The 56,387-nt window shown below is 62.5% G+C and carries 56 protein-coding genes and 1 tRNA gene (2 of these 57 cut by a window edge); 29 read left to right on the top strand and 28 right to left on the bottom strand.

The window, feature by feature from the left end; translation table 11 throughout:
* The 6 genes from HFX_RS02880 to HFX_RS02905 all read right to left on the bottom strand — a co-directional run.
* Positions 1-242, bottom strand: the start of a protein-coding gene (locus HFX_RS02880; protein WP_004057675.1) for a DUF7266 family protein. Its footprint begins 286 nt before the window's first position; the window shows 242 of its 528 coding nt (coding positions 1-242); the start codon lies at positions 240-242; its stop codon lies off the left edge, out of view.
* A complete protein-coding gene (locus HFX_RS02885; RefSeq protein ID WP_004057673.1) occupies positions 235-978 on the bottom strand; it encodes a DUF7289 family protein in 744 nt (247 codons plus the stop codon). Before HFX_RS02885 ends, HFX_RS02880 begins: the two co-directional genes overlap by 8 nt.
* A complete protein-coding gene (locus tag HFX_RS02890; protein ID WP_004057672.1) occupies positions 975-2,894 on the bottom strand; it encodes a type II secretion system F family protein in 1,920 nt (639 codons plus the stop codon). The genes HFX_RS02885 and HFX_RS02890 overlap by 4 nt, the downstream gene beginning before the upstream one ends.
* Entirely contained in the window at positions 2,891-5,227 is a 2,337-nt protein-coding gene (locus HFX_RS02895) for a type II/IV secretion system ATPase subunit (RefSeq protein ID WP_179955355.1), read from the bottom strand. Before HFX_RS02895 ends, HFX_RS02890 begins: the two co-directional genes overlap by 4 nt.
* Before the next feature lie 265 nt (positions 5,228-5,492).
* Positions 5,493-7,253, bottom strand: coding sequence for a histidine kinase N-terminal 7TM domain-containing protein (locus tag HFX_RS02900; protein WP_049917437.1), 1,761 nt, complete (start codon positions 7,251-7,253; stop codon positions 5,493-5,495).
* Between the two features lie 91 nt (positions 7,254-7,344).
* Positions 7,345-8,232, bottom strand: coding sequence for a UbiA family prenyltransferase (locus tag HFX_RS02905; protein WP_179955356.1), 888 nt, complete (start codon positions 8,230-8,232; stop codon positions 7,345-7,347).
* 351 nt (positions 8,233-8,583) lie between these two features.
* On the opposite strand from HFX_RS02905, the gene HFX_RS02910 reads away from it, so the two are divergent.
* Positions 8,584-9,066 carry a zinc ribbon domain-containing protein gene (locus HFX_RS02910; protein ID WP_004057665.1) on the top strand — a complete coding sequence of 161 codons (483 nt, stop codon included), beginning with the start codon at positions 8,584-8,586 and terminating at the stop codon, positions 9,064-9,066.
* Between the two features lie 53 nt (positions 9,067-9,119).
* Here HFX_RS02910 and HFX_RS02915 read toward each other — a convergent pair whose 3' ends face one another.
* Positions 9,120-9,614, bottom strand: coding sequence for a DUF7529 family protein (locus HFX_RS02915; RefSeq protein ID WP_004057664.1), 495 nt, complete (start codon positions 9,612-9,614; stop codon positions 9,120-9,122).
* Between the two features lie 208 nt (positions 9,615-9,822).
* Here HFX_RS02915 and HFX_RS02920 point away from each other — a divergent pair, with 208 nt between their 5' ends.
* The 5 genes from HFX_RS02920 (at position 9,823) to HFX_RS02940 (ending at position 16,767) form a co-directional block, all read left to right on the top strand.
* Complete coding sequence (locus HFX_RS02920; protein ID WP_049917436.1) at positions 9,823-12,522, top strand: ABC transporter ATP-binding protein; 2,700 nt, start codon at positions 9,823-9,825, stop codon at positions 12,520-12,522.
* A gap of 126 nt (positions 12,523-12,648) precedes the next feature.
* A complete protein-coding gene (locus HFX_RS02925; RefSeq protein WP_004057662.1) occupies positions 12,649-14,367 on the top strand; it encodes an ABC transporter substrate-binding protein in 1,719 nt (572 codons plus the stop codon).
* A 22-nt stretch (positions 14,368-14,389) separates the two neighbouring features.
* A complete protein-coding gene (locus HFX_RS02930; RefSeq protein WP_004057659.1) occupies positions 14,390-15,409 on the top strand; it encodes an ABC transporter permease in 1,020 nt (339 codons plus the stop codon).
* Positions 15,406-16,341, top strand: a complete 936-nt coding sequence (locus HFX_RS02935; protein ID WP_004057657.1) for an ABC transporter permease — start codon at positions 15,406-15,408, stop codon at positions 16,339-16,341. Before HFX_RS02930 ends, HFX_RS02935 begins: the two co-directional genes overlap by 4 nt.
* Before the next feature lie 39 nt (positions 16,342-16,380).
* Positions 16,381-16,767 (top strand): DUF7268 family protein, encoded by a 387-nt coding sequence (locus HFX_RS02940; protein ID WP_004057655.1) that lies wholly within the window; start codon positions 16,381-16,383, stop codon positions 16,765-16,767.
* Between the two features lie 120 nt (positions 16,768-16,887).
* Here the strand turns inward: HFX_RS02940 and HFX_RS02945 are convergent, their stop codons facing one another.
* Positions 16,888-18,114 (bottom strand): orc1/cdc6 family replication initiation protein, encoded by a 1,227-nt coding sequence (locus HFX_RS02945; RefSeq protein ID WP_004057654.1) that lies wholly within the window; start codon positions 18,112-18,114, stop codon positions 16,888-16,890.
* An 844-nt stretch (positions 18,115-18,958) separates the two neighbouring features.
* Between HFX_RS02945 and HFX_RS02950 the strand changes: the two genes are divergently transcribed.
* The 4 genes from HFX_RS02950 to HFX_RS02965 are packed head-to-tail and all read left to right on the top strand — an operon-like array spanning position 18,959 to position 22,333.
* Positions 18,959-19,963, top strand: coding sequence for a DUF4129 domain-containing protein (locus HFX_RS02950; protein ID WP_004057651.1), 1,005 nt, complete (start codon positions 18,959-18,961; stop codon positions 19,961-19,963).
* Positions 19,960-20,574 carry a DUF7269 family protein gene (locus HFX_RS02955; RefSeq protein ID WP_004057649.1) on the top strand — a complete coding sequence of 205 codons (615 nt, stop codon included), beginning with the start codon at positions 19,960-19,962 and terminating at the stop codon, positions 20,572-20,574. Before HFX_RS02950 ends, HFX_RS02955 begins: the two co-directional genes overlap by 4 nt.
* On the top strand, positions 20,571-21,839 hold the full coding sequence (locus HFX_RS02960; RefSeq protein ID WP_004057647.1) for a DUF58 domain-containing protein: 1,269 nt from the start codon (positions 20,571-20,573) through the stop codon (positions 21,837-21,839). Before HFX_RS02955 ends, HFX_RS02960 begins: the two co-directional genes overlap by 4 nt.
* Complete coding sequence (locus tag HFX_RS02965; protein ID WP_049917435.1) at positions 21,827-22,333, top strand: DUF7519 family protein; 507 nt, start codon at positions 21,827-21,829, stop codon at positions 22,331-22,333. Before HFX_RS02960 ends, HFX_RS02965 begins: the two co-directional genes overlap by 13 nt.
* 60 nt (positions 22,334-22,393) lie before the next feature.
* On the opposite strand, the gene HFX_RS02970 is transcribed toward HFX_RS02965, so the two are convergent.
* Complete coding sequence (locus HFX_RS02970; protein WP_004057642.1) at positions 22,394-23,344, bottom strand: AAA family ATPase; 951 nt, start codon at positions 23,342-23,344, stop codon at positions 22,394-22,396.
* Positions 23,345-23,496: 152 nt separating this feature from the next.
* Here HFX_RS02970 and HFX_RS02975 point away from each other — a divergent pair.
* The 3 genes from HFX_RS02975 (at position 23,497) to HFX_RS19955 (ending at position 24,383) form a co-directional block, all read left to right on the top strand.
* Positions 23,497-23,581: transfer RNA gene (locus tag HFX_RS02975), tRNA-Ser, on the top strand.
* A 262-nt stretch (positions 23,582-23,843) separates the two neighbouring features.
* Positions 23,844-24,011: a hypothetical protein gene (locus tag HFX_RS19950; RefSeq protein ID WP_004057640.1), complete on the top strand. Its 168-nt coding sequence runs from the start codon at positions 23,844-23,846 to the stop codon at positions 24,009-24,011.
* A gap of 198 nt (positions 24,012-24,209) precedes the next feature.
* Positions 24,210-24,383, top strand: a complete 174-nt coding sequence (locus HFX_RS19955) for a hypothetical protein (protein WP_004057638.1) — start codon at positions 24,210-24,212, stop codon at positions 24,381-24,383.
* Positions 24,384-24,420: 37 nt separating this feature from the next.
* On the opposite strand, the gene HFX_RS02980 is transcribed toward HFX_RS19955, so the two are convergent.
* Both HFX_RS02980 and HFX_RS02985 read right to left on the bottom strand, forming a co-directional pair.
* On the bottom strand, positions 24,421-25,959 hold the full coding sequence (locus HFX_RS02980; protein ID WP_004057636.1) for a (R)-citramalate synthase: 1,539 nt from the start codon (positions 25,957-25,959) through the stop codon (positions 24,421-24,423).
* Positions 25,960-26,152: 193 nt separating this feature from the next.
* The gene (locus tag HFX_RS02985; protein WP_004057634.1) at positions 26,153-26,500 is read right to left on the bottom strand and encodes a DUF192 domain-containing protein; all 348 of its coding nucleotides are present in this window, start codon (positions 26,498-26,500) and stop codon (positions 26,153-26,155) included.
* Positions 26,501-26,608: 108 nt separating this feature from the next.
* Here HFX_RS02985 and HFX_RS02990 point away from each other — a divergent pair, with 108 nt between their 5' ends.
* The 3 genes from HFX_RS02990 (at position 26,609) to HFX_RS03000 (ending at position 29,857) form a co-directional block, all read left to right on the top strand.
* Positions 26,609-27,133: a DUF7097 family protein gene (locus HFX_RS02990; protein ID WP_004057632.1), complete on the top strand. Its 525-nt coding sequence runs from the start codon at positions 26,609-26,611 to the stop codon at positions 27,131-27,133.
* A 123-nt stretch (positions 27,134-27,256) separates the two neighbouring features.
* Positions 27,257-27,808, top strand: a complete 552-nt coding sequence (locus tag HFX_RS02995; RefSeq protein WP_004057630.1) for a GMP synthase subunit A — start codon at positions 27,257-27,259, stop codon at positions 27,806-27,808.
* Between the two features lie 135 nt (positions 27,809-27,943).
* Positions 27,944-29,857: a DUF2070 family protein gene (locus HFX_RS03000; protein WP_004057628.1), complete on the top strand. Its 1,914-nt coding sequence runs from the start codon at positions 27,944-27,946 to the stop codon at positions 29,855-29,857.
* 99 nt (positions 29,858-29,956) lie between these two features.
* Here the strand turns inward: HFX_RS03000 and HFX_RS19580 are convergent, their stop codons facing one another.
* From HFX_RS19580 to HFX_RS03030, 7 genes are all read right to left on the bottom strand, one after another.
* A complete protein-coding gene (locus HFX_RS19580) occupies positions 29,957-30,130 on the bottom strand; it encodes an HVO_0649 family zinc finger protein (protein ID WP_004057627.1) in 174 nt (57 codons plus the stop codon).
* Positions 30,131-30,353: 223 nt separating this feature from the next.
* Positions 30,354-30,608, bottom strand: a complete 255-nt coding sequence (locus HFX_RS03005; RefSeq protein WP_004057625.1) for a DUF3194 domain-containing protein — start codon at positions 30,606-30,608, stop codon at positions 30,354-30,356.
* A complete protein-coding gene (locus HFX_RS03010; RefSeq protein WP_004057623.1) occupies positions 30,609-30,983 on the bottom strand; it encodes a prefoldin subunit beta in 375 nt (124 codons plus the stop codon). It abuts the gene before it with no gap.
* A 90-nt stretch (positions 30,984-31,073) separates the two neighbouring features.
* Positions 31,074-31,343 (bottom strand): KEOPS complex subunit Pcc1, encoded by a 270-nt coding sequence (locus HFX_RS03015; protein WP_004057621.1) that lies wholly within the window; start codon positions 31,341-31,343, stop codon positions 31,074-31,076.
* Between the two features lies 1 nt (position 31,344).
* A complete protein-coding gene (locus HFX_RS03020; RefSeq protein ID WP_004044283.1) occupies positions 31,345-31,479 on the bottom strand; it encodes a DNA-directed RNA polymerase subunit P in 135 nt (44 codons plus the stop codon).
* A 33-nt stretch (positions 31,480-31,512) separates the two neighbouring features.
* Positions 31,513-31,782, bottom strand: coding sequence for an eL43 family ribosomal protein (locus HFX_RS03025; RefSeq protein WP_004057619.1), 270 nt, complete (start codon positions 31,780-31,782; stop codon positions 31,513-31,515).
* A gap of 117 nt (positions 31,783-31,899) precedes the next feature.
* Positions 31,900-32,625, bottom strand: coding sequence for a DUF2103 domain-containing protein (locus HFX_RS03030; RefSeq protein WP_004057616.1), 726 nt, complete (start codon positions 32,623-32,625; stop codon positions 31,900-31,902).
* Positions 32,626-32,769: 144 nt separating this feature from the next.
* Here HFX_RS03030 and HFX_RS03035 point away from each other — a divergent pair, with 144 nt between their 5' ends.
* Entirely contained in the window at positions 32,770-33,573 is an 804-nt protein-coding gene (locus HFX_RS03035; protein ID WP_004057615.1) for a hypothetical protein, read from the top strand.
* 12 nt (positions 33,574-33,585) lie between these two features.
* On the opposite strand, the gene truD is transcribed toward HFX_RS03035, so the two are convergent.
* Positions 33,586-34,944 (bottom strand): tRNA pseudouridine(13) synthase TruD, encoded by a 1,359-nt coding sequence (gene truD / locus HFX_RS03040; RefSeq protein ID WP_004057613.1) that lies wholly within the window; start codon positions 34,942-34,944, stop codon positions 33,586-33,588.
* A complete protein-coding gene (gene pth2 / locus HFX_RS03045) occupies positions 34,944-35,282 on the bottom strand; it encodes a peptidyl-tRNA hydrolase Pth2 (RefSeq protein WP_004057611.1) in 339 nt (112 codons plus the stop codon). The genes truD and pth2 overlap by 1 nt, the downstream gene beginning before the upstream one ends.
* 133 nt (positions 35,283-35,415) lie before the next feature.
* Here pth2 and HFX_RS03050 point away from each other — a divergent pair, with 133 nt between their 5' ends.
* From HFX_RS03050 to HFX_RS03065, 4 genes are all read left to right on the top strand, one after another.
* Positions 35,416-36,156, top strand: a complete 741-nt coding sequence (locus tag HFX_RS03050; protein WP_004057609.1) for a Yip1 family protein — start codon at positions 35,416-35,418, stop codon at positions 36,154-36,156.
* Positions 36,157-36,272: 116 nt separating this feature from the next.
* Positions 36,273-36,860 (top strand): dCTP deaminase, encoded by a 588-nt coding sequence (gene dcd / locus HFX_RS03055; RefSeq protein ID WP_004057606.1) that lies wholly within the window; start codon positions 36,273-36,275, stop codon positions 36,858-36,860.
* Positions 36,857-37,756 carry a thiamine-phosphate synthase family protein gene (locus HFX_RS03060; RefSeq protein ID WP_004057604.1) on the top strand — a complete coding sequence of 300 codons (900 nt, stop codon included), beginning with the start codon at positions 36,857-36,859 and terminating at the stop codon, positions 37,754-37,756. Before dcd ends, HFX_RS03060 begins: the two co-directional genes overlap by 4 nt.
* 4 nt (positions 37,757-37,760) lie before the next feature.
* Entirely contained in the window at positions 37,761-38,567 is an 807-nt protein-coding gene (locus tag HFX_RS03065; RefSeq protein ID WP_081831434.1) for a class I SAM-dependent methyltransferase, read from the top strand.
* Between the two features lie 120 nt (positions 38,568-38,687).
* Here HFX_RS03065 and HFX_RS03070 read toward each other — a convergent pair whose 3' ends face one another.
* Positions 38,688-39,611 (bottom strand): sulfide-dependent adenosine diphosphate thiazole synthase, encoded by a 924-nt coding sequence (locus HFX_RS03070; RefSeq protein ID WP_004057598.1) that lies wholly within the window; start codon positions 39,609-39,611, stop codon positions 38,688-38,690.
* A 209-nt stretch (positions 39,612-39,820) separates the two neighbouring features.
* Here HFX_RS03070 and HFX_RS03075 point away from each other — a divergent pair, with 209 nt between their 5' ends.
* Positions 39,821-40,801 carry a glutathione S-transferase family protein gene (locus tag HFX_RS03075; protein ID WP_004057595.1) on the top strand — a complete coding sequence of 327 codons (981 nt, stop codon included), beginning with the start codon at positions 39,821-39,823 and terminating at the stop codon, positions 40,799-40,801.
* A gap of 93 nt (positions 40,802-40,894) precedes the next feature.
* Positions 40,895-41,968, top strand: a complete 1,074-nt coding sequence (locus HFX_RS03080; protein WP_004057593.1) for a molybdopterin-dependent oxidoreductase — start codon at positions 40,895-40,897, stop codon at positions 41,966-41,968.
* Between the two features lie 18 nt (positions 41,969-41,986).
* Here the strand turns inward: HFX_RS03080 and HFX_RS03085 are convergent, their stop codons facing one another.
* The 4 genes from HFX_RS03085 to aspS all read right to left on the bottom strand — a co-directional run bounded on the left by HFX_RS03085 (position 41,987) and on the right by aspS (position 45,711).
* Positions 41,987-42,736 carry a 4-phosphopantoate--beta-alanine ligase gene (locus tag HFX_RS03085; RefSeq protein WP_004057591.1) on the bottom strand — a complete coding sequence of 250 codons (750 nt, stop codon included), beginning with the start codon at positions 42,734-42,736 and terminating at the stop codon, positions 41,987-41,989.
* Between the two features lie 66 nt (positions 42,737-42,802).
* Positions 42,803-43,636, bottom strand: coding sequence for a pantoate kinase (locus tag HFX_RS03090; RefSeq protein WP_004057589.1), 834 nt, complete (start codon positions 43,634-43,636; stop codon positions 42,803-42,805).
* 64 nt (positions 43,637-43,700) lie between these two features.
* On the bottom strand, positions 43,701-44,132 hold the full coding sequence (locus HFX_RS03095; RefSeq protein WP_004057588.1) for an SHOCT domain-containing protein: 432 nt from the start codon (positions 44,130-44,132) through the stop codon (positions 43,701-43,703).
* Positions 44,133-44,406: 274 nt separating this feature from the next.
* Complete coding sequence (gene aspS, locus HFX_RS03100; protein WP_004057587.1) at positions 44,407-45,711, bottom strand: aspartate--tRNA(Asn) ligase; 1,305 nt, start codon at positions 45,709-45,711, stop codon at positions 44,407-44,409.
* Positions 45,712-45,910: 199 nt separating this feature from the next.
* Here aspS and HFX_RS03105 point away from each other — a divergent pair, with 199 nt between their 5' ends.
* A complete protein-coding gene (locus tag HFX_RS03105; protein ID WP_004057586.1) occupies positions 45,911-46,645 on the top strand; it encodes a DUF4013 domain-containing protein in 735 nt (244 codons plus the stop codon).
* A 115-nt stretch (positions 46,646-46,760) separates the two neighbouring features.
* Here the strand turns inward: HFX_RS03105 and HFX_RS03110 are convergent, their stop codons facing one another.
* The gene (locus HFX_RS03110; RefSeq protein ID WP_004057585.1) at positions 46,761-47,486 is read right to left on the bottom strand and encodes a phosphoglycerol geranylgeranyltransferase; all 726 of its coding nucleotides are present in this window, start codon (positions 47,484-47,486) and stop codon (positions 46,761-46,763) included.
* A gap of 105 nt (positions 47,487-47,591) precedes the next feature.
* On the opposite strand from HFX_RS03110, the gene HFX_RS03115 reads away from it, so the two are divergent.
* Positions 47,592-48,596 (top strand): restriction endonuclease, encoded by a 1,005-nt coding sequence (locus tag HFX_RS03115; RefSeq protein ID WP_004057584.1) that lies wholly within the window; start codon positions 47,592-47,594, stop codon positions 48,594-48,596.
* Here the strand turns inward: HFX_RS03115 and HFX_RS03120 are convergent.
* A complete protein-coding gene (locus HFX_RS03120; protein ID WP_004057583.1) occupies positions 48,593-51,160 on the bottom strand; it encodes a DNA topoisomerase I in 2,568 nt (855 codons plus the stop codon). The two genes, HFX_RS03115 and HFX_RS03120, sit on opposite strands and share 4 nt — an antisense overlap.
* Before the next feature lie 238 nt (positions 51,161-51,398).
* Here HFX_RS03120 and HFX_RS03125 point away from each other — a divergent pair, with 238 nt between their 5' ends.
* Positions 51,399-52,826, top strand: coding sequence for an MATE family efflux transporter (locus HFX_RS03125; RefSeq protein WP_014732157.1), 1,428 nt, complete (start codon positions 51,399-51,401; stop codon positions 52,824-52,826).
* Between the two features lie 61 nt (positions 52,827-52,887).
* Complete coding sequence (locus tag HFX_RS03130; protein ID WP_049917433.1) at positions 52,888-53,067, top strand: hypothetical protein; 180 nt, start codon at positions 52,888-52,890, stop codon at positions 53,065-53,067.
* Between the two features lie 66 nt (positions 53,068-53,133).
* On the opposite strand, the gene gatB is transcribed toward HFX_RS03130, so the two are convergent.
* Positions 53,134-54,624, bottom strand: a complete 1,491-nt coding sequence (gene gatB, locus HFX_RS03135) for an Asp-tRNA(Asn)/Glu-tRNA(Gln) amidotransferase subunit GatB (protein WP_004057580.1) — start codon at positions 54,622-54,624, stop codon at positions 53,134-53,136.
* Between the two features lie 249 nt (positions 54,625-54,873).
* Between gatB and HFX_RS03140 the strand changes: the two genes are divergently transcribed.
* Both HFX_RS03140 and smc read left to right on the top strand, forming a co-directional pair.
* Entirely contained in the window at positions 54,874-55,179 is a 306-nt protein-coding gene (locus HFX_RS03140; RefSeq protein WP_179955357.1) for a DUF7518 family protein, read from the top strand.
* Positions 55,180-55,263: 84 nt separating this feature from the next.
* Positions 55,264-56,387, top strand: the 5' portion of a protein-coding gene (gene smc, locus HFX_RS03145; protein ID WP_004057578.1) for a chromosome segregation protein SMC. Its footprint extends 2,575 nt past the window's final position; the window shows 1,124 of its 3,699 coding nt (coding positions 1-1,124); its start codon is at positions 55,264-55,266; its stop codon lies off the right edge, out of view.

A 56,387-nucleotide genomic window follows, 5' to 3' on the forward strand; every position in this document is an offset into this window, starting at 1 on the left:
ACTGCCGCGTCGGGAACCGTCGCAGTCGTTTCGACGCGCTCAGCTGCCGTCGAGAGCGTTTTGTCGGCGAGTTCGTGGCCGACTGCGTCGCGGTGGTCGGGGACGACGCCGCCGAAGAGGATGGTCGTCAATAGCCCGATGAACAGCACGACGATTGCGGCTTCGAGGGCCTTGCCGACGACCGGGACGACGGCGCGCCGGGCAGTCCGAAATGAGGTCGTCGTTCCGTGTTCCTCAGCCACGGTCGACCACCACCGTGAGGTCGTACCGGGCTAACGTGAGCGTCCGGTCGTCGGGGACGGCCACGACGACGCTCTCGACGCCATCGTCGTCGTAGTCTGTGCGCGTTGGGGTGAAGCCGCGGCGCTCGAACGCTCGTTCCCATGCACTTGGGACCGCGGTCTCGATGGCGACGGTGTAGGTGTCGGTGGGGAGGTCGACCACGGTTCGATTGGTTCGCGTTCGGAGTGTTGCCCCCGAACCGAGTCCGCCACCGTCGGTCGAATTCGTTGTCAGCACCGGAAGCGCGAGAAACGCTGCATCACCGGCGAGCGAGAGCGGAACTGGTGTGGCGAGGGTGGCGCTTTCTCCCGTTCCGCGGGCCACCGCCCCGCCGACGAAGGCGACTCGGTGGCCACCCAATTCGGCGGCGTAGCCGTCGGCGTCGTAGGTTCGGTTGGTTCCCGATTCCGAGAGGATTCGGACGGTTCGGTTCACTCGTGAGAGGTCGCCGTCGGTGACGCGAACCGGATGGCTACCATTCGCGCCGGCGAAGACGCCATCTCGGAGGTCGGTGAAACCCTCGACGGCGGCGTCCGCGTCGGCGGTCGCAACTTGTGCGTCAACGAGCGTTCCGACGCTCGCGGTCAAGAGACCGATGGCGACGACGCCGATTCCGAGGAGGAGCGCGACGCCGACGACGTTCGATTGGGCGCGGGTACGGGCTGTCCCGTTCAGTTGGGTGAGGACGCGGCTCATATCAGTCCGACCCCCGCGTAGACCATGTAGCAGGCGGCGACCAGCGCAGCCGAGTGAAGGAACGCTTCGTAGCGACCTCGACTCGCCGTTCCGGCGAACCATCCGGAGGCGAGCATGGTCGCCTGCGTGACGACGTACATCCGATAGCGGTCGCGTTCGAGGTCGACCGCGCCCGCGTTGATGGCGAACGACCCGCTCGTCGAGAGCGACGAGAGTTGTGCGAACCCGTCGAAAACGTGGACGTTGACGGCGACAGTGATGCCGATGACCAACAGCGCGGTCGTCCAGCCGACGGCAACGTAGACGAGTAGCCCAGACCGAAGTGCGCGCTTTTCGTGGTAGAGGCGGCCGATTTCGGTCTGGAGCGTGTCGAAGACGGTGCCGGTGTCGCTGCCGCCGTCGAGCGCGCCGACGACGAGCCCGATGGTTTGCTCGGCCATCGGTGTCCCGACGCGTTCGACGAATCGTTCGAGTGCAGCGGTTCGGAGGTTCACGTCGGTGCCGGAACTCGGCGCGGTGAACCGAAGGTTGAGCGCGAGGTCGGCCACGTCGCTGTCGAGCGGGCCGAGGTCGACGTCCTGTCCGACGTTCTCGACTGCCTCTGCGAAGGGGCGGCCGAGACTGACGTGTCCCGAGACGGCGTGGACGAAGTCCTTCAATTCGCGGTCTTTCGCGTCGTCGATGCGGGCGCGGCGGACGCCCACGAGACCGACCGGCGTCGCGTAGGCGACGTACCCGGCGAGGGAGACGCCGACCGCATCCGCGCCAACGAGGGCGGCGACCCCGGCGACGAGCAGTGCCGGAGCCACGAACACGACCGCGGCGCTGGCCGGGTTCGTGAGCGTCGTGGTGAGGGTGTTGAATGCCGTAGTTGGCCTGTCGTATTCGACGGACTGGTCCGGTGGCCGGAGACCGGAAATGAGAAGGCTCGCACCGAGTCCGACGCCGATGATGAAGACGGCGCTCGAATAGACGACGACACCCCGAGTAGTGGTTTGCCCGAGCGGCGTGACGACCGGCTCGGAGAGTCCGGGCGCGATGACGCTCATCACCGTGAGGACGATGACGAGGAGCGACGGCAGCACGAGGAGCACGATGAACAATTCGGCGAGGAGTTCGAGGAAGCCCTCGGCGCGTTCGCGGGCGCGGTCCTGTCGGTGGCCGAGCATTCGACTCTCCATCCGGAGGTAATTTCTGAGGGCGTCGTCGCCCTGTCCGGCGTGTTCGCGGAACTTCAAGAGGAACGGCGAGAGCACCCCCTCTGAGGGAGTGTCGCGGGCGACTCGGCGGAGTCCTTCGTTCACGTTCCCGGTCAGCGAGGCCGTGTTGAGGACGCTGCGGAAGGCGATTGCCGTTTCGCCGTACGCGCCGGTCTCGGCGACTCGGCGGAGCATCTCGCGCGGTCCGTCGCTCCCGGACGATAGGACGTGCAGGTAGCGAACTGCACCGGGAAGCGTCCGCTCGATGTTCTCTCGCCGGGCAGTTGCTCGCCACCCGAGGTATCTCCCGGCGACCAGGAGAACGGCGCGCCGGGTCGCAACGGCCGCGCCGAGCGCGAACACCGCCGCCACTGGCAGACGCGGGATGACGGGTATCGGAACGTGCTCGAAGAGCGGCAGTGCCGCGCGGAGTACGTCGAGGACGGCATCGACGGTCGAATCGGGCACCGCGAGTACGACGAGCACCGTCGGGAATGCGACAAACAAGCCGGTCGCCCACGCGAGTCCGTAGGCTCGCGCGAGGTAGAGGTCGAAACTCATCCGCATGTCTGTCCCGCGGTAGCGGCGACGGTCTCGGTCGTGTCGCGAGGCGTCGACGTGTCTCGCGAAGAGGGCATAGAGCGCTCTGTCGAGGACCGAAAGCGAGCGGACCCGTCCGACACCCCGGTCGTCGCGTACGGCGTCGAACTCGGTCACGGCTCTCGTCCCTCGGTGTCGTCGCGGCCGTCGCCAGTTGCGCCGCTGTCGGTGCGCTCTGCCATCCGGCGGCGGACGCGCTCGACGGTCGCTGCCTCGTCCGTTCGAAGGTCCGAAAGGAACCCGAACAGTTGGTTCACGTCGGTCACCTGCTCGCGGACGAGATACTCGACGTATCGGTGTTTCCGGTGGAACTCGCGTTCGACCGCCTCTACGTCTCGGTCGGTTGCTTCGGCGATGCGGTGGAACAATCGGATACCGACGCGCCGGTGGTCGTCACCCAACTGCGGGTGTTCGTACGAGAGGTCGAACGAGCCATCGGGTGACCGACGGGCGATGGTGTTCCAGTGGAGTGTCCGGCCGTCTTTCTCGATGACGCCGCGGCGACCCCACGTTTCGTTGTACTCCGATTCGGGGACGAGTTCGACGACTTCGGCGACGTATCGCTCGCCGTCGACCTTGTGCGGGAACACGACGAGGTCGAGTTCGCGGAGCAGGTACGGCGGTAGCCCCTGCTCGATGACGCGGTTGACGAGCGTCTCGATGTCCGCGGCGTGAGTGGTTCCGATAACGCCGTGGCCGGTGTTTAGCGTCTCTGCGAAGGTGGCGAACGACGCCGGCGTGTTGATTTCGGCGATGACCTCGACATCGGGATTGAGGTAATTCGCCTCGGTCATGAGGTCGGCCATCGAGACGCGCTTGAACTCGGATTCGTGGTCGCGCGTCGTGAGCGAGACGCCCGTCTCGTGCGGAAGGTGGACCTCACGGGACCCCTCGTCGATGCTGATTGGCCGGTGGTCGTAGGGAATGAACGGCATGTGCGCGTTCATTAATGTAGTTTTGCCGACACCTGTTGCGCCCGAGAACAGCACGACGCGGTGGTGTTCGTAGCAAAGCCAAAGCAGCGTCACGAGTTCTGTCGAGAGTGAGCCACCCTCCACGAGGTCGATTGGGGTGAGCACGTCGCCGGACTGCTTGCGAATCGAGACGTGTGGCCCGCCTTCTGAGATGACTGGGAGCGCCACGGCACACCGAATCGTCTCGTCGGTGTCGCTCGTCTCGGGGTCCCCACCGGTTGCACCGGGGCGGAGATTCACCTTCGCACTCGGATTCGAGGCGTTCAACTCCACGCCGTCCGCTGCGGCGAGTTGTGTCACGACGTTCGTAAACTCCGTTTCGTCCTCGAAGACGAGATTCGTCGGAACGCGAAGCCCGCCACGGCCGGTCACGTCAGCCCGCGGGATGACCTTCACGCGTTCGCCGACGCGGTTCGCTTCGATGTCTTCGAGATGCGGGTCGCGGATGGGAACCGTGAGAATCCCCTCGCCGACGTAGTCGCGGAGGACGTAGTAGACGAGGTCGTCGAGGCGGTCCTCGGCGAACCGGCGGTCGACCGGCGGCAGGGTAAGCCCGTACTCTGAAAGCGCCGACTGGACACGGAACTTCGTAGCGTCGACCCACGCTCTCGTGTTCCGGGCGGTGAGTCGCCGCGAAAGGAACTCGCGCGCCCTGTCGCGGACGAATCCGATACGGTCGGAGACCACATCGTCGACGTTCGCTTCCCAGATTCGCTCTTTACATTCCTCGATGAGTTCGGTGTCACCCGGAACGAGGTCGGGTTCGAGGACCGCGTACTTGGTGGCAAAGCGGTCGTCGCCGAGCAGTCGGTCGCGGTAGACGACCACGTCCACGTCGTATCCGGCGAAGGGGACGGTGTAGTGTTCGACCCGTTCGGCGGCGATGCGGTCGGCAAACGCCACGTCAGAATCGAATGCCGTCGTCGCCGGGGCGAAGTCTTCGGTGTGAACGACCAGACACTCCGACCCGTCTCCACGGCCAGCATCGACGACCTCGATTCGGTCGTCGAGCGCGAGCGGCGTGACCTCGCCGAGTAAGCGGAGGTCAGAGAGCGCATGGTGTTCCACGCGCCTGCGAGCGGGCGGCGTGAGGTCGAGTAGCCTGTCGAAGATACGCCGGTATTTCGGGGAAAGTCCCGCTTCAGCGCGTGCGGCCGCTCCTTCGCGAGTGAGCGGCCGCCGCTGGACGACCGTCGAGAAGTGGTCACGAACAGTCTCCAGAGCGTCGGACTCGCGAGCACCGACAGTTGGCTCTCGAACATCGTAGTCGAAACCGTGGTCGGCGTCGCTGATGGTGACGACAGTATCTGCTGCGACTTCGTACTGGGACCGAACAGACGGTGCGTACCACGCGGCAGGGTCGTCCGGTGGTACCGGTGCTGGAACGCTGCCTTCCTCGTGGGGCGTCGAGGAGGCACCAAATTCGAGGGTTGGAGTGGGTGGCTCCACCTCATCGTTCTCACCTTGGGTAGGCATACTCCGGTGTTGTCTGAGTTCAGTATTTAAGGTTTAACCGAGTGTGTTGAGCAACCTCAAAGAGAGGGCTAACTCCGGAAATCGGCCTCATAAGGCAATAATTAGTCACCCTGAAGTTATTAATTACTCCAAATATTGTATCGTATTCTAACAGCACACACCAACAAGGATATCAATGTTGAAAACTAGGTGTAGGGTATCTTCACCGACTGACCAATCTTGGACAGTCGACCACTACTCGCCTCCTCATCTCGCTTCAGACACCTTACTCAGTGTCAGTCTTATTCACCGTCGAACTCTTGCGTGACACCGGAATTCGGAGGACAACTTCTGACCCAGTCGGCTTCCGCTGATTGAACTCGACTGTTCCACCGAGTTGGTCGACGCCCCACTTCACCAACCAGAGACCGAGCCCGCTGCCGTGTCTGAGTGGCGTTTCGCCGTGGGACTGGATGGCAGCGAGTTCGCTCATATTGATTCCCGGACCCTCGTCTTCGATGCGAAGTTTGAGTGTGTCGCTGTTGACCGTTGCCGTCACTGTGACAACTGGTGTTGTCGAATCGTTGTGTTCGACACCGTTTTCCAGAAGCTCGGCGACGATTGGTTCGAGCATCGGCGCGCAGACGTAGTCGTTTTCGGGAAGCGACGCCAGTCGAATGTTTGATTCGGGGAAGTCGGTTCGGATAGTGTCCGCGGCGGCCCGTATCTGGACCGAGACGGGGAGTAGTTGCACATCCCCAGTATCGTCATCTCTCCGCGTCGTACCGAGTTTTCGCGCCTTTTTGCCGATGTTTACGAGCGTGGCCGCGTGGTTCTGGACAGTTTCCGCGTGCGAACGCGCGGACTCGAGCGACCCCGACTCGATATTTTCCAAGACGAGGGTGGCGTAGCCTTCGAGGAGGTTTGCTTCGGTTCGGAGGTTGTGCCGAAGGACGCGGTTCATCACTTCGAGTTGCTGGTGATTCAACCGACGGTCGGTCACATCCCGGAAGACGAGCGCGTTGCCGATGGCGCGGTTATGGTGGTCGGTGAACTCGCTGGTCCGGAGTTCGAAGTCTCGCTGGCCACCGCCGAGCCTGATTGTAACTTGGTCGCCGACCGGTTGGCCGGGCGTGATATCTTCGATGACATCGGAGACGGTGCGTCCTTCGAGTTCGTCGGCGGAACGGCCGAGGATGGCAACTGCCGATTCGTTCAGGGCGATGACGCGCCACTTCGTGTCGGTCACGATGACCGCGTCAACCATGGATTCGACCACACGTTCGCAAGCAAACCACTTCGGGATTGGGCGCGCTCCGAGGAGGTCGTATCGACGGAGTGCCACCGCGTACGCCAGTCCTGCAAACGTGAAGCCTGCAGGCGTCATATCGATGGAAGACCCGTACAGTTCGAGAAACGTCGTGGCGACATTTGCGAGGACCGGCATTAGCGTCCCGAGGATGAGCGTAATCGCCTGCATTCGGTACATCGTTGGCATGTTGAATGCCGTCCGAAAGAGGACAATCGCACCGGAGAGCCAGAGCAGATAGCTGTATCCGAGGGCGACCCAGTAAAGCGGTCCCCACTCATGCTGATGGATGCTGATTATCCCCTTCACGGCGGGAACGACATCTACCGCCGACCACATGAAGTGGTGTGCAGGATTCGTCCAGACGGCGACGAGCGCAACCATCGGAATAAACGAGATGAGGATAGTCATACCGGGCGTCGTATACCGGTCGTGCCCGGTGTACGCGAACGCGAAGACGAACCACGCGATTGGCGCAGTGAGGACGCCAATCCACTGGATGCTTGCGAGGACGAGTTTGAGGCCGAGGTCTGCGACGATGAGTTCGGCGATGTATCCCATCGACCACAATCCACTTGCGGCGGCAAGTACGATCAGACCGGGGGCACCCGGTGTTTTCCGGTGCTTCCAAGCAATCGTGGCGGCACCAACGCTGACAATTCCCGCGACGACGATGAGCCCAACAGCAATCGTGACTACTGGTTCTGATTGTGCGATAAGTTGCACATCCCATCTCATGCCCGGTATTGGCCCATGTAGCGCCAATTCCCCGACGTTCGTACTCACTATACAAACTTTCTCTCCGAGCGACAAAAGGGTATGTGCGTAGTTAGACAGGGACGAGGGATAGTCCGTGGGCTGCGACAACTACGCCAAGGACCATCAGTACACCTTCTCCGTCTCTGAGCGTGCAGAGTCGCTCCACCGACCGGTTCGTACCGGTAAGCGCGTAGGTAATCCACACGGAGTACACGGTGGCGGGAAGGAGCGCGATGGGTGCCCAGAGAGGGACGTAATCGAGCCACGCGGCACCGACAACAAACCCCAGTGAAACCAGTTCCATCGCGTAGAGAATCAGTTGGGTCCGACGAACACCGACAGCCGTTGGGAGGGTTGCGACTCCGTTTTCTTTGTCACCTTCGACATCCCTCACGTTGTGAACTTCGACCGAAATCGCAGAGCGGAGGAAAAACCAGACCGCGGCGACGACGGCCCCGGCGATGTAGCTCGGCTCCGCTGCCGCAACCGCGAACGGGACGAATGCAACGAGGACCGCCCACGCGAGTGCGACGACGGTCGTATTGACGAGAAAGATGTCTTTGAGCCGGTCGGCAGACGGAATCGGCAGGAGCGGTAAACTGTAGAAAACGGCAACGACGCCGGGAAAGAGCGTCAGTCCAAGCCCGTAGACACCGCCGCGTTGGATTGCGAGTCCGAGCGCGCCGATGATGGCGAGCGCCGAGAAGGCGGTGTACATCCTTGGATGCGCCGCGATGAAGGCGGTTCGACCGACGTAGTTCGCTTCGTCGGCGTCGAGGTCCGCGAGTTTGTCGAAGTTGTAGATGCCGACGGTAATCAGGAATCCGACGACGAGGGCCGCGTTCGGACTGATGCCCGCGAGGGACGACGCGACGTATATTTCTCCGATGGTGGCCACGCCGAGGAACACCGAACTGTGCACTACTGCTGCGTATAGCCGCTTTGGGACAATTCGCATCGCATGCGTAATCGTGTCTGCCGAGAATTAGTTATGAAGTGTCATTTATGATGATGGAATTGCTAGGCAGTTCTTGTTACTCTCGTGAATATCACCATCTCTGTCACGGTTATCGACGGATGCGGCGGCGTTATCGACCACAAAATAGACCCGTTTGAGTCGGCTGTTTCAGGAGTTTGGTCCACCTGACGTGTCCGGATGACGACGGCGGGACCGCGCGTCGAGTTCACAGTGTTAGTAGCACACTTCGCGCGTTTCGCAACTCGTTATCCGGTGACTGCGGGTGGATGACCTGGACCATCACACCGACTCAGTGTGTACATTTAGGGACTTCAGGCGTGGATATCGGGTATGTCAGCGCCTTCCGACGACCAACCGACCCGAGACCGTGGCCCGAACGAAGTGTTTTGCCGCGACTGCGGCGCGGTTATCGACGAGCGGGCTGAGATTTGCCCCGAGTGCGGAGTTCGCCAGCGCGACCCGCCGCAGTCATCGGTCGACTCCGCGGTAGACGACCTGTTTGAAGGAGGGAACCCATTCATTGCGGCGCTTCTATCCGCTCTCTTCCCCGGGTTGGGTCAACTGTACAACCGCGAACTCGAACGCGGACTTGCGTTCGCCGTCGGGATGGTCGTCACAACGCTTTCGACGGTAGTATTCATCGGAATCGTTCTCATCCCCGCGGTGTGGCTCTATTCTATCTACGACGCGTACACACGCGCGGAACTTCGAGCCGAGGAGTTGCGGTGCGAGGAGGCGGATGATGAGACCGAATCGGCGGAGAACAGCGGTGCTGCGACTAATGTCGAATCACCGGACGACTCGACGGCCTGAGTCGCCCGTAATCGTCTGCGTGAGGTTCTACTGGAAACGCTTCAGAACGCGCGTTAGACCTCTGCGTCCCAGTCCGGTGGCAAGAGTGGCTCGGGGTCCTCGTGGACGAATTCGACGCCCTTGTCGGGGTCGAGCGGGTGGACCTTCGTCCGCATCGTTGCGCCGTCGGCGAGCAGCGAGAACATGCGGTCGGTCTCGGCGAGACGGTAGTACAGCGGGAGGCAGACCGCGACTTCGTCTTCGGTCGCGCGGACGATGAGTGCGAGATAGACGAGACCGTTGGTGACCGCGCGGAACGATTCGTATTCGTCGAACGCTGTGCCTTCGACGGCCGATTCGACCTCACTGTATACGTCGTCGCCAACGACGATATCGAGACCGACGTGGTCGACGACATCGTCGCCTGTTCCGGGAACGGGAGCGACGTCGCCCGGCAGGGCCACGACGACGCGCCAGTCGCGCTCTCGATAGTCGTCAGCGAGCGCTTCACACTCTTCGACCACCGTCTCCCACGTGTTCGACTCGTCCGAGAGCGGATGTTTTTCCATGCGGCATGGTGTCGGTGAGCGATACCTAAACCTTGGCTTCTCCCGCCGGTGGGGAACGTCTACCTTCGCAGGGGTGCGGGAACTCGACGTTCCCACACCGGGCGCTCGCATTCGACTGGATTTCGGTCGCCGACTCGGTGACAAAAGTCTGAGATGGTCTGGCAAAAATTGAAAAGGTATATCATGCCATGCATATCATTCACATTCAATAATGAGTTTGCTCTCTCTTTCGAACCTTCGAACACAGTTTTCGACCGACCGTGGTCACGTCAAAGCTGTCGACGGTCTCGACCTTACGGTCGCCGAAGGTGAGACTGTAGGCCTCGTCGGCGAGTCGGGCTCGGGAAAGAGCGTGACGGCCCTCTCGACGATGGGTCTCGTCGACGACCCCGGCGAAATCGTCTCGGGGTCTGTCGAACTAGAGAGTCCACACCTTGCCGACGAATTCCGCGAGCAGTACGACGAGCCCTCGTTCGTCGACGGCGACATCATCAACCTCGTGGATGCCCCCGAAGAAGCGCTGCGCGTCGTCCGTGGGAGTGAAATCGGGATGATTTTCCAGGACCCGATGACCTCGCTGAATCCGTCGCTCACGGTGGGCGAACAGGTCGCAGAGAGTCTTCGGCTCCACCAGTACGGCGGCCGCCGGAAAGACTCGTGGTTCAACGCGGTCCGCGAATTGCTGCCGAAGCTTAGCCGTGATATCGACGACGAGGTGGTCGAACGGACCATCGACGTGCTCGAATCCGTCGGTATCCCCGAACCGGGTGCCCGCGTCGACGAGTACCCACACGAGTTCTCCGGCGGGATGCGCCAGCGCGTCCTCATCGCTATCGCGCTCGCGTGTCAACCCCGTCTTCTGGTCGCCGACGAACCGACGACGGCGCTCGACGTGACCATTCAGGCGCAGATTCTCGACCTCATCGACGACCTACAGGAGGACCTCGGGATGTCGGTGCTCATGATTACTCACGACCTCGGCGTCGTCGCCGAGACGTGCGACCGGGTTGCGGTCATGTACGCGGGCGAAATCGTCGAAGAGGGGCCGGTCGAAGAGATATTCCACAACCCCTCGCACCCGTACACGTACACGCTTCTCGAATCGCTACCGAGCGAGGAAAAAGAGCGCCTCACGCCCATCGAGGGCAACGTTCCTGACCTCATCGACATGCCCGAGGGGTGCCACTTCGCGCCGCGGTGTCCGTGGGCCAAACCGGAGTGTACCGCGGGTGAGATTCCGTACAAGCAACACGGGGGCGAAGCGACAGCGCACCGCTCGAAATGCGTCCTCGACGATTTCGATACCAGCGAGTACGGCGTCGACGCCGTCGGAACGATGTCGCAGACCAAGCCCTCCAACACTCCACTTCTCGAAGTCGACGGGTTACAGAAGTACTACCAACAGGCAGACGGCGTCTTGGACAAGTTCCTCGGGACCGACGACCAGAGCGTGAAAGCGGTCGACGGAATCGATTTCACCGTCTACGAGGGCGAAACACTCGGTCTCGTCGGCGAATCTGGCTGTGGGAAATCCACCGCCGGGCGAAGTCTCCTGCACTTGACGCCGCCGACGGACGGTCGCGTCGTCTTCTCCGGAACGGACCTTTCGGGACTCGACAGCGACGAACTCCGCGCGATGCGCCGTGACATGCAGATGATTTTCCAGGACCCGCTTTCGTCGCTCGACCCGCGGATGACCGTCGGACAGACCATCCGCGAACCGCTCGACGTTCACGACCTTCCGGTGTCCGACCCCGACGTTCGCGGCGAGGTCGTGGCTGACGTATCCGGTATTTCACCCGACCGCGTGACGGTCACGGCGAACGACGAAATCGACGCCATCGTGGGGTCGTCGAACGGTGTTTCGACGGCCCACGTCTCAATCACCGTCTCGAACGGGGACGTTGACGTGTCCGTCGAAGAGCGACTCCGTACCGAAATCGAGGTCGAACGCGACGGTGACACGGTGACTGCAGTCGACGTGACGGTCACGCCGGGCGAATCGACCCGTGAGCGTCGTCGTCGTCGCGTCCACCAACTGCTCGACGCCGTCGGTCTGGAAGTCGGGCAGTACGACCGCTATCCCCACGAACTCTCTGGCGGGCAGCGCCAGCGCGTCGGTATCGCCCGCGCACTCGCCGTCGACCCGGATTTCATCGTCGCCGACGAACCCGTCTCGGCGCTTGACGTGAGTGTCCAAGCGCAGATTCTCAACCTGCTCGAAGACCTCCAAGAGCAGTTCGGCCTGACGTACCTCTTCATCGCGCACGACCTCTCTGTCGTCCGCCATATCTCCGACCGCGTCGCCGTCATGTACCTCGGCGAAATCGTCGAAGTCGCGGACACAGGCGAGTTGTTCGAGGACCCGAGACACCCCTACACGAGGGCACTCCTGTCGGCGATTCCGGAACCGGACCCTGCTGCCGAGACGGACGACCGAATCATCCTCGAAGGCGACGTTCCCAGTCCCATCAACCCGCCGTCGGGGTGCCACTTCCGAACGCGGTGTCCGCAGGTCATTCCGCCGGCGGACCTCGACATCGAACAGGAAGCGTACCGCGAAGTGATGGACCTCCGCCAGCGAATCGAGCGTGAGTCGCTGGATGTCGAGACGGCGCGGGAGGAAGCAACGGCAGAGTCCGGGCAAGAGGCGGTCGCGGTGAGTGCGGACGGAGGGACTGTCGGCCGGAATGCGGTCGTCACGGAACTCCGAGAATCGCACCTGTCGCACTCGCTGTCGCCCGACCTGACGAATGTTATCGACCGTGCACTCGAACACGTCGTCGACGGCGAGTGGGAGGACGCAGCGGCGATTCTTCGGGAACGGTTCGAAAGCGTGTGCGAACGAGATGCCCCTGAACTCGGCACAGACGAGCACCCTGCAGCATGTCACCTTCTCGATAAATAGCCAACTCAAAGCTGGCGAGGTGTCTTTTGGTTGATTCCTATTCTTGCCGGTGGAGCTTGACGGAGTCTTTCAGTTACTGTCCACGTTCTTCGTTATTTTTATAGGGTGTGATTGATAGATACTGGTATGTCACAAGATGGCAATTCCCTATCCCGGCGCCGCTTCCTGAGCGCCGCGGGGACGGCTACGGCCACCGCAGCTCTCGCGGGCTGTACTGGTGGTAACGGCGACGAAACCACGACCGAAGAGACCAGTGGCGGTGGGGAGACCACGACCGAGGATAACTCCGGCGGTAACGGTGGCTCGCCATCTGTCCTGCGGTACGGCCGCGGGAGTCACTCGCCAACGCTCGACTTCCAGAACGATACGAGCGGCGAGGTTGCGAAGGTCACAGAGCAGATGTACGACACGCTCATTAACTTCGAGCCAGGCAAGTCCACGCTGACGCAGGGGCTTGCAACGGAGTACACGCTGGAGGGGAAGACGGCGTCCATCACGCTCCGCGAGGGTGTGAAGTTCCACAACGGCGAGGAGTTCACCGCAGCGGACTTCGTGGCGACGTATCGCCGTTTCGTCGACAATAGCTACGAGAACTACGCTGGCGACGACTACGTCTCCGCCTACGGTCCGTTCACGCTCGGGTCCTGGATTGACGAGATTCAAGTCGATGGCGACTACTCGATGACCATCAAGTTGACCCAGACGTACGCACCGTTCCTGCGCAATCTGGCGATGTTCGCGGCCGCCGTTCACTCCAAGGCCGCCATCGAGGAGTACGGGACGGAACTCAAAAAGAACCCAGTCGGTACCGGTCCCTTCAAGCTGAGCAACCTCGACGACGCGAACGAGATTATCCGCCTCGAAGCGAACACCGACTACTGGGGCGAAGGTCCCAACGTGGACGAAGTCGTCTTCGTCACCATCGGACAGAACTCCACGCGTGCGCAGTCGCTCGCGTCGGGCGAACTCGATATCGTCGACGGTCTCGGCGCGCAGTCGTCCGTGCAGGTCGAAAACGCGAGTAACGCCGACCTCGTCCGCACCGAGGGTATCAACATCGGCTACATGGCGTTCAACATGGCGAGTGTGGAGGAGTTCCGCGACAAGCGCGTCCGGCAGGCAATCAGCCACGCCATCAACACCGAAGCCATCGTCAACGAGATTTACTCCGGCTTCGCGACACAAGCGAGCCAACCGCTTCCGCCGAACGTCCTCGGCCACAACGACGACCTCGACCCGTACCCGTACGACACCGACAAGGCACAGAGCCTCCTCGAAGAGGCGGGCTACGGCGACGGCTTCTCGTTCGAACTGGCGACGTTCCAGAACCCCCGCGGGTACAACCCATCGCCGATTCAGACCGCAGAGACCGTCGCGTCCAACCTCGGCGAAATCGGCATCGATGTCGAAATCAACCAGCAGTCGTTCAGTCCGTTCCTCGAATACACCGCACAGGGACGCCACGACGCCTGTTTCCTCGGTTGGTACACCGACAACGCCGACCCGGACAACTTCATGTACGTCCTGCTTCACCCGCAGGTGGAAGAAGGAGAACTCACCGAGGGCCAAGACTGGGTCAGCTTCGACGCGGAAGGCTACAACACCAGTAACCGCTCCGGCTGGGCGAACAGCGAGTACATGGACCTCATCGAGCAGGGGCAGAGCACCTACGACGAAGCAGAGCGTGAATCGCTGTACAACCAGGCGAACCAGATTGCGCACGACGAAGCTCCCTGGGTGTATCTCGACTACGCGGACGAACTCCGCGGTGTTTCAAAGCGTGTCAGCGGGTTCAAAATCGCGGCCATCAGCGGCCCGTACCTCAACCTGGTTAGCCTGAACTAAGGGACTGACCACCTTTCGATTCATGATTTCGACACGATTCGTACTCAAGCGGCTGCTGTTGCTCGTCCCCGTGCTGGTTGGAGTGGCATCGCTCGTCTTCTCCATCCTGCACCTCTCTCCGGGCGACCCGGCGCTCACCATCGCTGGCGAACGAGCGAGCGAGGAGTTCGTCCGGCAGGTCGAAGAGAGTCTCGGGCTGAACGACCCTATCTGGGTGCAGTACGGGCGGTTCTTGGCCGATGCCGCGCAGTTCCAGTTTGGTGAATCATTCATCATTCAGCGGAACACTCCAGTCCGTGAAGTGCTGGCGAGCAAACTGCCAGTCACGCTCGAACTGGCCCTCTACGGCCAGCTTATCGGCGTCTCGCTCGGCATCCCGCTCGGCATCCTCAGCGCCGTCAAGCAGGACAGCATCACGGACCACCTGACCCGTATCGGTGCGCTCACCGGTATCAGCGTCCCCATCTTCTGGAGCGGTCCGCTTCTCATCTTGCTGTTCGCACAGATGCTCGGATGGCTCCCGACGAGCGGCCGGATTTCGGTCCTCTACAACGTCGAGGCCATCCGCGTAACGGGGCTTGTCACAATCGACACGCTCCTTGCCGGGAACATGGAGATGTTCGTCTCGGCGGTTCGCCACATGATTCTCCCGGCGTCGGTTATCGGCGTCTACTCGATGGCGCTCATCTCGCGGATGATGCGCTCGTCGATGCTGGAGGTCATCCGGCAAGACTACATGCGGACTGCCCGCGCGAAGGGCCAAGGCGCGAAGATTACGGTCCTGAAACACGGCTTCCGCAACGCGATGATTCCCGTCATCACGGTCATCGGCATCCAGTTCGGTGGCCTGCTCGGCGGTGCAGTGCTGACGGAGACGGTGTTCGCCATCGGCGGTATCGGAACGCTCCTCGTCGAGGCCATCAAGGTCGGCGATTACCCCATCGTTCAGGGGACGGTCCTCACCTTCGCGTTCCTGTTCACGCTGGTCAATCTCGGCGTCGACATCACCTACTCCATCCTTGACCCGAGGATCGAACAATGAGCACGGAAACCAAGACGACGACCGAGACGCCGGCCGACGTGGGTCAACGCGGTCTTATCGACCGCCTCAGAGCCTCGCCGTTCGTCTCCCGACTGCTGTCGAATCGCCTCGCACTGGCTGGGATTGCCATCATCGTCACGATGGTGGTCATCGCCATCTACGCGCGACTGTTCATCGACCTGGAGGTCATCACCCAGTCGCAACTGGGGACGAACCCGAACCGCGCAGCACCGAGTTTCCAGTACCTCTTCGGAACTGACGGACAGGCGCGGAGCCTCCTACCGCGGGTCGCCTACGGCGCGTGGTACGCGATGCTGTTCGGGACCGTCACCGTCGCCGCGTCGACCACCCTCGGCGTCGGTCTCGGCATCATCGCCGCGTACTACGGCGACGTGACGGACAACGTCATCATGCGGACGATGGACGTGTTGCTCGCGTTCCCCTCGCTGCTCTTGGCGCTGGCGCTCGTCGCCATCTTCCCCGACGAACTCGGGCTTTGGCGGGCGGTCGCCGCGCTGACCTTGGTCTACACGCCGCGGTTCGCTCGCGTCGTTCGCGGGGCCGCACTGACCGTGCTCGAAAACGAGTACATCGACGCGACCGTCGCCCTCGGCGCGGCAGACCCGAGAGTGCTGGTTCGGCACGTTCTGCCGAACTGTCTCGCACCGATTACGGTGCAGAGTACGCTCAACTTCGGTCTCGCCATCATCGACCTCGCCGCCCTCTCGTTCCTCGGGTTCGGTGCCGAGGCCGGGACGCCCTCGTGGGGACTCATGCTCTCGAACGGCGTGAGTCAGGGTCTCCTCACGGGCATCTGGTGGTGGTCGTTCTTCCCCGGGTTCTTCCTCGCACTCACCGTGCTTGGATTCAACCTCCTCGGTGACGGGATGCGCGACGCACTCGACCCACGGATGCGCGAAGCGGTCGACTAACGCTTCGAACCGCCCTTTTATTCATACCATATATAAATCATGCCCGCCGAACCTGACCACCCGACAGAAGAGCGCCCGCCGCTCGTCGAGCAGGCCACAGTCCGCCTCCGAATCGTTGGCACCGCAGTCCTCGTCGGCGTCCTCATCTCGACGGGTGCGCTGGCCGGGACCGTACTGGCGGGTGCGTATGCAACGAGCGTCGACACGGCGTTCGCACTCGGATCGCTCGTGTTCGGGTTCGGACTTCTCGGGTGGTCGGGTGCCGTCGCACTCGGTCGCGGCATCGAGTCGATGCAGAACCACCTCGACACCGGGACGGGGTGGACCGAACCGGACGCACGCCGGGCGATGGCCCGAATCCTCGGGTTCGGTCTCGGCGTGATGCTCGGGACGATGGGGTTCGGTTCGGTCTTGGTCTCGGCGTGAGGTTCGAGTCGGTTGTCTGAGGAGAGGAGAAGGGAGGAAAAGGGAGAAGAAAAGGGAGGAAAAGGGAGAAGAAAAGGGAGGAAAAGGGAGGAGACGCTCCGTTTCGGTTATTTTGTTGACTCAGACCGCTTCGGCCTGCTTCGCCGTCTTCCGAATCTCGTCGAGGACGGAATCGAGCGAGAGCACGTCGGAGAGCGCTTCCATCGCGCTGGAGAAGGGTACGTCGAGGGCGTAACTGTAATAGTTCCCCCGCGACCCGGTTCGGTTCTCTTCTGCCGAGAGGATGCCGAGCATCCGAAGGTCGGACAGATGGTTGTGGACCGAGCGCTGGGCGAGCGGGTCGATACCGGCGGAGTTGCACAGGCGAAGATACTCCTGATAGAGGTCGCGCATCCGGCACGGCGTCTCGTCGTGGGCGGCCTTCGAGACGACTGCGAGGAGGGCAAAATGCCCGTTTTCGGTGAGTTCTCGCATTCCTTCGACGACGCGCTCCTGTTCGAGTTTCTGGCGGGCGATATCGACGTGGTCGAGCGTGATTTTCTCGTCGTCTTTGTTTTCGGCGTGTTCGCCAGCCAGTCGGAGCAGGTCGAGAGCCTGCCGCGCACTCCCACTGTCGCGGGCGGCGAGCGCGGCACACAGATTGAGAACGCCTTCTTCGCAGGCGTCGGCTGCGATGGCGACCTCAGCACGGGATTCGAGGATATTCTGGAGTTCCGGGGCCTGGTACGGCGGGAAGTGCAGTTCGCGCTCGCAAAGCGTGTCCTGCACGCGCGGGTCGAGTTGGTCGTGGAACTTGAAGTCGTTCGAGATACCGATGAGACCGACTTTCGCGTCTTCGAGTTTGCCGTTCGAACGCGCTCGCGGGAGTTCGTAGAGGAGTTCGTCGCGGTCGCCGATGGAGTCCACCTCGTCGAGGACGATGAGGATAGTTCCACCGACGTCGTCCAACTCCTGGAACAACTTCTTGAAGACAGTCTGTTGAGGATAGCCGGTCGAACTGATTTCCGCACCTGGTGGTCGGAGTTCGTTGACGAGTTCGACCGCAACCTGATACGAGGAGTTGAGCGTCTTGCAATTAATAGAGATGACGCTCAGGTCGACGTCGTCGTACTGCGATACGTCTTCGAGAAGCATCTCGAGGAGGAACTCGGTGACCGCAGTCTTTCCCACGCCGGTGTTGCCGTACAAGAAGACGTTGTTCGGTTCCCACCCGTCGACGACCGGTTGGAGTGCGTCCATGTACTCCGAAATCTCGTCGTCGCGCTCTTCGATGCGCTCGGGCTTGTAGGACTCCCCGAGGGCGTCCTTGTTGGTGAAGACGTTTTGTTTTCGCTCGAACCGGCGCATTAACGTCGGTCCGTTGTATCGTCCCCTTATTTAAAACCCCGATTTCATCTGATTCATGTGAATTTGGTGGTCGGTGTCGTATTGTCGGTAGTCTTTCCTCGTGTGACGGTTGTTGACCCCCGGTGAGAGGGTGTTTGTACGTGTGTTTGGTGTGGTATTAGGTTCCATTCATCAGGGTGTATGTGAACACGTTTTAACAGACACACACCACTTTTGCAAGTGAACAACAGTGTACGAGAGTACCTAGTAGAACAACAGTCCACGAATTCAACTAAAGCGTTGACAGGTTAAGGGCGAGAGAACCGTTGTCGCACGTGATTCGGATATCGACAATTCAGTAGTTAGAACGTCTAAAACGGCATATTCACCTGCAACAGTGGTGGGTGTTGCGGGTCGACGTTCTGGATTCGTTCACTTGTAGTCGTGCTCTCTCCGACCGAACCCCCCTCACACGCTCGTGGCGCTTCACATGCAACAGTGGTGTCTGTGGGTCACCCCACCCCCCACTATCTCAACGCATATTCACTTGCAAATGTGGTGTGTGAGTGTTGAAACCCGATATCTGTCCGTCAGTTCGTGAGCACCATTCACTTGCAGGAGTGGTCTGTTTCGGTGCATTCATCCGACAGTTTCTGCCGGGTTTCCCTTTGAATAGCCTCGATTCCAATGAGCCTCGCTCAGAAACCCGTTTCTCACGCGGAATACCCACTGAGTTTCTCACGCGGAATACCCACTGACTCAGCTATCGTCGCGAGACTCTCTCACATCGAGTTCGTCGGTCATGTACCTGACCTCCGCGACGTCCCTCGAAATTTCTTTACCTCGGATACTGTTATCCTTTGTCGTGGACCGCTCTGCCCTCCGTTCCCTCGTACTCGCCCTCCTCGCGGTTGTCGCCCTTTCCCTCGTCGCGGCGACTATCGACTCGACCGTCGTCACGGACGGTGGCCCATCAGGATTCGGAGTCGGTAGCTCCGACGGTGGCGTGGCGGGTGAGTCTGAATCGACTGGCTATCAACCTGCTTCGAGTACGGCTGGCGACTTCGATATTCCGGCACCGTGTTTCCCGTGGTTGCTCTCACCCACGGTTATCGGCCTCATCTCCGTCGCTTTCCTTCTTCTCGGTGGGTACGTCTATCTGAGGTCACGGTCGCTTCTCCCGCCGCTTGCCGTCTTCTTAACTCTCGGGCCCCCTGTTATCCTCGTTATTAGCCTTTTTACGGCGTGCAGTACGGAGCTATCGTTCTCCTCTCGCGTCTCCGGGGCCGCGAGGAACGTCTCGTTTCTTCCGCCGGGTGGTGGCGGACAACTCGGTGACGGTGGCAGCGCAGCACAAACTGTTTCGCCCCCGACGCTGGTGTTCGGTCTCCTGCTCGCAGTCGCACTGGTCGTCGCACTCGTGATGCTCGTCACCGGTACCGGAGATACCCCGACCCCCGACGACGATGCCGAGACCGTGGATGTCGAACCGGACGCCGACGTCGCTGCTGTCGGGCGGGCCGCCGGGGCCGCCGCCGAACGCATCGAGTCCGATGAAACCGATGTGGAAAACGAAGTCTTCCGGGCGTGGGGTGAGATGACGACGCTACTCGACGTTCCGAACCCACAGTCCGCCACACCGGCCGAGTTCGCCGCCTCGGCGGTCGACGCCGGAATGTCGCGCGGTGACGTGACTGACTTGACGACGCTCTTCGAGGAGGTCAGATACGGCGGCTTCGAGGCAACCACAGAGCGCGAGCGCCGAGCGGTTTCGGCACTCAGAAACATCGAATCGACCTACGCCAACAGGGAACCGGGTCATAACAAACACGGCTCGGAGTCCGGCGAAGACACCGAGGAATCCCAATGACGAAAACACGAACTCTCGCGCTTGTCGTCGGTGTTCTCGCCACAACTGCGGGACTCGCAATCATCGCGGGCGTCTCTCTCGGACTCGAACTGACCGACCTGTTTCTCGGGCTTGTTGCCGCGCTCGCGGCATTACAGGGGCTTCGGTACGTCCAGCGCCGACGCGATACCTCGTACAAAACCACTACGACGGATGACCCGGAAATGCGCGTCTCAGTTCCGGTTCCTGGCGTTGATTTCGATGATGAAATCGCGGCGGCCATGACTCGTCGGAAGCGGTGGGCTGCCCGTAGTCGAGTTGTCGACCGCCTCGAATCGCGCGCGCGACAAGCACTCGTCCTCCGCGGCGGTCGAACACCGGCGGAAGCCGAGACGCTTCTCGATTCTGGTGCGTGGACCGATGATGTAGTCGCTGCCCGCTTCCTCGGTGCGGAGGCTTCGCTTCCGCTCCGTCGCCGACTTCGACTGCTCCTGTCCGGCCAGTCCATGTTCGCCGAGCGCGTTGACCGGACCGTCGCTGCAATCTCGAATATCGGAAACGAGTCCGCGCAGACTTCACTCGACGAAACTGGGTCGGTCACGGTCGACGAAACGGGGGGTGAACACCCATGACCCACCGATTCGACACTGAGCGTTGGGTCGGAATCGAAGGTCTCGTCCTCATCGCCGCCGCGGCGGGTGTGTTCACTCGGGAGGCTGCGCTCTTCTTGCTCGCCGGACTCGGTGTCGTTCTTCTCGGCTACGCCCGAATCGCCGCCGTCCCCGAGGTGTCGCTACATATCGAGCGTGACATCACTGATTCGACGCCTGCACCGGACGACGAGGTCGAAGTCACGCTCCACGTCACCAACGAGGGGCCACGAACGCTCTTCGACCTCCGCATCGTCGACGGCGTACCACCGGCGCTCGCCGTCTCTGACAGTCCTGCCCGTCTCGGAACGGCCCTCCGCCCCGGGGCGACCGCAACAGTGACGTACACCGTTACGGCGATTCGCGGCGAGCACACCTGGGATGAGACAGTTGCTGTCGTCCGCGACCCGAGTGGTGCTGTCGAATGTCGCGAGACAGCTTTCGCAGAGACGACGCTGCGGTGTGAACCCGAACTGGCCGCGACGGCTGACCTTCCGCTCCGCGGACTCACCTCAAGATATGCCGGACGCGTCGAGACGGACGTACCGGGGTCGGGACTGGAGTTCGCCTCCATCCGCGAGTACCGCCGCGGCGACCCGATACGCCGAATTGACTGGAACCGTCGCGCACGCACGGGCGAACTCGCAACCGTCCAGTTCAGAGAAGAGCGCGCCGCGGCCGTCGTCCTCGTCGTCGACACGCGCTCGGAGGCACACGTCGCCCCCGACGCCGACGACGAAACGGCAGTCGAACGGTGTGTCGACGCCGCGAGCATCGCGTTCCCGGCCCTCCTCGACAGCGGTGACAGCGTCGGTATCGCAGCCTTCGGCCCGGAAGAGTGTTGGCTTGCCCCTTCGTCGGGGTCGGACCACCGCGCTCGCGCTCGGCGACTCTTCGCGACACACGCCGCGTTCGCGCCGACACCGCCTGACAAGGCGTTTTTCCCCTCCGTGGCCATGCGCCGACTTCGCCGTCGGCTTTCGAGCGACGCGCAAGTCATCTTCTGCTCGCCGCTCGCCGACGATTACGCCGCATCCGTCGCGCGCCGGTTGGAGGCGTACGGCCACGCCGTGACTCTCGTCTCGCCGGACCCGACGGCAATCCAGACAGTCGGTGCCCGACTCGCACGGTTGGAACGTGACTTGCGACTTCGCGAGTTGCGTCGCAGCGGCCTCCGCGTCGTCGACTGGGGTGACGAACCGCTCGCAGTCGCCCTTTCGCAGGCTGAGGCGGGGTGGTCGCGATGAAAGAGATAACTCGCCGACCGACGCGTACGGGCACCGCGATGTCGCTTTCGGCGGCCAGTCTCGCCACGCTCGCGCTCGCGTTCACGACGACAATGGCTGCCGCTGGGGCGCTCGTCGCCACAGTCATCCTCGCTGCCAGCTTAGTCCGAAGTTCCCGCCGCGTCCTTGACGTAGCGGGTGGCCTGTTTTTCCTCTCGCTCGTCGTCGGCGGTATGAGCGGGCCTGGTGCGGAACCAATCCTACTGGCGGCTATCGCGTCGATTCTCGCGTGGGACCTCGGAGAAAACGCGCTGTCTGTCGGCGACCACCTGGGCCGTGAGACCGACACGACCCGTCTCGAACTCGTTCACGCCGCGGCGACACTCCTCGTGCTCACAGTCGGAGCGGGCGTCGTCTACGGAGTCGACGCGGTTGCCTCCGGCGGCCAGCCAATCGCCGCAGTCGTATTGTTGTTGCTGGGCGCAGTGGCGCTCGTTTCGGTCGTCAGGCGATGACGCTCGTTTCGGTCGTCTGGCGATACCGACCCTTTTTCTTCAGTCGTGCGGTCGGCGTGCTCAGTCCAGCGTCGGCACGGCTACCCGGCCGAGCACGTCGGCGACGACATCCGACTTCTGTACGTCTTCGACGCGGGCGTCCGGGGTGAGGACGAGTCGGTGAGCGAGCACGGACTGCGTGACGTGCTTTACGTCGTCCGGCGTGACGAACTCGCGGCCTTCGATGACGGCGCGGGCGCGGGTGGCCTCGAACAGCCGTTGTGTCCCGCGTGGCGAGACGCCGATTCGAACCCGGCGGTCAGTTCGAGTCTCGCGGGCGAGGTCAGCCATGTAGCGGAGCAGGTCGTCGTCGACGCGGACTGATTCTGGCGCGCGCCGAATCGCAACGACCGAGTCGCGGTCGAGGACGCACTCGACGCTCGGACTCTGTTCGGTCCGTCCTGCACGCCGCCGGAGGAGTTCGACTTCACCATCCACGTCCGGGTAGCCGATAGCTGACTTCACGACGAAGCGGTCGACCTGCGCTTCGGGGAGCGTGAACGTCCCTTCCTGTTCGACGGGATTCTGCGTGGCGATGACGAAAAACGGCGTCGGCAGTTGGTGCGTCTCGCCGTCGACGGTCACCTGTCCTTCTTCCATCGCCTCCAAGAGTGCGGCCTGCGTCTTCGGCGGCGCGCGGTTGATTTCGTCGGCGAGGACGACGTTGGCGAAGATGGGACCGGGCGAGAATTCGAAGGTGCGGTCGCGTTCGTCGTAGATGTTCGTCCCGGTTACGTCGGTTGGGAGGAGGTCCGGCGTGAACTGCACGCGGGAAAACGAAAGTCCGAGCGCGGTGGCGACGCTCCGCGCAGTGAGCGTTTTCCCGGTGCCGGGAACGTCTTCGAGGAGGACGTGACCGCGGGCAAGGACGCCTGTCAGGACGGTTTCGAGGAAGGACCGGTCGGCGATGACGGCTTCCGAGATGGCGTCGAGAACCTGCGTACAGGTCTCGCTCGCCGTGTCGATGTCCATGTCTCGTCCCCCGTCTGCGTGCGACTTATTCGCATTGGTCGGCGTCCGTCGATTTACCCCCGATGTGCCGTCGATTCAACTGTGGGAATCCTCGCCGCAGTCCTCGGAAATCGAAACGGATTAAACTATCCGCGAGAGAGAAGACGATGGAAGCCGAGGTAGCCTAGCCCGGCCAAGGCGGTAGATTCGAAATCTACTGTCCATTCGGACACGTGAGTTCAAATCTCACCCTCGGCGCTTCTCAGCGAACTCAGTCCGCGAGAGACTTTTGTGTCTCTCGCACACCTGATTCGCTGTGTACGCTTCACTGAGATTTGAACTAGCGAGCGAACGCAGTGAGCGAGTGGAGTTCAAATCCCACCCTCGGCGCTTCTTGCGGCCACAACACTTCGAGCGGCGCGTTTCACCACACCGCGATGGTGTGTGTCCGACATGTGAGACAACCCGTGAACCGAGCCTCCGACGAAAAGGTTGTCAAACAAGCACTATATGGTGAACTATGGATTCCGCACTCGAACAGAGATTGGACGCTATCGCCGCCCTCTTGCTCCTCCTTTTCGTCATCGAAGCCTACAAGATTGCAGGTTCCACCGGTATCCTGCTCGCTCTCGCAGCGGGTGTGCTCGTCACTTACTGGACAGCATCGGAAGCAGAAGCAACATCGTGAGCGCGACGGACGCGCCGAGCCGCACAACGTCCCAACGAAACGCCCGGCACAGCACGGTAGCCATTCGGCCTACTATCGATGTTGATACGCAACAAAACCGAATCCGAGTCGCACGCAGCACACCCCGACTTTGTCCCTCGATTTCACTTTCACTCTCCTAGGATTCGATACATATCCCCTCCCACCGTTGCAACTGGTATGAGCGCGGACGCAGCAGACACGAACGAACAGGGCGGAACGCGACGCATCGACGTCACGACGGTTCGGACCGGCCGAGTCGCCGACTACGCAGAGACGCAACTCGGCGACGCCGCCATCGGGTTCGAGCGCCGAGGTGGGTGGACCTACCTCGTCGCAAAAGAGACGCGCTGAAGCGCACCGAATCAACCCTGAAAACGGGAGTTTCTCCTCAGTCGTCGGCCGATGCTGGTGTCGCAGCGGTATGGCCCGGCGCGAGAAGTCGGTCGAGCGCATCGACCATCGCCTGCACGCTCGCACGGGTGATGTCCGCGTGCGAGGAGGCGACTGAGACGCTTCGGTCGCCGTGAGACATGGTTACTTCGACGGTGACGACCGCGTCGGTCCCACCGGTGATGGCGTCGACGTGGTAGTCGTCGAGTTGTGCGTCGGCGTCGGAACCGAGGGCCTGCCGAACTGCTTTCACCGCGGCGTCAACCGGGCCGGAGCCAGTTCCGGAGGCGACGCGTTCTTCGCCCTCTACGCGGAGTCTGACGCTTGCAGTCGGAGTCCCGCCGCCGGAGGCGGCCGTGAGGTCGAGGAGTTCGACCTGTCGTTCGCGTTCGTGCCCCTGTACGTCTTCTGCGAACGCGAGGAGGTCGGCGTCGGTGACGCGTTTTCCGCGGTCGCCGAGTTCTTTCACTCGTTCGACGACGGCGGCGACTTCCTCGCCGGTTGCGTCGACGCCGTGTTCGTCGAGAGCGGCCTTGACACCCGCGCGTCCAGCGTGTTTACCGAGGACGAGGCGACGCTCACGACCCACCGTCTCCGGCGGGTAGGGTTCGTACATCGCGTCGTCTTTGAGCGTGCCGTCGGTGTGGATGCCGCTTTCGTGGGTGAAGGCGTTCTCGCCGACGACGGCCTTGTTCGGCGGAAGCGAAACGCCCGTCGAGTGAGCGACCTTCTGAGCCAGCGCGTAGAGTTCGTCGAGTTTCACCGTCTCGACGTCGTAGCAGTGCTCCAGCGCGATAGCGACCTCTTCGAGTGCGACGTTGCCGGCGCGCTCGCCGATGCCGTTGACCGTGGCGTGGACGAGGTCCGCTCCCGCGGCCACACTGGCGTGTACGTTCGCCATGGCGAGTCCGAGGTCGTCGTGCGTGTGGGTCGATGTCGGCCCGAGTTCCGCGAGCCGAGAGACGACATCGTACGTGTGCTCGGGGCTGGTGTGGCCGACCGTGTCGGCGAAACAGAATCGGTCCGCCCCAGCGTCGTGGCTGGTTCGTGCGAGTTCTTCGAGAAACTCCGGCGGCGCGCGAGAGCCGTCTTCGCCGATGACCTCGACCCACAGGCCGTGGTCCTTGGCGTACGCGACGAGTTCGTCGGTCGTCTGAACGACACCCTTGCGGGTGGTGCCGACTTTCGACTCGACGTGGCGGTCACTCGACGGAACGACGAGCGTGATGCCGTCTACGTCGCAGTCGAGTGCGAGGTCGATGTCGCTTTGGACGCCGCGGGCGAAACTCGTCACCGTCGCGTCGAGGTCCAGCGACGTGACGCGCTTGATGGTTTCGCGCTCGCCGGGACCGGTGCAGGCGCTTCCCGCTTCGATGTAGTCGACGCGGGCGCGGTCGAGCGCGCGGGCGATGTCCGCTTTCTCGTCCGGCGACAGCGAGACGCCGGGCGCTTGCTCCCCGTCGCGAAGTGTCGTATCTAACAGCTGTACCGAATCAGAAGTGCGTAGCTCGGGGGTCTTCCCGAATCGTTCGTTCACGGTAGAATCGTATCCTTGTAAGCTAGAACCGTCGAATTTCACAGCCAGCCGTCTCGCGACGACTTACTCTATCCTCCGCCGGTGTGGTAGGTTCCGACATAGTAGTTGAACACATCTGTCGATGAATGTATAAAAGAGATGGTTCCGACAGAAATTGGTGTCTCGTTGGGGTCGAATCCGCGTAGCGGGGAAATCATTCAGCGAGTTCGACGAGGTCTCCCGGCTCGACATCGTCGGCCGCCCCCGCCGGAAGTTCGATAATCGTGTCGGCCATACCGAACCCGATGCCCGTCCACGCGGACAGTCGTTTTTTTTGCTTGACCTCGTCGCCGATGAGCCAGAGCGCGTCGATATCGAACGGGACGAACACCATGTGGAGACTGTGGCGGTCAGCATCATCGAACCGGAAGACGAGCGCGTAGTCGTCCGGAACGGAGCGTCGAAACATCAGCCCGCGTGCTTGCGAGAGAAACGAATCCGCCGTCTCGACGTTCGACGCGAGCGTCGTTTGGTCTCCGTTCTGTCGGTGTACGAGTCTCACGCACCCGGATTTGGTGGGATGCGTGATGAAACCACCGCCGGAGACGGGATGTCCACGAACGAGCCGGCGAGAGCAACGTTTAGGCCTGCGCCGTCCCGAACGCGCTGTATGGAGCGGACGCCGACAGGGACGCCCGTGGGTGTCGACGACCCTTACGACCACGCCGACCGCTGCGACCATCTCACGAGCGACGGTCACTGTCGCCTCGCTCGCGAGTACGCCGACCGCGACCCGGCGTTCGCCCGCGAGCGAGCACGCGCCGATTACGAGTGTGTCGCCGCCGCCGACGGCTGTGAGTTCCGCGACTGTCCGCACTACGCCTCTACGACGAATGGGCGGGAATGCACCCGTTGCGGCCTCGAGGAGGTCCGCATGGCACACGACTCGGCGGCCCGGCCGTTGCTCGAAGAGCACCACCTCTCCTACGGCACCCGCGACGGCGACGACCCGTCGCACGAGATTACGGTCGCACTGTGTCGCTGGTGCCACACGAAGGTCCACAAGTCGTTCGCCCGCATCGACGACGATGCCGCGCCGGACCCGGAGGCCATCGCTGCACGTGAAGCGCGACGGACGAAGGAGCTAGAAGAGATGGGATTTCAGTCGGCACGGGACCGCGCTGGCGACAGATAACGTTCGAAATCCGGTCGGACGCGAGACCGACCGCGTTCGGAGAATGTGCCAATTCGATGCATGGATACGCGTATCTCGACCACTCTTCGATTCACTTTTACGCACGGTAGTCCAATCCGGGACATGACCCGCATCGTCGTCATCGACAACCACGGGCAGTTCACCCATCTCGAACGGCGCGCACTCCGTGACCTCGGCGTCGACACCGAACTCATCGACAACGACACGGACCCCGAAGCAATCGACGCGGACGGTATCGTCCTCTCCGGCGGCCCCGACATGGACCGCATCGGCCGCAGCGCCGACTATCTCGACCTCGACGTTCCCGTTCTCGGTATCTGTCTCGGCATGCAGATTCTCGCCGAAGAACTCGGCGGCCGCGTTGACTCTGGCGACTACGGCGGCTACGCCGACGTCGACGTTGACATTCTCGACGAAGCTGACCCGCTTATCGGTTCGCTCACCCCGAAGACGCGCGTCTGGGCCAGCCACGCCGACGAAGTCAAGGAAGTCCCCGAAGGCTTCACCCACACCGCCACGAGCGACGTGTGTACTATCGAAGCCATGAGCGACGCCGACCGCGGCCTCTACGGCGTCCAGTGGCACCCCGAAGTCGCCCACACCGACGAGGGCGAGGAAGTCTTCGAGAACTTCATCGAAGTCTGCAAGCGGTAGAACGCTGTTTTCGGTGGGGGCGTTACCACGTAGCTCTTACAATCGCAACTCTGCAGCATTCTCGACGGTTCTTCATCGTCATCCCTTCGAAACAAGCCGAGACATTTACCGGCCTCCGTTTTGTCTGTTCGGAAAATGACCTCCACGCAGAGCGACCTCGCTGGGTTGTCGCGATTTATCTTTCGCGCACCCAACTGGTACACGAGTCTCGGGTTCGCCTTGCTCGTCGCCGCGATGGCCGGCATCGCGGCGTTCGACTCGGGCGACCTCGCCGGGTCGTGGCGGGGACTTTTTTTCCTCGGGCGAGACGCCTGGGAAGGCATCTTCTTCATCGGAATCCCAACCGTCGTTGCGGCATTCGGTACCACCGGTGTCGACCGACTCGTCGGCGGGAAATTAACTCGGAATCGCTCGTCGCTTCTCGCACTGGCCGGTGAGATTCTCATCGTGATTATCGTCACACTGGCGGCGATTATCTCGTATCTCACTGGTCTCGGACAGACGTTCGTCTTCGACGCGTTCGTCGTTGCTCTCGCGTCAGTGTTCGCGTTCCGTCTGCTTATCGTCATGGCCGTCTCTCGTTCGTCGCTTCTCATCGCGTCGGTTCCGGCGAGTATCCAGACGCTGACGTCCGCCGTCTTACTCTTCATCTACAGCGGGACGCTTCACTTCTATCAGGTTGGAGGGCCCATCGTCGATGCGTACTTGATGCCGTATCTCGCTCGCTCCGGCAGAGCGCCGCCCGAACTGTCTTTTATCGCCCTCAGCCACTTCCAACTCCTCGCTATCACCTGTGTCATCTACGCCTTCGGTGTCTTCGCCTTCCTCCGCGTCGTCGACCGCCCGTGGCGTCGCAGCCTCGGGGTTTCTGTCCTCGACTTCATCCGCGGATTCATCGGCCACATCGCCGAGGGAACGCGCGAACTGGAAGACTTCTTCGAGCAACTCGGGCAGGAGGCAATCGTCCCTATCACCGTCCTCTCGTTCCAGTGTGACGACGGGAGCGAGAAGGCCCGGTTCGTCCTTCCGATGATTCATCCCGGCCCGATGGGCGAAATCGGCGGCGGCAACTTCCCCGAACGGGTGGCCAGACGCGCCGAAGGACTCGCATTCCCGCCGCACGCCACCGCTGGTCACGATTTCAATCTCGTCACCGAGCGCGAAGTCGACGTGGTTCTCGACGCCGTCGACAGCGCCTACGAGAAAATCGAGTACAGTACCGACGTGACAGAAAGCGTCCGCGTCGAATCCGGCGACATGAAAATGCTCGGCCAGCGCTTCGGCGACGATGCGGTCCTCGTTTCGACGTACGCCCCGCAGTTCGCAGACGACGTCGAGTACGCGGTCGGTCTCTCGGCGTCTGCGGAGGCTCGAACCGAGGGACTTCGAAACGTCCTCCTCGTGGATGCACACAACTGCAACAACGGTTTGCAGGGGCCCGACCTCGGTCACGTCACGCCGGGGAGCAAGCGCTCGTTCGACATGATATCCGCCGCCGGACTCGCGGGTGAGAAACTCACCGACCTGTCACACGGGACGCTCTCTCTCGGCGTCGCGGCGGACGAAACCGAGTGGATACCGCGTGAGGGTATCGGCCCGCTGGGTATTCGCGTGGCGCTAATGCAGGTCAACGACCAGACGACCGCGTACGTCCTCATCGACGGGAACAATATGGAACCGGGGCTACGCGACCGCATCGTCGAAGCCATCACAACCGGGCCGGACGCCTCGGCCGACATCGCGGAAGTGATGACGACGGACACGCACATCGTCAACACCGTCAAGGCCGAAAATCAGGTCGGTGCGGTCATCGACCAAGACGAACTCCTCGCAACCATCGAACGACTCGTCGACGAGGCGGCCGCGGACAGCGAACCCGTGAGCGCGGGGATGGCAACTGAACGTGTCGAAGTAACCATCTTCGGGAACGACCGGACCGAAACGCTCGCCAGTCACGCCAACGTCGTCGTCTCGATGGGCGGTGCGCTGGCGCTCGCCGTCCTGCTCGCGTCGATGGCCGTCAGCCTGCTCGTGTTCTTCCTTACGTAGGTACCCCTCATCGTCACGTAAGAATTCACCCTCGTCGCACCACCTTTCAGCCAGCGTAGTCACTCACCGGGTAATGTTACAGGTCCGAAGACCGAGCTATCACTTCTTTAGCGAGAGTGTTCGCGTCTCGATTGCACCGCAACTCGGACAGACGTGTCGGTAGAGCACCCTCGAACCGGTCGTCTTGGCCGACCACTCGCCGTCGGTATCGACGTAGCCACACTCCGAGCACGTGCGGTCAGCATCGCTGTATCGTTCGCGGAGGCGGTCCAATGCGGTCGTTCCTCTCGGCGTCTTCCGTATTGGCATGGGGTACCATAGTGCATGGTCTGTTATAGTTATACCGGGCAGTTGCACGCTGTTCGTTCGTGTACATTGGTGTATTCGCATCAAACGAGAGTCCGGCGAATTCGCATCGAACTCGGGACTGGCGACGAGAGAAACACGCGTCGCTCACTGCGTCGGAAACGAGTGCGGGGGGTTCCCGCGAGAATCCCTACTCTTCGTCAGCGGCCGCGAACAGTTCGTCCACGGCTTCCTGCGCCGTCTTGGCCGCCTCTTCGGCGACTGCTTCGGCGTTTTCGGCATCGTCGGGTGCGTTAATGTACACGTCGACGTCGAGGACGCCGTCTTCGAACGTCACGGTGACATCGAAGTCCTTGACGCGGGACTGCTTGAACCGGGCGAAGATGAGGCCTTCAGCCGCCTCTGCGGCGGTCTCGACCACTTCTTCGTCCGTTGGCTGTGGCATTTATGCGCCGCCGGGGCCCATCGGACCGGCACCGCCCTGCAGCATCTGCTGCAGTTCTTCCTGAAGGCTCTCGAACTTCTCTTGGACGCGCGTCTCCTGCTTCGTCAGCTGCTCGACGCGGACTTCGAGGCTCTCGACCTTCTCTTCGAGGTCTTCCTGGGCCGATTCGTAGTCGGTCTCGATGAGGAGTTCGCCGACTTCGCGGTACATCTTCGAGTCATCGTCGACATCCTCGAGCGTGTCGAGTGCCGTCTTTGCCTCGTTGAGTGCCGACTCGGAGGACTGCTTCTGCTCAGAGACGTTCTGGGCGGTCTCCTGAAGGTTCTGCAGTTCTTCGAGCTTCTCCTGCGCTTCTGGCGGCAGACTTCCCTGCATACCCGAACTGACGGGCCGCCGGCCCTAAAACACCCGCGGTCTCCTACGCAGAAAAACGCGGCCCCTATGCGGAAAAACACTCGCGGTCTCCTACGCGGACTGCGAACGCGACTCACCGGCAGCCGCGACGGTCTCTGCGGTCTCGACGAGCCGAATCCAGGAGTTTACGCCTGCACGGAGGGCAACGAGGTCGTCGGCCTCGACGGTGACGACGACGGTGTTGCCGTCGCGGTCGACGCTCGCACCTGAGCGGGCGTCGTCGATTTCGCCGACTTCGACGGCGACGCTGCGTTCGACAACACGTGCGCGCCGCTCGTCGGGGTAGTCAAATTCGAGAGAAGCGCTGTGCGCTGGGCGCACGCTACTCGACGGCGACTTCTTTCACGTTGGGGGACCGCTCCTTCAGCAGGACGCGGTGCCCACAGTACGGGCAACGAACGCCACCGAACTCGTCCAGTTCGACGTCGCGCTTGCACCGGGAACACTTGTAGCTCATTGTGAGATGTGAGGAATCGAGACTACTTGGAGATTATTCGTTCTCGCCGGTGAGCGCGGCGCGGATAGAACGACTGACTTGCTTTCCGGCCGGAGTCTCGGGGCGGTAGGTACCGCCGGTGAAGATTTCGCCGGTCTCTTCGTTCTTCCAGATGCCAGTTTCGACGCGGGTGACGTTATCGCCGTCAACCTTTGCATTGCGCATCTCTGCTTCGATTTCCTTGACGCGGCGGCGAGCGACGCGGCCGTACCGTGCGCCGAAGCGCCCGGCACTTCCGACGGATCGAGCCTTCTTTTCGGCCATAGTACCGCGAACTACCTCGCCGGTATGGATAAACCCTACGAGTCGTCTCGCCGCCGAGAATTGCTGTCAGTTTGCCATCGAAGTCGCGTTGGGTGCGTCCCACCACACTCCGCATCGTCACTCGTCTTGCAGTTCTTCTTCGCGGAGTGCTTCGTTCAGGTCGTCGCGGACGCGTTCGCCCGTCTCGCGGTTCATCGCCGTCGTGACGATGCGGTTTTCTTGGACGCTCGACCCGTCGCGGAGCAGTAGTCTGACGTTTCCGTTGTCGTCGGCGCGGGTGACCTTCGCACGGAGTCCCGTCCGCGACCCCTTCCCTCCGGCGTCGATGGGACCGGGAATGACCTTCTTGACGTGCGGGTGACCGGCAACCACACCAATCGCTCTGCGACCCGCTCGCCTGCCGATGAGCGTCGTGTGGCTCCCGCCGAGTTTCTCCGCGGGCGGGATGTCGACGACCTCTAATGTCCGTTCGCCGCGACTGTCGAGGACACTCTGGACTGGGTCGTCGTCGGAGACGCGGTAGAACTCGTAGTGGAGTTGCGCGCGAGTTTCCCGGAGGGGGGCTCGTTCACCGGCGGCGTAGACCGTCTCCGGGCGCTTCCGCCGAATTTCGTCGGCGACCAACCCGGCGAAGTTCCGCAGTTGGACGACCTTCGTCTCGTCGTCCGATTCGGGTATCGTCGTCACCGTCGTCTCGCCGACCACGTCGTCTTCGTCGAGAAATGTCAGCGTCGCGCGGTCGGCATCGAAGACGGCGACGACGACATCGCAGTTGGCGGTGTTGCAGGTGAGACAGTAGTCTCCGGGTTTCTCTAACGGATTACCACACCGCCGGCAGTGCATATTGACGTGTCGGGTATGCGCGTACAAAAGGTCGTTTATGCGCTCTGCTGTGGTTCCCCCTCCGAAAGGCGGTTCTCTCACCGCGATACGACGCTCTCCCTGTGGCGAAAACTATTGGTTCCCGTGTCCGAGAGTCCTGCGTACATGCGCCGCCGCGCCCTTCTCGCGTCTCTCTCTCCACTCGCACTCGCCGGTCTCGTCGGCTTAGTCGCGCTCGCACTCGACCCGGAAACGACAATCCGACTCGCGAACCAGTTGCTTCAGTCGGCGCTCGACACCGGCCGTGCTATCGCATCCTATCTTCGCCGGGCAGCCCCCATCTCGACGGCCTTCTTCGCCGTTCTTGCATGGATTGCCGCCGGAAGCTTCCGTGCCTTCTTCGTCCACAACAACCCCGCGGATACCCGAACGACTGCCGAACTCGCTTTTGCGCTCGTCGCCTCAGCGGGAATCCCACTCGTTGCGGTCTTCGCCCGCGACAAGCCCGTTGTCGTCGCCGGAACGGGTGTTGTCTTTCTCGCCGCTGCAGGGGCCGTCTTCGCCGGACGCTCGAAGACCGAGGGCATCGTCGCTGGCTCGCTGTACGCGATGGCACCCATTGCGCTCGGCGCGGGCGTGGCATACCTTTTCTCCGGACCGGCGGTCGCTCGAACTGCGACGCTGGCGCTCCCGCTCGCGGTCGGCTACGCACTCGGTGTCGCGAGCGCCCACGGTCGATTGCGACTCGGCTCGGCCGTCGCGACGCTCGCATTCGCCGTTCCCGCGTGGTCGTACTTCCCGCCGGCCGCCGAGGCGGCAGGATTCGAATTGGGGACGGTCGCGCTCGCAGTCGGATTCGCCGTCGTCGCGGCGCTCCTCTCGCTTCCGTTCGCGGCTATCGGCCATGCGACGACCCGTGCGAGCGAATTGAGACGGCGGGCGGAGACGGAAACGAACGCCGGAAAATAACGAACTGGCGCCTTAGAGGTCCAGCGGGCCAGCCTTTAGATACTCGCGCATCACGGCGGTCGCGTACGACCCGTGCGGGAGCGCGAAGTCGAACACGACGCCGTCGTCTTCGTCACCCTCGTCGATTCCGAGGTCAGTGCGGACGAGAATCGCTCGCCGCGTCCCGGTCGACTGGAAGTTTCCGGGGAGGTCGAAATCCCCCGGTTCGAGGTCCAGATCGTCGAGGACGGCCCGTTCGATGTCTCCCTGTTCTCCCTCGGCGAGTTCCGTCTCGGTGCCGACGAGTGGTGCGGTGACGAAGGCGCGGCCGCGCTCGATGTGACGGGCCATCACGTCGACTCGGCGGCCGGTCGCCGACTGGAGACGGCTCACGTCGGGGAGTTCCAGACCGTCGGGTGCGTCGCGGTCGGCGAAACAGACCACGTCGCCCTCGACGGGTTCGTCGAACGGGAGACCGCGGTCGAGGCGCTCGGAGAGCATTCGGTTGAACGCGTAGGACTGCGCGGCGTTGACGAAGAGTCGCTGGAGATTCGAGGGAACTGATTCGAGCGCATTGCGCCAGTCTGCGTCGGTCTCCGCACCGTCTTCGGCGAGGCGGTGGAGCATCCCACGCTCGTAGCCGAGGTAGCCCGGAATCCGGTCGAGTGCACGGTGCCAGTCGGGGTCGGCGGATTCGGCTTCCTCGTTGACGACTGCGCGGCCCTCCTGTGTCTCTTCGGGTTCGTCCTCTGTCGGGCCGCCGCAGTACGCGAGGACCGCCTCGCGCCACTCGCCGCGGATGACGTGAAGACCGACTGTGTGCGTGATGGGTCGGATGCTGCCGAAGCGCTGGTGGCCGAAGAAGTTGGGGACGCCGACCACGTCGTCTCGGCCGCTGAACTCGCGGAGCGAGTCGGTGATGGCCGCGGTGTTTTCCGGTCTTTCTGGGTCGCGGACACGGATACGGAAGCCGTTGCCCGCGAGGTCGCCGAAGTCGAGGGTTCGACCGAGTCGACCGACGACTTCGATGTCGGCGTTCGGAATCTCGGGGACGTTATCGGCGTCACCGCCGTGGACCGTGAACAACTGGGTCGTCACGGCGTGTTTGTCCTTCGTTCCGGCCCACGAGACGCGCTCTCTGCTCACGCCGAGTTCGTCGGAGAGACGACCGGCGAAGTCGTTCGTGTCCCACCCGCGAAGGGTGGCGCGGACGACGAGGTTGGGGAAGTCTCCCGTCGGCGCGTCCGGCGGGCGGATGTTCAGCGAGTCGAGTTCGAGTTCGCGGACGCGGAAGTCCTCGGGTTTGACCCGGAGGACGCCGCCGACGCCGTCCGCATCGCTCACGTAGTGGTCGATGCCGACGGCGCGTTCGAGCGAGTGTGCTTCGCGCATCAGTAGAGAGATAAGTCGCCGGTCACGCGGTCGACGAGGTCGTCTTCGGCGGGGCCGACAGCGAGCGCCGTCACCGTACCGGGTTCGAGTTGGGTGTGTCCTGCGTCGCGGATGACCGCGTGCGGGATGCCCTCGTGTTCGGCTTTCGAGGCGAGTTCGAACAGCGCGGACTCGCCGTTGGCCTTGAGCACGACCTTCTTCTGTCCTTCGCCCTTCCAGCGCTTTCGGGTCTGCGAGTCGGTGTCCTCGTAGGCGGACAGCGAGGCGTGGGCGACCTGCGCGGCAAGCTTTCCTCGGCCCATGCCGAGGTCGGCGCGTGCGACGATGGCCTGTTTCATGCCGCCTACTCCCCGCCGACGCGGTAAATGTCCTCCCATCGCGGGCGTCGAGGATGCACCGTTCGCTGTCATCGGGAACTCACTCCTGTCGAGGAGACAAAACCTTTGTCTGACATCTCCGTTGGTTCGACTGATGTCCGGTCCCCGAACACCCCTCCTCAAGCCACGCAAATACTTCGAATCGAAAACGCCACCACTCGATTTCGGTCGCGCGCTCGTCGCCGTCGCGGTCGTGACGGTCGTCATTACCGCTGGTGTCGGCGGCATCCTCTGGACGTTCACGCAACAACTCGACCAGCAGGTCTCGGTCGATAATCCGGAGCACTACCCCGAGCACGCGTGTGAACAGTACGAACCGGGCGGTGCGTTCGACGACATGGAAGCGCCGTCGGGTTGTGACCCATCTGTCCCTGAGACGCTCGACAAACGCCTCGGCGACCTCATCTGGCAAGAATACTCGTGGATTCCGCTCGCGATGCTGGTCTTCGTGCCATTAGTGTGGCTGTTCGAGGGCAGTCTCCTCCATCTCGGAAGTTGGCTTGTCGGCGGAGACGGCCGCTTCACCGATAGCCTCGTTGTCTCGGGGTGGGGGATGGTTCCGATGGTGTTTCGTGTCCTCACGGTCGGGACGTTTGTTGTCTACCAACTCAAGCAGGTGTCGATACCGTCGAACCCCGAAGGCGCGTTGAATGCAATGCAAGCATCCTTCTCAGGTCTTGGTCTCGTCAGCACCGTCGCTATGCTCGTGGTCGTCGCGTGGGGGACGTATATTCGAACGTACGGTCTCGCCCGCGCCCGCGATATCGACATCGGTTCCGCAGCCAGCGTCACTGTTGGCTTGAGTCTCATCGGCCTGCTGCTCGAACTCATCTAACAGCCTGCTGTCTAAACCGCACAGGGTGTCAACTCAACGACCCGTATTGCCCGTGGACGCCCGCATCCGTCGTTCGAGAAGATGGATTTACCTTCCCCGTCGCGCTCTGTTCGAACATGATACTCTCGGACGCCGATATCCTCTCGCGCCTCAAGGAGGGTGACCTCGTAGTTGACCCAATCGACGACATCGACATGCAGGTCCAACCTGCGAGCGTCGACCTCCGACTGGGCACGGAGTTTCTGGAGTTCCAGCGCACGAACATCTCCTGTATCCACCCGAACCGCGAGCACGAAGTGAGCGAATACGTCCGCGAGACGCACGTCGACGAGGGTGACGATTTCATTCTCCATCCGGGCGACTTCGTTCTCGGGACGACCAAAGAACGCGTGGAGATTCCGCCGGACCTGCTTGCGACCGTCGAAGGTCGCTCGTCGCTCGGCAGGCTCGCCGTGGTCATCCACGCCACGGCGGGCATCGTCGACCCCGGATACGAGGGACAGATTACGCTCGAACTCTCGAACCTCGGGTCCGCACCCGTTGCGCTCACTCCCGGTATGCGCATCTCGCAACTCGTATTTACGGAGATGAAGTCGCCGGCGGCGCGACCCTACGGGAGCGAGCGCGGGTCGAAATATCAGGGTCAAAGCGGGCCGCAGGCCTCGCGCATCGGGTCGGACCCCGAGTTCGGTGGCGACGAATGAAATTCATCGAGGAAATCGTCGTCGACGCGTTCCTCCCGACGTTCCGTGCGCTCCTCGCGGAAGACCTGCGCGACCGCGGATTCACCCAGTCCGAGGTCGCTGAAGCGCTCGGTATCAGCCAGAGCGCCGTCTCGAAGTACGCCCATGGCGAGGTCAGCACGAACGAGCGCGTCGCCACCGACGCCCGCGTGGTCGACCTCGTCTCTCGCATCGGCGACGGGCTTTCGACGGGCGACATGACGCCCGTGCAGGCGCTGGTCGAGGCGGAAGTCCTCATCCGACAACTCGAAGAGGGCGACCTCCTGTCCGACCTTCACGAAGAGGAGATGCCGGAACTGGCCTCGTACGACGGCTTTCGCAGTATTCACGACCCTAGCGGCCGACTGCGAACCGTCGAGCAGGTCCGCTCTTCGGTCCGCCGCGGTCTCCGAATGCTCACGAACACGTCCGGATTTGCGGGTCTCATCCCAAACGTCGGGTCGAATCTCGTGGAATCGCTCCCTGACGCCGACAGCATCGACGACATCGCCGCGATTCCCGGCCGAATCTTCGACGTGAAAGGGCAGGCGACCGTTCCCGGCGAACCCGAATTCGGCGTCAGCGAACACGTTGCGGGCGTCCTCCTATCTGCCCGCGACGCCGGTGCCGACGTGAACGCCGCGCTCAACATCGTCTACGACGCGGGCGTCATCGACGACCTCGAAGACGCGGGGTACGAGTGCATCGAGTTCAACCCTGACGCCCCGACCGACCCGGTGCGTGAAGTCCTCGACGGCCGCGACCTCCCGGAGACGTTCATCATCTACCAGAGCGGCGGCTACGGTATCGAACCCATCACGTACATCCTCGGCCCGGACGCGCCGACGGTCGCCAACGTGGTTCGCGTCTTGCTCTAACCAGATGGCTCTCCCTTCGTCGGTCGAACAGTACTGGTCCAAGCTCCGACCCCAGTCACGGTCTCAGTCTCAGTCTCGGTCCCAGCCCCAGTCACGGTCTCAGTCTCAGTCTCGGTCCCAGCCCCAGTCACGGTCTCAGTCTCAGTCTCCGGCAACTATCTCGCAGTCGTTCTACACTCGCTGGGCACGCCTCTACGACACACTCGCCCGCCGAGCGCCGGGTTCCGGAACCGTCAGGTCCGAGGCGGCGGATGCGCTCGCCCTCTCTCCCGGCGACACAGTGGTCGAGATGGGCTGTGGGACGGGCGCGAACCTCTCGTACCTCGCGGAGCGAGTCGGCCCGGAGGGAACCGTCGTCGGCATCGACTTCTCACCCGGCGTTCTCGCCGTCGCCCGCGAGCGCGTCCGCGAGTACCCGAACGTTCGCCTCGTTCGCGCGGACGCGACCCGGCCCCCGATTCAGAAACACGCCCCGGACGCCGTTCTCGCAACCTTCGTTTCCGGGATGTTCTCCGACCCTGCCGCCGTGGTCTCGTCGTGGGCCGACCTCGTCGGTCCGGGCGGCCGACTCTGCTTGGTCGACCTCGCAGAAACCACGGTTTCGACGTGGCGAACCCTCAACCCGGTGTTTCGGACGCTCGTTCGGATGACTGCCCCGCCGGGAGCGCGGACGATGCGCGGGTCACCGACCGAGATGCTCAATGAGCGACTCGTTGCGGCCCATCGAGCGCTCGAATCACGGTGTCGCGTGACGCACCGGCGGACTCACGTCCTCGGGTTCGCTCGGATTCGAGCGGGCGTCGTTGCGTAGGCCAGTCGCTGACTCCCAACTACTTCTTCAAAAAGTGCTCATGCGTCTCCACTTCAGATACGGACCAGTTGAGTATCTTGGGTGTTCCCGGGAGGGAGACAACCCCGGGTTTGGACCGAGTTAGTCGTCGGCGGCCGCGGGACCGCTGATGTTCACTTCGGGTGCGTCGTGGCCGAGTTCGTCGAGGCACGCCTGCGCCGCTTGCTTGCCGGAAAGCAGCATGGCACCGAAGGTCGGGCCCATGCGCGGGAGGTGGTGCGCGGTGGCGACGGCCATGCCCGAGGCGACGACGCCGGGGTGGACGACGCCCGTCTGCTCGACGATGTTGTCTTCGCTCTCGGAGACCCACATCGAGTCGTGGCCGGGGGAGTCGTGGCCGGGTGCGCCGTACTCGCCGTCGCCGGTCTTGTCCATGCCCGTGTTGTGCGTCTTCGCGTGTTCGATACCGCTCACGTCGAGGACACCGCGCTCGGAGAGTTTCGAGAGGACGACGGCGTCGTGGCCCGTCGCGTCCAGCACGAGGTCGGATTCGACGGCAATCGGGTCGACACAGGTGAGTTCGCGCGGGAGGGCGTGGACCGGCGTCCAGTTCATGACGATGCCGCCGACGCGGTCGTCTTCGCGGAGGACGACGTCGGTGAACTCCGTCATGTTCTGGATTTCGGCACCGGCGTCGCAGGCGGCCTTGATGAGCGCGGAACAGGCGTGCGGGCCGTCCGCGACGTAGAGTCCGTCGGCCTCGTCGCTTTCTTCGTACGGAACGTCGAGTTCGTCGAGGACTTCGTTAGCGGGACCGCGGACGGTAATCTTGTTCATCAGGAACCCACCGAGCCAGAAGCCACCGCCGAGGTAGTTGTTCTTCTCGACGATGGTTACGTCGACACCGCGTTCCGCCAGTTCCTTCGCTGCGACGAGTCCGGAGGGTCCGCCGCCGACGATGATAACGTCGGTGTCCGTCCGCTCGCGGAACTCCTCCATCCACGAGTCGGAGATTGCGCGCGTGACCTGTGCTTCTGTCGCGTCGGTGAATCCGTCGAACGACATACTACTTAGTGATACCACCAAGTAGTAAAATCTACTGATGGGCGACTTCTGACGGGACAGAGACAACAAAATTACAGTTATCGGTCTTCAGCAGCTGACTGAAACCGACCGAATCCGACTCGCAACCCGGTTACATCGATGTCTCCTTCCCACTTTTGTCGCTCTCGACCTAACGAACGGTCGATGCGAGCACCCCAGGTCGTGATAGCATGAACATGCTCTACGAAGGCGAGTGGCGAACCGGCGAGTTCGTCGCCAACAACGAAGACGGTGAGTTCGAGCGCCAGACGACGACGTTCCGAAACTGGGTCGGTGAGGACGAGCGGTTCCCCGTCGAAGCGGGGCGATACCATCTGTACATCTGCCGCGCCTGTCCGTGGGCACACCGGACCGCGATGACGCGCGCGCTGAAAGGACTCGAAGACGTGATTTCGCTCTCGCTCGTCGAACCGGTCCGCATCGACGACGGGTGGGAGTTCTCCGAAGACCTGCCGGACCCGCTCTACGGCAAGGAGTTCCTCCGCGATATCTACCTCCGTGCCGACGACGAGTTCACCGGGCGCGTTACCGTCCCCGTGCTGTGGGACAAAGAACGCGAGACCGTCGTCAACAACGAGTCCCGCGAGATTATGCGGATGCTCGACGAGGCGTTCGACCCACTCGCCGAGCACGACGTGGACCTCAACCCCGACGGCTACGAGGACGATGTGGACCGCCTCATCGACGAGATTTACGAACCCATCAACAACGGCGTCTACCGCGCCGGGTTCGCGACGACACAGGAGGCCTATGAGAACGCCGTCCACGAACTGTTCGACGCGCTCGACCACTGGGAATCAGTCCTCGACGACCAGCGATTCCTCGCGGGCGACGTGCTCACCGAAGCCGACATCGCGATGTTCGTAACGCTGGTCAGATTCGACCACGTCTACCACACCCACTTCAAGTGCAACAAGAAGGCCATCCACGAGTACGACAACCTCTGGAACTACACGAAGGAACTCTACCAGTTGCCGGGCGTCGAACAGACGGTCAACATGGACCACATCGTCCGCCACTACTTCGTCAGCCACGACGATATCAACCCGAAGCGCATCTACGGCGTCGGCCCGGACCTCGATTTCACCGCACCGCACGACCGCGACCGCTTGCCCGCCGAACTGCCATCGGCGCTCTCGGCTGACGACTGAGACCGTCGGTTCATCCGTCTCTTCCCCCTCACACGCTCTTTTCGATTACCCTCTCGCGACGAGTTCTTCCGCTTTGCCACGCTAGTCTTTCGCATGGCTGGGCGCACCCTCCGAGCACTCCGACGGGTCGAACCACCACCGCGGGCGGTCGACTGGTCCATCTTCGTGCTCGTGTTGTTCCAGACGCTTTCGGGCGTCGTGAGCCTCGGTGCTGGCCATCCTGCCAACAGTCTACTGTTCGTCGTCCACGGCGTCGCCGGTCTCTCGCTCGTCGTCCTCGTCGGATTCAAACTCTTCCGCGTCCGCCACCGCGTTCTCGACTCGCGACTCTACGACCGGCACACTGCCGTCTCCATCCTCCTCGCCGTCGTCGCACTCGCAGCATTGGGTACCGGCATCGCGTGGGTTCTCGGCATCAAAATCAGCGTCGGCTTCTGGACACTGCTCAACGTCCACATCGGATTCGGCCTGCTCGTCCTTCCGATTCTCATCATCCATCTTCGGTCGCGGTTCCACACGCCTCGCCGGGTCGACTTCGCTGGACGACGGCAAGCGCTCCAGTACGGGGCAATTCTCGTCTTCGGCGCGGCGGCGTACCGGGCGACAGAGACTGCCGGGGCGCTCCGTGGCGTCAGTCGTCGGTTCACCGGGTCTCGGCCGCTTCCGCCGGGCGACGGAAACGCGTCGTTTCCGGTTACGAGTTGGGTCGCCGACGACCCCGACCCACTCGACTCCGAGGCGTGGTCGCTCTCGGTAGCTGGCTTGGTCGAGCAACCACTCACGCTTGGCACCGCGGACCTCTCCCCAGACGAAACACAATCTGTCCTCCTCGATTGCACAAGCGGGTGGTACACGGAACAGGACTGGACCGGCGTCAGACTCGGCGACGTGCTCGCGAGCGCGGAGGTTCACTCGTCAGCACGGTGGGTCACGGTCCGGTCGGTCACTGGGTATCGGTGGTCGTTCCCCATCGAGGAAGCACGGGAGATGCTACTCGCAACGCACGTCGGTGGCGAACGACTCTCGCACGGCCACGGGGCACCGCTTCGACTCGTCGCGCCGAACCGCCGCGGGTTCCAGTGGGTCAAGTGGATTGACGCAATCGAGGTCCGTCGGCGACGTGACCCAGCGCAGTGGCTCGCGGTGCTGATTAGCGGATTTAATTGAGTTGGTGTCGCCCGGCGCTCACTCGTCGCCGCCGGACCGAATCGCCTGCTCAGCGGCGTCAAGGGCCTCGTCGGCGTCGAAGTCGCCGACGATAGCTTCCAGTTCTTCCCGCGTGGCGTCCTGTAGCTCGCGCACATGTTCGGTCATATTCGGGACCGCACGGATGATGTTGTCCACGATGGGAACGCTGGCGACCTGTGCGGAGCGCGACATCGGATTGAGGTCGACGACGATTTCCACCTTCTCCATCTCACCGAGCGCCTCCGCGCGGTCGCCGTCTTCGAGCGGGACGACGACCACGTCGGCGCTGCCGATGCCGTCGGCGTCGACTTTCGCTCGCTCGTGGTTGATGCCCGGAATCCGACCGTCGGCGGTGAGTCCCTTCACCTCGTCGGCACCGTGCTCGCGGAGGTGGTCGACGATAGCCTGCATGCGCTCGTCGGTGCGGTTGAACAGGTTCACCTCGATGTCGGCGTCGGCCGCATTTGCGAGTTCGACGGTTTCCTCGGGGCAGAGCGCCGCGACATTCCCGTTGACGGAGATAACCGGGTGCTCGGCGAGAAGGAGATGCGCCGCGGCGGCCCGTGCCGCCTCGTCCGCGCTCGGAATCGTCTGTTCGCCGAGGAGGTAGTCGAATGCCTCGCCGCGGCCCTGTGCGATGAGTCCCTGCCTGCTCGTGATACCCTTCTCGACGCCCGCTTCGATGCGGTGTCTGGTGAGAAGCGACTGGTATCGCGGGTGACTCTCGGGAATCTCGATGTCGCTCATGCGTGTGGTGTCGTCACCGCTGAACTAACACGTTTTCTCATCGCCGACGAGGGACCAGCCGAAACACTACTCACGCTGTAACGTCGCCCCAGCAGCGTGTACGCGGCAGCTTTCGGGGTCGTATCCGGCGTCCGAAAGCCCGGTTCCGACGGCAAACACCGTCTCGCCGAGCATCGCCATCGACCCGTCGCCGCCGCCATCCCGAACGTCTTCGAGTGCCGCCTCGACTCGCTCCGTGAGCAGGTCGGCATCGCGGGCGAACTGTCTCGACTCGGCGACGAACCGCTCCAGCGTCGGCTCGGTACGGAGTTCACCAAGTGCCGCTTCCCCGGCGGCGGTGAGCGTCGTCGTATCGCCGGAAAGAATTTCGGCGGTCGACAGCCCGCCGAACGCGACGTACTCCACGCGCGGGCGAGCGGGAATTCCGTCCATCCGACCGTAGGCTGGCGCGCCGGGTTCGACCCGGATGGGCATCCCACCGCGCGCCTGCGCCACCACGTCGCCGAGTCCCGTCCCCGCCCGAACCTCTGCCTCGTGGGCGACCGTGACGAGTTCGTTTTCCGACCGGGCACAGCCGAAGACCGAGTTGGCCGCGAGAGCCGTTCCGAGTGCCATCGCACCGGAGACGCCGAACCCGGCACCGAGCGGGAGTTCGCTCTCGGCTCTGACGGTGGCGCTCACACCGAGTCGCTGCAGTACATCCGCGACGGGCGGCATTTCGACTACCTCGCCGTCGAGGCAGACGACAGATTCGGCTGCCGGTTCGACGGTTACGGTAACGCCGTGCGAGAGCGTCAGTCCTGCGCCGCGAGACCCCGCGACTGCCGGGTCGTCGTCGGGATGGGCGCTGAAGAAGCCCGTGATGTGGCCGGGGACGAAAGCCGTCGCGTCGTCGCTCATCGGTTTTTCTACGATGCGGGTCGGTTAACGGTGTTGCGTTTCGTTGCCCGACGAGCCACTACCTTCACGTCTGTTCGAACTCCGTCTCTGCGGTCGTTTCCGTCTCGTCTCGCTGCCGATTTTCGACTTGTTTTCGAGCGTCTGAAACCGTCTCGGTCTCTAACAGGCGTTCGACTTTCGCCTCGAACTCGGCTTCGGTTAGCTCACCTTCCGCGTACCGCTGACGAAGCGTCTCTAATGCGTCTTCGGTTTCGCTTGTCGCGGTCGCGTCGTCGCTATCGCGGGACTCGTAGAGCCGAGCGAGTGCTATCGCGGCGGGCAGGACACCCGCAAACCCCACTGGGAACGCTACCCAGAACCACGGGACACCAAGTGCGAGCAGTCCGAACCCGACGAGGAAGATGAACGCCATCACGACACCGGCGACCAACTGTTCGAGTGGGGAGTCCCCGTCGTCGTCGACATCGTCGTCGGTTCCCCCTTCCGGATGGCTCATCCTGCCCTCTCTCGATGGTGACGTTCGTGCATAGTGTGTCCACTCGTTGAGAGATAACGATTGTTTCGGAAAAATGAATGTTGGCGTCGTTTGTGGGGTAACCAGTGGGGCGTCGTCGCCTCCGGCGACAGACGCTGACGGTCTGACGAGACTCGCGTGCGCTCGTCTCGTTCGCTCACAACGCCTTCGTCAGGGACTCAGGCGTTGCCGGTCTCGCGGGAACTCACTCGCAACGCTTCGCGTTGCTCCCTGTTCCCGCTCGCCCGGAGCGTCTCTACGGAGAGAGACGCTGGCGGTCTCGCGGGAACAGCACAGCTTCCCGGATGTTCTCAAGCCCGAGCATCGTCATGATGAGACGCTCGCCGCCGAGACCGAAGCCTGCGTGCGGGGGCATGCCGTACTTGAACATCTTCGTGTAGTATTCGAACGCGTCGGGGTCGAGACCCTGCTGTTCGAAGCCTGCGACGAGGTGGTCGAAGCGGTGTTCACGCTGGCCACCGGAGACGAGTTCCATGTTCGGGTGCATCATGTCGAAGCCCGTCGAGAGGGTCTCGTCGTCGTCGTGGTCCTTGATGTAGAACGGTTTGATTTCGCTGGGCCAGTCGGTGATGAAGTAGTGCTCACCGACGTCCTCGCCGAGTGCCTTCTCGCCCTCGGTCGGCAGGTCGTCACCCCAGACGAGTTGCTCGTCGAGTTCGCCCGTGGCGTTGATGCGCTGGATGGCCTCTTCGTAGGTGAGACGCGGGAACTCGCCGGACGGCGCTTCGAACTCCTCGGCGAGGCCGAGTGCTTCGAGTTCGTCCTGGCAGTTCTCCTCGACTGCCTCGTAGGCGGCCTTGACGACGGCCTCACAGACGTCCATCGCTTCGGTGTGGTCGATGAAGGCCGACTCGAAGTCGATGGAGGTCGCCTCGTTGAGGTGCCGCGGCGTGTTGTGCTCTTCGGCGCGGAAGATCGGCCCGACTTCGAAGACGCGTTCGAGTCCGGAGCCGACCATCAGCTGCTTGAACAACTGTGGCGACTGGTTCATGAACGCTTCCTGTCCGAAGTAGGTGATGGGGAAGAGTTCAGTGCCGCCTTCGGTACCGGTGGCGACGATTTTCGGCGTGTTGATCTCGGTTGCGCGGAGGTTGCGGAACTCGTCGCGGACGGCGCGCTGGACTTCGGCGCGAATCTCGAAGATTGCCTTCACTTCGTCCTTGCGGAGGTCGAGCGTCCGGTTGTCGAGGCGCGTCGAAAGCTCGGCGTCGACCTTTCCGGAGGGGTCGAGGGGAAGCTGTGCCTCGGCCTCGGCGATAACGTCGAGGCTCTCAGGCGTGACTTCGACACCCGTCGGTGCGCGAGGCTCCTCTGCGACCTCGCCAGTCACGGAGATGACGCTCTCGCGGTGGACGCCAAGCCCCGTCTCGACGAGGTCGTCGTCCATCTCGTCTTTCTCGAATTTGACCTGAATCTTGCCGCTCGTGTCCCGGAGAATCAGGAACGCGATGCCGCCGAGGTCACGAACTTCGTGGACCCAGCCGGCGACGGTGACTGTGTCACCGGGTTCGGCGTCGGCCGTGTACGTTCGGTTTCGCATACGACGTGGTTCCGGACCGTACGTCTTAAACATCGTGTCTTTGCTCCGCGGAATCACGAAATTCCGTCACAGACACCCCGCGAACGACGGTAGTTGGTCGATTCCATTCGTGCCATCACATACCATATTCTCTGCCGAGAGGTAATCCGATGACTGGGCGGAGGTTTATGTACTAACACGGAACCACCTCGCCTCGAACATGGACGTTTCAGACTTCGAATCCGCCTTCGCACTCCCACTCACCGAGGAGACTTCGTTCGACACCTTCGTCGTCGGTATGCTCGTAACGCTCGCGTCGTTTGCCACGCCGCTCGCAGGGATTTTGCTCGTCGGTTACGTCGCCAAACTCGTCCGCGCTGGTGACTACGACGCCACTGCACTCCCCTCGTTCGACGATTTCCCCGGCATGGCGGTCGAAGGAATGCGTCTTTCGGCTGTTCTCGTCGCGCTTCAACTGCCAGCGGTCGGCATCGCGACCGCAGTTCTCTCGTCTTCGGGCCCGTCGCTCGCGGCGCTCGCCTACGTCTTTGACCCCCGGATGTTCCAGTACCTCGGACTCTCCGCGTTCGGCATTGTTGGACTCGTCGTCGCCGCAGTCGCCGCACTCGTCGGGACCTATCTCTCGGCGGCCGCGACGGTCGCCCTCGCCCGCGAGCAGTCTCTCGCCGCCGCGGTTCCCGTTACTCGCACCCTCGTGTTCGACATTTCGTTCGTCCCCGTCGTCTCTGCTGTCGCGCTCGTGGTCTTTAGCGGTCGGCTCCTGACCTTCCTTTTCGGGGCGTTCCCATTCGGTGGCGTCGTGCTCGCCAGCGTCGTCTCGTTTCTGCTACTCGTCGCGTCCGCGACGCTCCTCGGTCGGGGTGCACCTGAGACGCCGACGGAGAGCGGCGGCTGGCGTCCGGAAGTACAGACTGACACAGCAGGTTGGGAGTAGCGTTGCAGCGGAGTTACAGCGGGACGGCAGTAGCGTTGTAGTAGGGTCGCAGTAGAGAGAGATTGCGTCGCAGAAAGGACAGCGTAGTCAGAGAGAGAGACCGATTCGACCGTCGTTACTGCACGTCGGCGAGTTCCGCCGTCGCGTCTTTTGCACCTTCGACAGTCTCGCGGACTGCGTCGACACCGTTGTCGTGCAGGAGGTTTCCGACGACAACGACATCGGCGTTCTGGCCCATCTCGTACGCTGACTCGTAGTCGTGGATACCGCCGCCGTAGAACAGCGTCGCGTCGTCGAGGGCGTCGTGTGCTGCGCCGACTTTCTCGGGGTCGCCGTACGTCCCGGAGTACTCGATGTAGACGATTTCTTGGCCGAACATCTTCTCGGCCACGCGGGCGAACGACGCCACGTCCTCGGCCGACTGGTCGGTGTCCGCGTCGGTGTACTCGGCGACCGACGAGTCGGGGTTCAGCACGATGTACGCCTCGGTGTGGGTGCGGTCCCAGTCCAGTCCGTCCTCGATGCGGACCCACTCTTTGTGCGCGCCGGTAATCCAGAAGGAGTCGCTGGCGTTGAACACCGTCGGGATGAGGTAGCCGTCGAGGGCGGGGTCGTCGATGACGACGCCGGGGTTCGACGGTTCCTGATAGATTGGCACGTCGTATTTCGCGGTGGCCTCGACGACGCGCTCCATCTTCTCCTCGGTGATGTCGAGCGTCCCGCCGATTTCGAGGGCGTCGGTGCCCGTCTCACACACGTCTTCGAACGTTTCGCCGTCGACGAGGTCCTTGTCGGGGTCAATTTTGGTGATGTGGTCCCAGTCTTCCCACGGATAGCTCATTGGTCGGTCTATGCTTGAGGGGGCCTAAAAAGCGTGCGAAAGTTGTGGGGCGGTACCCAGTTTGGAGTGAATTTTAAATCGACTATCACCAAATATGCCGTTGAAATGGATGCTGTCGCTGCAACTGAGTACGTCGAAGACCAAGCGATGGCCCTCTCCGCGGAGGAGTTCGAGTTGCTTTGTGAGTCGGTGCTCACAGAGTCACTTCCTCCAGCGCGGTTTTCGGTGACCGCCTTCCGACAGGACGGTGGTATTGATATTGACGGGAGTGTCCAAAATTCGCTTCTCGATATCTCATTGGGCGTTCAGGTGAAACAGTATACTCCGACGAACACGGTTGGCTCGCCCGAAATACAGCGGTTTCAGGGCGCATTAGCTGACACCGGTTGTGATACTGGGACGGTTATCACGACGAGTTCGTTTACCGACCCCGCAACCGAAAGTGCTGCACGTGCTGGGATTCATCTGGTGAACGGCTCGGCATTATTCGAGTCGATGATAGAGTTACAGGTCGGTGTTCGTCGGGGGACTGAGCTGTTCGAACCTGACGACACGTTCTGGAAACTGTTCGGAAAGCCAGACGAGACCGGTCCGATTCCGTCAAAACGAATCCCTCTTGCGAACTCGTTCGATACACTTGACGCCGTCTTGGCTGCTATCCGCGACACTCGCGGTACGAAGGATGATATCGTCGCCACCGCTGACGTGTCTCCTCGCCACGCAGACCTATACGCAACCGCGGGGTGGATTCTCGGATTTGTTCATCAAGAGTGGCCCGATGATGAGAAACACAAGAAACGACGGTGGTCGCTCAACCGAACCGGTGCTCGGTACGTCGCATATCGAGTCGCGGGACTCAACGAAGAAGCCGAAAATCTCCTCCTTGACGCGATTCGGGATACAGAAATGATCTCCTGTCTCACCGGCACACTCCGTGAATCCGGATCGCTTCGGCATAGTTCCCTAATTCACCGTGTAGAGACTGAGTCAGAATTATCACATAGTAGCGCGGAGCGCCGGGCGAGTTCGCTCGGCGTCTGGCTCGCTCGATTACCGGAAGTGTCTGTCGAGAATGGCCGAGAGAAGACCTACTCTTGGCAGGAACCTTAGTCAGCCGCAGTCTGCCACTTCCGAACCGTATCCGCACCGACACCATCCACTCTCGAAGCCACGTCGTCCGGCTCGGCCGCTTTCAGCGTCTTCACGTCCTCGATACCGGCGTCTTTCAGTTTCTCGGCGGTCTTTGCGCCGATACCCTTGATGCTCTCTAAGTCGGACCCGCCCTCGCCGTTCTGCTGGGCCTGATACTCGCGGTAGTTACAGATGGGACAGCCGAGGTCCCACGGTTCGCGGTCGCCCTCGTAGGTGATTCGGAGTTCCGGCAGGTCGTGTTCCTCGCAGGATTCGTCCGTGACTTCGATGTCGCCGCGGCGGGGGAGCGGCAGCGAGTAATCGCAGTCGGGATAGCGGGTACAGCCGACGAGTCGGGAGCCGGAACGGAGGCGCTTGATAGCGAGTTCGCCGCCCGCTTCGGCGGTTTCACCGCCTTCGCCTTGCGACGCCTCCGACGTCGCACCCTCACCGCACTCGGGACACGACCCAATAATCAGGTCGTCTTCTTCGTCCGCTTCCTCGGCCTTGCAGAGCGGGCAGCCGTGGACGAACGTCTTGCGCCCGGCGAGCATCTTGATGTGATGGAGGTCGTGCTCTTCGCAGGCGTCCTCCATGATGAGCGGCTTGCCGGTCGAGGGGAGCGGGAGGGTGTAGGTACAGTCGGGATAGGAGTCACAGCCGATAAAGTACGACCCACGGCGGCTCTTGCGGACGACGAGGTCGCCGCCACAGTCGGGACAGGTGCCGACCGTCTTGTCGGCCTTCAGGGAGTCCTGAAGCTGTTTCCCGAGTTCCTCGCGGGACTCCATGAGGCCCTCGAACACGTCTCCGAGCATCTCTTTGGACTCCTCGGTGACGTCCTCCAGCGTGGCCTCGCCGCGGGCGATAGCCAGCATGTCGGATTCGAGTTGCGAGGTCATCTCCTCGCTGACGATGAGTTTCGCGAAGTCCTCCGAGGCCTCCACGACGGCCCGCGCGAGGCGGGTCGGACGCGGCGGGTCGCTCTCGATGTAGCCGCGGTCGTAGAGCTTCTGAATCACGTCGTGGCGGGTCGCTTTCGTCCCGATACCCATCTGTTCCATCGTCTCGATGAGTCGCGACTGCCCGTAGCGACGCGGCGGTTGGGTCTGCTTCGCGTCGAGATGCGTCTCGGAGAGCACGAGCGCCTCGCCCTCTTCAACGTCGGGGACGAACGATTCGGTGGAGTTGAAGTACGGGTAGACTTCGTGGTAGCCCGGTTCGAGGAGGCGCTTACCGTTGGCCTTGAGCGAGAGACCGGCGGCCTCGGCGACGACCCGGAGGTGTTCCCACACCGCGTTCTCGGCCACGGTGGCGAAGAAGCGCCGGACGACGAGTTCGTACACGTCCCACTCGTCTTCCGTGAGGTCGGAGGCGGACGGGAGTTCACCCGTCGGGTGAATCGGCGGGTGGTCGGTCGTCTCGTTGTCGCCTTCGGTCGGTTCGATTTCCTCCTGTTCGAGGAGGGACTTCGCGTCCTCTTTGAACCGACGGTCACCCTCGAACGCGCCGAGGAGTTCGCGGGGGTCGAGGTCGTCGGGGTAGACCGTGTTGTCGGTCCGCGGGTAGGTGATGTAGCCCGCCGTGTAGAGGTCTTCGGCGATGCTCATCGCCCGCTGGGCGGAGTAGCCGATAGACCCAGCGGCGCGGATGAATTGGGTGGTGTTGAACGGCGCGGGCGGCTTGTCGGTTCGAGTGCGGCGCTTGACGGCGGTGACTTCCGCGGCATCGACATCGAGGAGTGTCTCGTAGGCCGATTCGGCGGCCTCCTCGTCCCAGATGCGCTCGGCTTCGGTCCCGTCGTCGTCGAGGTAGAAGTACTGGGCTTCGAAGGACTCGGCGGCCCCGTCGGCGTCCTTCGTGAGTTTAGAGAACAGTTCCCAGTAGTCCTCGGGGTCGAACGCTTCGATTTCGCGCTCGCGGTCGACGATGAGTTTCAGCGTCGGTCCCTGCACGCGTCCGACCGAGATGAAGTCGTTGCCGAGTTGCCGGGCCGAAAGCGAGAGGAAGCGCGTAAGTGCGGCCCCCCAGACGAGGTCGATAATCTGTCGCGCCTCGCCGGCGGCGGCGAGGTCGAAGTCGAGGTCGTCCGGATTCTCGAACGCCTCTGTCACCTCGCGTTTCGTAATCGAGGAGAATCGAACTCGGTCGACGGGCACGTCCTCGTTCACGTCGCGGACGAGTTCGTACGCCTCCTTGCCGATGAGTTCACCCTCGCGGTCGTAGTCTGTGGCGATGGTGACGTTTCCGGCCTTGCGAGCGAGTCGTCGCAAGGCGGCGACGATGTTCTCCTGTGTCGGGTGTTTCTCGACGGGCGCACTGATGAGTTCGACTGGCTCGACGTCGCGCCAGTCGTTGTACTCCGGCGGGAAATCCACGCCGACGACGTGACCTGACAGACCGATACAGCGTTTCCCACCCCACTTGTAGACGTTGACGCCGTTCATTCGCTCTGCGGAGGCGGTCTCGCCGCTCAGGATGTCGGCGATACGCCTCGCGGCGTTGTCCTTCTCTGTGATGATGAGTTCCGGGCCGCGGCTCATTGAGCGGCGATATGTCGGGGGTTATCCTAAACCTTTCGTGCCCATATTCTTGGTGTAGAAGGCCTAACGCGCGCGGATGCGAGTGTGCGGGTGTGAGCGCGCCTCGCGCGCGAAGGTGTATGTTCGCTGCCGACAGACGAGACAGCAACACAAGTTCAGGCTGACAGGCGAGGTCCAACACGAGTTTGGGCTGACATGACACCAGAAGCGCTAACGTCTGTGAGCCAAACCACAAAACGTGTCGAGTGAATCACGAATCGACATGACAGAAGGGGCTATTGCCCCCAAACTGCTCGCCCTCTCGTGGCCGCTCGTTGCGGGGAACCTCCTCCAGACGCTCTACAACCTCGCGGACGTGTTCTGGGTCGGGCGCGTCGGTGCCGACGCCGTCGCCGCCGTCTCGCTCATGTTCCCGACGAGTTGGATGTTCGTCTCGACCGCGATGGGAATCACCGCCTCGACGATTGCGCTCGTCTCCCAGCACATCGGTGCTGGGGAGGACAGACAGGCGGACCACGTCGTCGGCCAGACGATTCTCCTCACGCTCGCCGTCTCAATCGTCCTCGCAGTCGTCGGCTTCGCGTTCAGACACCCGCTTTTGAGCCTTATCGGAGCACAGGGTCCCGTTTTCACCAAAGCGCTTGCCTACATCGAGGTGGTGTTCCTCTCGCTCCCGCTTACGTTCCTCTTTTTCGCGTTCCGGGCCGCCTTGCAGGGCGCGGGTGACACCAAGACAGCCATGTGGCTCATGGTTGCCTCCGCGGGACTCAACGTCCTCCTCGACCCGATTCTCATTCTCGGATGGGGACCAATCCCCGGGATGGGAACGCGGGGCGCGGCGATTGCAACTCTCATCGCACGTCTGTTCGCCACGGCGGCCGGCGTTTACATTCTCCTCCGTGGAGACTGGGGCGTCCAACTCCACCTCGCCGACCTCCGACCGGACCCGGAGCGCCTACAGAGACTCGTCGATATCGGTTATCCTGCGACGCTCGACGGGTGGGCGCGAAGCTTCTCGGCGGTCGTGATGGCTGGCTTCGTCGCCCGATTCGGTCCGATTGCGACCGCGGCCTACGGTATCGGCGTTCGGCTGATGTCCGTCTCGTGGACCGTCTCTGGGGCTGTCGGACAGGCGACGGCGACCGGCGTCGGGCAGAACTTGGGTGCGCAAACACCCAAGCGAGCGGCGTCCGTCACGTGGACGGCGATGATAGCGACGATGGGAATCCTCTTTGCCGCCGGTGGACTCGTGATGGCGTTCCCCGCCGAAGCCATGCGTCTGTTCATCGGCGAGCAGGCCGTCGTCGACGAGGGCGTCACGTTCCTCCGGATGGTCGCCCCATCGTGGGCGTTCTTCGGCGGCGTGATGGTCATTCAGGGCGCGTTCCGCGGTGCGGGAATCACCAAGGCGGCGATGGTGTTGTCGTTCCTCTCGCGGTGGATTTTCCGCGTTCCCGTCGCGCTCGTGCTTGCATTCGCGTGGACGGTTTCCGTCCCCGGAATCGGTCCCGTCTCCGGGCTTACGTGGGGCGTCGAAGGACTCTGGTGGGCGTACGTCTTCGGTGCAGTCGCTTCGTTCGTCGTTGCTGTCGCGTGGTTCCGGACCGGGTCGTGGCGCAAAGGAGTGTTGGACCGCGGCCCGTCCGCAGCGGCGGGCGACGACTAAGTTCAAATCGTGCTGATACTAACAGCCTAGGCTCATGTACCTCCGCGTGCAACATACTTGCATGTCTCATACACCCGAGTTGCCGGAGCGATACGTCTGTGACGGATGCCAAGCCGTGTACGCCGGAAACGTGACGAACAACAATGGTACGTACCACTTCAGCGCCCCCGAGGAGTGCGCCGCTTGCGGGTCGCCGAGTTTCGTTCGGTTCGAACAGTACGTGCGGCAGAAGACGGCGTAGGTCGTTCGAATACGAGTCGGAATCAAACTGCGCGGGTGACGCGCGTCGCCAGCGCAGGCCGTCGCGTTATTCGTCGAGTTGCTCGCGGAGCAGCTGGTTTACGGTTCCGGGGTCGGCGCTCCCCTGGGACTTCTGCATGACCTGTCCGACGAGGAAGTTCAGCGCGCCGCCTTCGCCGTCGTGGTAGTCGGAGACAGCGTCGGGGTTCTCCTCGATTGCTTCGGTGACGAAGCCGCCGATCTCGTCGTCGTCGGCCTTGCCGAGTCCTTCTTCCTCGACGATGGTATCCGGGTCTTTCCCCTCGTCGAGCATCTTCCGGAGGACGATTTCTTCTGCGTTCTTCGTCGTCACCTCGTCGGCGTCGACGAGTTCGACGAGGCGCGTGAACTCGTCGAGGCGGTCCGCCACGTCCGTGATGAGCATGTCGCGGTAGTTGAGTTCGCCGAGCAAGTTGTCGGCGACCCACGTCGCGGCGAGGTCGGCGTCGAACTCGGCGGCGACGTCTTCGAAGAAGTCCGCGACTTCCTTGGTCGACGTGAGCTTCGACGCGGACTCCTCGTCGATGCCGTACTCGGTCTGGAAGCGCTCGCGGCGGGCGTCGGGAAGTTCCGGAATCGGAATCTCTGCTTTCCAGTGGGCAACTTGGAGCGGCGGGAGGTCGGCCTCGCGGAAGTAGCGGTAGTCTTTTTCTTCTTCCTTCGAGCGCATCGAGACGGTGATGCCGCGGGATTCGTCCCAGTGCCGCGTCTCCTGTTCGACGGCGCGGCCGCGCTTGATGGCGTTCTTCTGGCGGGTGACCTCGTAGGCCAGCGCCTTTTCTGCACCTTTGTGGCTGGAGATGTTCTTGACCTCGGTGCGGTTCGCCGCTTCGAGTGCCTCGTCGGAGATAGAGCCGTCGCCGTTGACCTCGTCGGCGGGGACGAGTGAGATGTTGGCGTCGATGCGGAGCGACCCGTCACGGGTCGCATCGAAGACGCCCAGATATTCGAGCACTTCTTCGAGTTTGGCGAGGAACGCGCGCGTCTCCTGCGGGCTGCGGAAGTCCGGTTCGGTGACGATTTCGACGAGCGGTGTCCCCGCGCGGTTGTAGTTGACGAGCGTGTAGTCCGCGGTGTCGATGCTGCCACCTTTGTGTTGGAGGCTACCCGGGTCCTCCTCGAGGTGGGCGCGCGTGATGCCGATGTCGCGGCGGTTCCCCTCGACGGCGACTTCCAGCGTCCCGTCGGCACAGATAGGCGCGTCGTACTGGGTGATCTGGAAGTTCTTCGGGAGGTCGGGGTAGTAGTAGTTCTTCCGGTGGAACCGGGTGTCCTCGGCGATATCGGCGTTCAGGGCCTTCCCGATTTTGACCGCCGATTCGACAGCCTTCTCGTTGAGTACCGGGAGCGCGCCCGGTAGCCCGAGACAGACCGGGCACACGCGGGTGTTCGGCTCCTCGTCCTCGGCAGGCTCAGTCGAACAGCTACAGAAAATCTTCGTGGTCGTTTCGAGTTGAACGTGAACCTCCAACCCGATGACGACCGCGAGTTCGCGCTGTTCGAGCGCTTGCGCAGTCATTGGCCGCGCTTCGGCGGCGGTGGGCTAAAGACTAACGGGACAGTCGCGAGCGGCGGGTCTGTCGGCATCGCTTCGGTTCATCTCACAGCAGCATTGTGAACGACGGCTGAGAATCGAACGGCCCGTATTGTGACTTAGGCGGCTACTAACGGCAGATAACAGGTTCCAAAGAAACCGCTCGCGCACGTATCACATTCTCGGTGATTGTCTGACGCACATTTATGTCTCACGCGCGGCGCTATTTTACCCATGAGCAATCGGGTGGAGGAACTCGAATCGAAGGTTGCAGAACTGCAGGCCGCGGTGAACGGACTCACCGAGGAACTCGTCGAGACGAAAGAGCGACTTCGACAGGTCGAGGACGCAAACGACGTGGAAGTACCGTCTCGCGCCCCGCGCCGCCGCGGCGACTGGGAGCCAGAGGACGAAGAAGAAGAATCCGTCGAGGCCGAGCCGATAGAGTCGGTCGACGACGATGATACTAAAACGGACGAGTCCGAGATGACGGACGAAGACGACGGCGAGTCCGCCGACGACGACATCATCGTCGCGTAATCGGGCGCGCCGCCAGACGCGAGCGCGCCCTGTGTCCATGCGGCGCGCTCCCCTTGCGGGCGTCGCCCGCGTGAACACCAACACATGCACATCAAAGAGCTCGTCCTTGACGGTTTCAAGAGCTTCGGGCGGCCGACTCGCATCCCGTTTTACGAGGATTTCACGGTCGTTACGGGCCCGAACGGTTCAGGAAAGTCGAACATTATCGATGGCGTCCTTTTCGCACTCGGTCTCGCCCGCACCCGCGGGATTCGCGCCGAGAAGCTCACGGACCTCATCTACAACCCCGGCCACGCCGACGGGAGTGACGAAGGCCCGACGCAACCCAAAGAGGCAAGCGTCACCGTCGTCCTCGACAACTCCGAGGGAACGCTCGACCGGTCGCAGGTCGTCAACGCCGCCGGCACCGACAACGTCGGCGACGTAGACGAGATAACCATCAAGCGCCGCGTCAAGGAGACGCCGGACAACTACTACTCCTATTACTACCTCAACGAGCGGTCGGTGAACCTCTCTGACATTCAGGACCTGCTCGCGCAAGCGGGTATCACCCCGGAGGGCTACAACGTCGTCATGCAGGGCGACGTGACCGAGATTATCAACATGACGCCCTACCAGCGGCGGGGCATCATCGACGAAATCGCTGGCGTCGCCGAGTTCGACGAGAAGAAAGACGCCGCCTTCGAGGAGTTAGAAGCGGTCGAAGAGCGCGTCGACGAGGCGGACCTCCGAATCGAAGAAAAGGAAACGCGTCTCGACCAACTCGCCGACGAACGAGAGACTGCACTCCAGTACAAGGGACTCCGCGAAGAGAAAGAAGAGTACGAAGGCTACCTGAAGGCGGCGGAACTCGAAGACAAGCGCGACGACCTCTCTCGGACTGAGTCGCGCATCGAGTCCACCGAATCCGACCTCGAAGAACTCCAAGCCGAACTCGACGAGCGACAGGGCAAGGTCACCCGTCTGGAAGAGGACCTCGAAGACCTCACCCACGAAATCGAGCGGAAGGGCGAGGACGAACAACTCCGCATCAAATCCGAGATGGAGGAGATCAAAGGCGACATCGCGCGCCTGGAGAACGCCATCGAGGCGGCCGAAGACAAGCGCGACGACGCCGAGGCCGAACGACGGACGGCGTTCGTCGACATCGACCGCAAGCAAGAGAAGATAGACGACCTGTCGGACGACATCCGCGAAATCAAAGTCGA

It is taken from the genome of Haloferax mediterranei ATCC 33500, from assembly GCF_000306765.2.
Classification (GTDB): Archaea; Halobacteriota; Halobacteria; order Halobacteriales; family Haloferacaceae; genus Haloferax; species Haloferax mediterranei.

What these genes read in the sequence shown, in the direction of transcription:
- HFX_RS02885 (WP_004057673.1), bottom strand. Translation starts at nt 978, where the DNA reads ATGAGCCGCGTCCTCACCCAACTGAACGGGACAGCCCGTACCCGCGCC.
- HFX_RS02895 (WP_179955355.1), bottom strand. Translation starts at nt 5,227, where the DNA reads ATGCCTACCCAAGGTGAGAACGATGAGGTGGAGCCACCCACTCCAACC.
- HFX_RS02900 (WP_049917437.1), bottom strand. Translation starts at nt 7,253, where the DNA reads ATGAGATGGGATGTGCAACTTATCGCACAATCAGAACCAGTAGTCACG.
- HFX_RS02905 (WP_179955356.1), bottom strand. Translation starts at nt 8,232, where the DNA reads ATGCGAATTGTCCCAAAGCGGCTATACGCAGCAGTAGTGCACAGTTCG.
- HFX_RS02910 (WP_004057665.1), top strand. Translation starts at nt 8,584, where the DNA reads ATGTCAGCGCCTTCCGACGACCAACCGACCCGAGACCGTGGCCCGAAC.
- HFX_RS02915 (WP_004057664.1), bottom strand. Translation starts at nt 9,614, where the DNA reads ATGGAAAAACATCCGCTCTCGGACGAGTCGAACACGTGGGAGACGGTG.
- HFX_RS02925 (WP_004057662.1), top strand. Translation starts at nt 12,649, where the DNA reads ATGTCACAAGATGGCAATTCCCTATCCCGGCGCCGCTTCCTGAGCGCC.
- HFX_RS02930 (WP_004057659.1), top strand. Translation starts at nt 14,390, where the DNA reads ATGATTTCGACACGATTCGTACTCAAGCGGCTGCTGTTGCTCGTCCCC.
- HFX_RS02935 (WP_004057657.1), top strand. Translation starts at nt 15,406, where the DNA reads ATGAGCACGGAAACCAAGACGACGACCGAGACGCCGGCCGACGTGGGT.
- HFX_RS02940 (WP_004057655.1), top strand. Translation starts at nt 16,381, where the DNA reads ATGCCCGCCGAACCTGACCACCCGACAGAAGAGCGCCCGCCGCTCGTC.
- HFX_RS02945 (WP_004057654.1), bottom strand. Translation starts at nt 18,114, where the DNA reads ATGCGCCGGTTCGAGCGAAAACAAAACGTCTTCACCAACAAGGACGCC.
- HFX_RS02955 (WP_004057649.1), top strand. Translation starts at nt 19,960, where the DNA reads ATGACGAAAACACGAACTCTCGCGCTTGTCGTCGGTGTTCTCGCCACA.
- HFX_RS02960 (WP_004057647.1), top strand. Translation starts at nt 20,571, where the DNA reads ATGACCCACCGATTCGACACTGAGCGTTGGGTCGGAATCGAAGGTCTC.
- HFX_RS02970 (WP_004057642.1), bottom strand. Translation starts at nt 23,344, where the DNA reads ATGGACATCGACACGGCGAGCGAGACCTGTACGCAGGTTCTCGACGCC.
- HFX_RS19950 (WP_004057640.1), top strand. Translation starts at nt 23,844, where the DNA reads ATGGATTCCGCACTCGAACAGAGATTGGACGCTATCGCCGCCCTCTTG.
- HFX_RS19955 (WP_004057638.1), top strand. Translation starts at nt 24,210, where the DNA reads ATGAGCGCGGACGCAGCAGACACGAACGAACAGGGCGGAACGCGACGC.
- HFX_RS02990 (WP_004057632.1), top strand. Translation starts at nt 26,609, where the DNA reads ATGGAGCGGACGCCGACAGGGACGCCCGTGGGTGTCGACGACCCTTAC.
- HFX_RS02995 (WP_004057630.1), top strand. Translation starts at nt 27,257, where the DNA reads ATGACCCGCATCGTCGTCATCGACAACCACGGGCAGTTCACCCATCTC.
- HFX_RS03000 (WP_004057628.1), top strand. Translation starts at nt 27,944, where the DNA reads ATGACCTCCACGCAGAGCGACCTCGCTGGGTTGTCGCGATTTATCTTT.
- HFX_RS03005 (WP_004057625.1), bottom strand. Translation starts at nt 30,608, where the DNA reads ATGCCACAGCCAACGGACGAAGAAGTGGTCGAGACCGCCGCAGAGGCG.
- HFX_RS03010 (WP_004057623.1), bottom strand. Translation starts at nt 30,983, where the DNA reads ATGCAGGGAAGTCTGCCGCCAGAAGCGCAGGAGAAGCTCGAAGAACTG.
- HFX_RS03020 (WP_004044283.1), bottom strand. Translation starts at nt 31,479, where the DNA reads ATGAGCTACAAGTGTTCCCGGTGCAAGCGCGACGTCGAACTGGACGAG.
- HFX_RS03025 (WP_004057619.1), bottom strand. Translation starts at nt 31,782, where the DNA reads ATGGCCGAAAAGAAGGCTCGATCCGTCGGAAGTGCCGGGCGCTTCGGC.
- HFX_RS03030 (WP_004057616.1), bottom strand. Translation starts at nt 32,625, where the DNA reads ATGCACTGCCGGCGGTGTGGTAATCCGTTAGAGAAACCCGGAGACTAC.
- HFX_RS03035 (WP_004057615.1), top strand. Translation starts at nt 32,770, where the DNA reads ATGCGCCGCCGCGCCCTTCTCGCGTCTCTCTCTCCACTCGCACTCGCC.
- truD (WP_004057613.1), bottom strand. Translation starts at nt 34,944, where the DNA reads ATGCGCGAAGCACACTCGCTCGAACGCGCCGTCGGCATCGACCACTAC.
- pth2 (WP_004057611.1), bottom strand. Translation starts at nt 35,282, where the DNA reads ATGAAACAGGCCATCGTCGCACGCGCCGACCTCGGCATGGGCCGAGGA.
- HFX_RS03050 (WP_004057609.1), top strand. Translation starts at nt 35,416, where the DNA reads ATGTCCGGTCCCCGAACACCCCTCCTCAAGCCACGCAAATACTTCGAA.
- dcd (WP_004057606.1), top strand. Translation starts at nt 36,273, where the DNA reads ATGATACTCTCGGACGCCGATATCCTCTCGCGCCTCAAGGAGGGTGAC.
- HFX_RS03060 (WP_004057604.1), top strand. Translation starts at nt 36,857, where the DNA reads ATGAAATTCATCGAGGAAATCGTCGTCGACGCGTTCCTCCCGACGTTC.
- HFX_RS03065 (WP_081831434.1), top strand. Translation starts at nt 37,761, where the DNA reads ATGGCTCTCCCTTCGTCGGTCGAACAGTACTGGTCCAAGCTCCGACCC.
- HFX_RS03070 (WP_004057598.1), bottom strand. Translation starts at nt 39,611, where the DNA reads ATGTCGTTCGACGGATTCACCGACGCGACAGAAGCACAGGTCACGCGC.
- HFX_RS03075 (WP_004057595.1), top strand. Translation starts at nt 39,821, where the DNA reads ATGAACATGCTCTACGAAGGCGAGTGGCGAACCGGCGAGTTCGTCGCC.
- HFX_RS03080 (WP_004057593.1), top strand. Translation starts at nt 40,895, where the DNA reads ATGGCTGGGCGCACCCTCCGAGCACTCCGACGGGTCGAACCACCACCG.
- HFX_RS03085 (WP_004057591.1), bottom strand. Translation starts at nt 42,736, where the DNA reads ATGAGCGACATCGAGATTCCCGAGAGTCACCCGCGATACCAGTCGCTT.
- HFX_RS03090 (WP_004057589.1), bottom strand. Translation starts at nt 43,636, where the DNA reads ATGAGCGACGACGCGACGGCTTTCGTCCCCGGCCACATCACGGGCTTC.
- HFX_RS03095 (WP_004057588.1), bottom strand. Translation starts at nt 44,132, where the DNA reads ATGAGCCATCCGGAAGGGGGAACCGACGACGATGTCGACGACGACGGG.
- aspS (WP_004057587.1), bottom strand. Translation starts at nt 45,711, where the DNA reads ATGCGAAACCGAACGTACACGGCCGACGCCGAACCCGGTGACACAGTC.
- HFX_RS03105 (WP_004057586.1), top strand. Translation starts at nt 45,911, where the DNA reads ATGGACGTTTCAGACTTCGAATCCGCCTTCGCACTCCCACTCACCGAG.
- HFX_RS03110 (WP_004057585.1), bottom strand. Translation starts at nt 47,486, where the DNA reads ATGAGCTATCCGTGGGAAGACTGGGACCACATCACCAAAATTGACCCC.
- HFX_RS03115 (WP_004057584.1), top strand. Translation starts at nt 47,592, where the DNA reads ATGGATGCTGTCGCTGCAACTGAGTACGTCGAAGACCAAGCGATGGCC.
- HFX_RS03120 (WP_004057583.1), bottom strand. Translation starts at nt 51,160, where the DNA reads ATGAGCCGCGGCCCGGAACTCATCATCACAGAGAAGGACAACGCCGCG.
- HFX_RS03130 (WP_049917433.1), top strand. Translation starts at nt 52,888, where the DNA reads ATGTCTCATACACCCGAGTTGCCGGAGCGATACGTCTGTGACGGATGC.
- gatB (WP_004057580.1), bottom strand. Translation starts at nt 54,624, where the DNA reads ATGACTGCGCAAGCGCTCGAACAGCGCGAACTCGCGGTCGTCATCGGG.
- HFX_RS03140 (WP_179955357.1), top strand. Translation starts at nt 54,874, where the DNA reads ATGAGCAATCGGGTGGAGGAACTCGAATCGAAGGTTGCAGAACTGCAG.